Below are 57,671 nucleotides of genomic sequence, written 5' to 3' on the forward strand. Positions count from 1 at the left end.
TTATTAGTATCATTTTTTTAGTTTGCAGCCCGATAATAATTAAATTTTTTAGGAGTTAATATGAATTACCTGGACGAATTAAAGAACTCGAAAATCATATTTTTGAATTTTATGAAAGGCAAATATCCGATCGAAGAAAAATCGAATCTGTTCCTCAGAGACCTGCAATACGCAATAAAAGCTTACTTCGAAACTAAAGGAAAGAAATTATCTTTCACCGAATCCGAAAAATTAGCCTACGACTTTGCGGATTATCTTGTCGGCGAAAATATTTTGAAAAAAATTTCCAATAACGCCTGGTTTTTGAATTTTTTGCCTTCGGAAAATGTTAATAATACAGCAGCTTGAATTTAGAAAGGGTTTTTAAAATGACAACAGAAACTAATATAAAGTCGGAAATAGACATAACCGAAAAAGCCGTCAACGAAGTCAACAGAATTAAAAAAGAAAATAACATACCCGAAACTCACGGTTTGAGAGTTGGAGTAAAAGGAGGCGGCTGTTCCGGATTAACATATCAATTAGGATTCGACGCCGAACCGAAAGAAGGCGATACAGTGATCGAAAAAGACGGCTTGAAATTATTCGTAGACGGCAAAAGCCTCTTTTACTTGAGCGGCACTGTTCTCGATTTCAGCGACGGATTAAACGGCAGAGGTTTTGTTTTCAATAATCCGAATGCAAAGAAAACCTGCGGCTGCGGAGAATCGTTCGGAGTTTGATATGGAAAGACGTAATTTCTTAAAGAGTGCAGGACTTCTATTTCTCTCCCCTGTCATTATTAAATCGGAAAATTTTACGAATAAATTAAATTCATTCAATAATAGGAGTAATAATAAAATGAGTAAATTCGAATTACCGGCATTGCCGTACGCCTTCGACGCATTGGAACCTTATATAGACGCGCGTACAATGGAAATACATCACGACAAACATCATGCAGGATACGTAAATAATCTTAACAAAGCCGTAGAAGGCACGGAATACGAAGGCAAATCCCTTGAAGAATTATTCAAGACAGTTTCAAAACTTCCCGTTGCAATTCGCAATAACGGGGGCGGACATTACAATCATACGCTCTTCTGGCAAATTATGGGTCCCAACAAAGGCGGCGAGCCTTCGGGAGCTTTGGCAGATGCAATCAACGGAACTTTCGGCTCGTTCGAAAAATTCAAAGAAACATTCAACAACGCGGCAGCTACGCGTTTCGGATCCGGCTGGGCATGGTTAGTATTGAGCAACGGCAAACTCGTCGTTACTTCGACGCCCAATCAGGACAATCCTTTAATGGACGTATCGGAAGTACAGGGATTCCCGATCATGGGCTTGGATGTGTGGGAACACGCATATTATCTGAAATATCAGAACCGCAGACCCGAATACATTACAAACTGGTGGAATGTAGTTAACTGGGACGAAGTGGCAAAGAGATTCGATTCGGTAAAATAAATGCGGTTAGCCTTTTAATAAAAGGTCATCTCTTTAACAGGGATGACCTTTTTTTTATAAACTTCCGGTAAATTTTAGTCTGTTAATGGCGCGAGCCAGAGCGGCTTCGGCTCGAGGAATGTCGATATCTTTGGAATGGCTGCTCAATCTCTCCTTTGCCCTTTGATACGCGTTTTTAGCCCTTTCAACATCAATCTCTTCCTTCGATTCAAAACTGTCCGCCAGAATAAGCACGCGGTTATCGAGTACTTCCACAGTGCCGCCTCCGGTAGTAAATTCGGAAGTCGATTCCCCTTGTTTGATTTTAATGCGTCCTATTTCGAAGGAACTCAGAAGAGGAGCGTGATTAAACAGAATCTGGAAGCTGCCTAACGTTCCGGGAACCGTTACGGCGTTTACTTTCCCTTTATACGCCACTTTCGAAGGCGTAATTATTTCGAGCTCGAATTCTTTCATTTTTGCAATCTTTTAGCTTTTTCAACGGCTTCTTCAATCGTACCTACATAGAGGAATGCCTGCTCGGGAAGGTCGTCGTATTTTCCTTCCAGAATTTCTTTGAAGCTGCGGATTGTATCCTCGAGTTTAACGTATTTACCCGGCGTGCCTGTAAATTGCTCGGCAACGTGGAACGGCTGACTGAGGAATCTTTGAATTCTTCTGGCTCGTCTTACGATAGTTTTATCTTCTTCCGATAATTCATCCATACCGAGAATATTAATTATATCCTGCAAATCTTTATACGACTGCAAAATTTCTTTTACCTGTTGAGCTACGTTATAATGTTCCCATCCGACGATATCAGGCTGAAGAATTCTCGAAGTAGAATCGAGCGGATCGACTGCGGGATAAATACCGAGTTCGGCAATCTGACGGCTCAAAACCGTCGTAGCGTCGAGGTGCGAAAACGCCGTAGCGGGCGCGGGGTCGGTTAAGTCGTCTGCCGGCACATAGATTGCCTGAACTGACGTAATAGAGCCTTTTGATGTCGAAGTAATTCTTTCCTGCAATTCGCCCATTTCAGTCGCCAGGTTCGGCTGGTATCCCACCGCCGATGGCATACGTCCGAGCAGAGCCGAAACTTCGGAACCTGCCTGAGTAAAACGGAATATGTTATCGATAAAGAGAAGAACGTCCCTGCCTTCCTCGTCGCGGAAATATTCTGCGATTGTCAATCCTGTAAGTCCTACTCTAAGACGCGCTCCGGGAGGTTCGTTCATCTGACCGAAAATAAGAGCCGTTTTCGACAATACGCCTGATTCTTTCATTTCGAGCCAGAGGTCGTTTCCTTCGCGCGTTCTTTCGCCGACGCCTGCAAATACCGAATAACCGCCGTGCTGTTTGGCGATATTGTGAATCAATTCCTGTATAATAACTGTTTTACCAACGCCTGCGCCGCCGAACAAACCGGTTTTACCGCCTTTTGTATAAGGCTCCAAAAGGTCGATAACTTTTATACCGGTTTCGAACATTTCCTGTTTTGTGGAGAGATTTTCGAATTTCGGCGCGTGGCGGTGTATCGGATATTTTTTCTCGGATTTGATCTCGCCAAGTCCGTCGATTCCCTCGCCGATTACGTTAATCAAACGTCCAAGAGTTTCCGGTCCAACGGGAACGGCAATCGGATTGCCGGTATCGTAAGCTTTCATTCCTCTCACAAGACCGTCTGTCGTATCCATAGCGACCGTTCTTACGCGGCTTTCGCCCAAGTGCTGCTGAACCTCGACTATCAGTTCTTCTTCCTTGCCTTCCAGATTGGTTCTGGGGATTTTAATTGCATTGTAAATTTCGGGTAAATGTCCGTCCTCAAAGTCGATATCGACGACAGGACCGATAACCTGAACGATAATTCCTTCTTTCAAAGCCATTTTTTATCTACCTATTTTGAAAAATTTTGATGTTAAAATTAGCAAGAATCCGTCTAAATTCCAAAAATGAATCCAGGCTTAAATTAGAATAATATGTAAATAAATTATATTCGATATGGCAAACAATACTAACTGCGACTAAAAACGAATTGAATTATACCAACCATTTAATAATAAATATGCTTTCTCAAATAAAATTTTTATCCGGTTGTAACAACTGACATTAATACAGATGAATGTTTTTTCGATGTATGTTTAGATTGCTCTGGTTTCGATCATAATCCTAAATCGGTAATTCTTGATTGCATTGCCGCTGAGTGTTCTGCAAGCCTTCTTTGAGGATTCCAACATAAATGTAGTTTCTTTTCAAACTCGATATGGCATAGACGTAATACATAGGAAGGGTTTAATATTTGTACCGAAGGCCGGAGTCGAACCTGCCTACCGGCAGGCAGGCCTGCCTACCGAAAGTTGGACTTTGCTACCGAAAGGTAGACTTTGCTTACGAAAGGCGGACTTTGCTTACGAAAAGTGGACTTTACTTACGAAAGTTAGACTTTCCTACTAAAAGTTATCCTACCTATTGCAAGGTAGGCCGGCACGGGGTTTGAGCTATTTTCTTCAAATATTCCTTGCCGCTACCGCTTTTAAAATATTTTTCCCTTTCTCTTGCACGAGGTCTGTTTTCACATTTTTCAAGATATATCATTTCAAACGGTCGGTACGGCGCTGTTGTTCTATTTTTGCCTCTGTTGTGTTCTGCAAGCCTTCTTTGAGGATTATTTGTTATTCCAACATAAATGTAGTTTCTTTTCAAACTCGATATGGCATAGACGTAATACATAGGAAGGGTTTAATATTTGTACCGAAGGCCGGAGTCGAACCGGCACGGGGTTTGAGCCCCACTGGATTTTGAGTCCAGCGCGTCTACCAATTCCGCCACTTCGGCACTTTTATTTGAAATGGCTCTGCAAAATTAATCGTTATACTAATTAGTATCAAGTCATTTTTGCAAATTAATCAAATAATTGACTTAAATATTCATTCATCAACTTATTCCATCCGTCCCAGCCGTTCGGAACGTCGTTTCGTAAATCGAGACGATGCCCTATTTTTTTGAATTTGAATATCGAAGACATTTCGAGGTTTTCTCGCATCGATAAATCGCCTTCGATAACGCCGAAGATAAATTTAATCTTTTCAATCGGATCGAGATATTTCCTGTCCGTTAAATTCGGCAGATAGTCGAACGGATTATTGAAATAGCAATCTTCGTCGTAATACCCCATAATGAATTGCTTTATATCGTAAAAGCCGTTTACGGAAATCATAGCCGAAACCAGTTCCGGACGTTTGAGCGATAAGTTAAGAGCATGATAGCCGCCGAAATCGACGCCGCCCAGAATTACCCGTTCTTTCCCGGTATCGTATTTCGTAAATTCGACAACGTCTTTGATTATCGTACTTTCGTACAAAAGATGTTTCTTTACTCTTTCCGAAGGGTGAACCGAAAAATTATACCAGCTTTCTTCGTCAATCGTATCGGGACAATAAACCTTAATTTTTCTGCTATCGATTAAACTTTCGAGAGCGGCAATCATTCCGTTATCTTTACAATCGTAAAAGCGCCCTTTTTTATGAGGGAACAAAATCACCGGTTCTCCGAATTCTCCGAAGACCAGCATTTCCAAATCTCTTTTGAGAAATTGCGAATACCATTTATGATATGTTTCTTCCATCAGAAATCCTTAAATTACCATTCAAATATAATCGATAATGTCATTTAAATGAAGAGACAATTTCTAATTATCTTTTTATTAACCGCAATTTCTTCCCATGGTCAATTGCTGGAAAGCAAATGGGTTAACATTCTCGATACAGACACGCAAAAAATCTATGTGGATACGACTTCTTTAAAAAAAGTATCGGACAATATTACGGTAATCTATATGGAATACTATCCCGTTTCGCACAAAATTAACGGAGTCGACGTTATATATCTGAAGACTCAAACGCTATTTGATATACCGGCAGGAAGAGGAACGATTATCGGAAGACTTTATTACGACAAACAAATGAAGCTTATCACGGACAATAACTTAAGGAGCCTTTTGCCTTCCGACATAACATCGGTTCCGATCGACTCGAACAAGATAATGAAAAAAGTCTACGAATATTGTCTCGACCGTCTCGGAGTTGTGCCGGATAAAGTTAAAGAAAAAGCTTCGCGATTATTTACAGGCGAGACCCTGCTTACTCCCGTCGAACCGGTTGAAACAGAAATCCGGGAATCAGCGGAAGAAAGTCCCGAAGCGCGCGAAGAGCAAGAATCAAGTGAGAGTAAAGAAAGTAAGGTCTCCAAATTCATTTTCGAATCCGGCGGGAAATATACGGTGCAGGTGTCGGCATGGCGAAGCAAGCGGAAAGCCGAATCGGTTGCAAATAACCTCAAAAGACTCGGGCACAATGCGTTTGTAATCAAAGCCGACATACCGGGCAGGGGCGCATGGTATCGAGTGAGAATCGGCTACTTCGATTCTGTTCAAGCCGCAGAAGATTTTATAAGAAAAAATCCGAACCTTTTTTAGTCTTTATTTTTAAGAACCAGGAACCTTTTGATTTTTTGAGTCGTAGTCTTTTCGAATTCCTGTTCTCTGATATGAAAACGCACTATCCTCTTGAACGCGGGCAGATTCTTATTTGCTTTATCAACTTCTTCGGCAATAATTTTTTGAATCAAATCGTCGTTAATTTCGATTCCTTTTCTTTCGGAAAGTTCAATAAACGCTTCTGCGTCGACGACTATCTGAGCCGCAATAACCTCGTCCTGTTTCGGATCTTTTTCGCCGTAGACAATCGATTCGAGAATAAACGGGCTTCGATTGAGAACGTCCTCTATTTCTTCCGGATAAACATTCTTCCCGCTTTTTGAGATAATTACATTTTTCATTCTGCCGTTAATATGCAGAAATCCGTCTTCGTCAATAAATCCGATGTCGCCCGTTTTGAACCATCCGTCGGAAAATGCTTCGGAGGTGGCTTTTTCGTTTTTATAATAACCTATCATCACATTAGGTCCTTTTGCCCAAATTTCTCCGCAGCCGTTTTCATCGGGTGCGTTTATCTTCAATTCCACATGCGGCAGCGGAAGTCCTGCAGCGTCGTCTTTGAAATTATCGAGTCTGTTCAACGCAAGTATCGGCGAAGTTTCAGTCAGTCCGTAGCCCTGAACAAAATTGAAGCCGAATTCGCGCAACCCTTTTGCAACCATTGGATCTGGAGCGGCTCCCCCCGCGATAAAAATTCTAATTGCTCCCCCGAATTTTTCGTGAAGTTCCGAAAAAATCATCTTTTTGAATTTACTCAATCCTACGTACGAAAAGAGATTCGACAATTTCAAAAGCGGGGGCACAATTAACGATTTTACTTTGTCTTCTTTAATGCCCTTTATTATTCTCTTGAACATTTTATCGTATAAAAGCGGAACTCCCAATAAAATAGTTGCTTTTACTTTTTGCAGGTCGTCGACGACGGTTTTCAACGACCTTGCGTAGTGCGCCGAAGCTCCGGTATACATCGGACACAACATTCCGCACGTGCATTCGTATGTATGATGCATCGGCAATACGGATAAAAACCTGTCTTGTTCGGTAATTAAAATCATACTCACCATATCCATCAGATTCGAAGCCAGGTTTTTCTGTGAAAGCATAACTCCTTTTGCCCTGCCGAGAGAACCGGAAGTAAAAATAATTTCCGCCATTGCGTTCGGGTCGATCCGAGGAAGTTCGCTCTCATTAGCCGGCTCGGTTTTATTTATAAGTTCCGGCATCGATAAAAAGTCTTCGTCTTCTTTTGTTTCGTCCATACAGATGAAATATTTCAGTTTTTTCAGAACATTTTTTCCTTCGGCAATTACGCTCGAATAGTTGCCCGAAAAAATAACTGCTTCGGAATCGGATTCATGCAGGATATTAAATATTTCATTGTCGGTCAGATTTCTGTCGATTGGAACGACCACATAATTGAACGTCATACAGGTCAGATAACTGAGCGCCCATTGAACTCTGTTTTCTCCGATTACCGCCACGTGCGTTCTCTCTTTAATTCCGAGTTTCTTTAAAGCGGTGCCGAACTTTAAAATGTGCCTTTTTAAATCGGCGTATGTCAATCTCGAAATCGGGGTATTGTTGAGGTCTTCCAATGCAAGCTTATCGGAATAAACGTTTCCGGAACGGAGTATCATTTCCTGAATCGATTCGATTTTGGGCACGTCGTACAATTTCAGCTCTTTTTTCATTGCTACCCCCTGCTTGCAATTTCAGTAATTATCTTTTTTACCAGATCGTAAAATTTGGGAACGTCGTTTATTTTAAGTTTTTCGTCCGGCGAATGAGCTCCCGTAATGGTGGGTCCTACGGATATCATATCGAGTCCCGGATATTTTTCGCCTATAATGCCGCATTCGAGTCCGGCGTGAACCACTTTAATCTCAGGCTTTTCATTATGGCTTTTCTCGTAAACTTCGGAAGCAATTCTTAATAATTCCGAATCGAAATTGGGCTGCCATGCCGGATATCCGTCGACTACTTCGACGCTTGCTCCCGCAAGATCGAAAACAGATTTTACGGTTCTACCGATTCTCTTTTTAGCCGATTCTACCGAACTTCTTTGGCTTGTTCCGATTCGCAATTTATTATTTTCAATCACAACCGTAGCCAGATTGGTGGATGTTTCCACCAAACCGCCAATTTTTTCGCTCATTTCGACAACGCCGTGAGGCAGAGCTATAATGGCGTTGTTAACTCTGCTTGCAAATTCATTCGTAAATGCAGTAAGATTTTTTTCGTTCGATTTATCGAGTTTTATTACGAGATCCGAAGCGTTGGTTCCGATTTCATTTTTTACTTCGGCTAAATAACCGGAAATAGTTTTATTAACGTCATTTAGCCTTTCTTTTTTGATTAAAATATTTGCTTCGGCTTCTCTCGGAATTGCGTTCCTTTTCGATCCGCCGGCAATCGAGGAAATCTTGATTTCGAAATTTTGTAATTTATCGAGCAGAAAACCGAGAATTTTAATAGCGTTTCCCCTGCGTTCGGAAATTTCCATTCCGGAATGCCCGCCTTTCAATCCTCCCACATAAAGAGTATAAGTTTCGACATCCCCGTTAACCGGCTCCGTTTGAATGTCAAAAACGCCAACGGTATCCATTCCGCCCGCGCAACCGATATAAAAAATGCCGTCTTCTTCGGTATCAAGATTAATCATGTATTTCCCGCGGAGCATATTTTTATCGAGGTTGCTTGCTCCCGTCAAGCCGGTTTCTTCGTCAACGGTAAATAGAAGTTCAATCGGTCCGTGCTCAAAATTATCGTCCGCAATTGCAAGAGCCGCAGCCATACCGATACCGTTGTCAGCGCCCAGCGTAGTTCCCTTAGCTTTAATCCAGTCGCCGTCGATTTCAAGCTCGAGCGGATCCTTGAAAAAATCGTGTTCGGTACCTTTGTTCTTTTCGCAAACCATATCCACATGACTCTGCAATACAACTGCGGGCGCGTTTTCTTTGCCCTCTGTAGCAGGAATTTTTATAACAATATTTTTGACTTCGTCTTCGATGTATTCAAGATTTTTCGATCCGGCAAACTCTTTCAAATAATTAAGAATTTTTTCTTCGTGTTTCGAAGGTCTCGGAATCTGCGTAATTTGATAAAAATATTTCCATACATTTTTTGGTTCGAGGTTATATAGATTTGCAGCCATTTAATTTTCCTTAATTATGTCTGATTGAAATGATATCTCCGTCTTTCACAATGTAATCCTTGCCCTCCAGACGCCACGCGCCCGATTCTTTGCATTTATTGAACGAGCCGTATTTAATGAAATCGTCGTAATGCACAACTTCCGCCCGGATAAACCTGTTATAGAAATCGGTATGTATTACTCCCGCCGCCTGCTGAGCGGTATAATTTTTCTTAATTGTCCAGGCTCTGCATTCGTCTTCTCCGACTGTAAAGAACGATTGAAGACCGAGCATTTCGTAGGAAGTTCTGAGGATTTTTGCGAGCGCGGATTCTTTAATTCCGTAATCCGCCATAAAGACTTTTTGATCTTCCGGTTCCAATTTGGAAAGTTCGAGTTCTATCTGGGCAAAGAAAGGAATAACAGGATTGCTCTTTTCCTTTAAAGCGGATATAACTTTCTCCGTTTCTTCTTCTACGACAGGAATTGCATTCTCGTCGAAATTAAGCGCGATAGCAAGCGGCTTGAGAGTCAACAACTGATAACCCGAAAGAAGTTTTAATTCGTTTTCGTCAAGATCGAGAGTTCTTAAAGGCTTTTCGGCTTCGCAATGACTGTAGCATTTTTCGATAACGGGCAATTCTTTTTTCAGTTTTTCGTCTTTCGATTTCTGAACGTCTTTTTTCAATTTTTCCAGACGGTTTTCGAGAAATGCCAGGTCGGACAATAAAAACTCCGTTTCAAGAAATTCGATGTCTCTTACCGGGTCCACACTGCCCATCGGATGAGGCACGGATTCGTCCTTGAAAGCCCTTATAACGTAAAAAAGAGCGTCGTTATTTCTTACGTTATTCAAAAATGCGGTTGTAATTCGCACTTTATTGTCGTCCGACATTTTGAGTCCCGGAATGTCGAAAACTTCTATCGTGGCGTTGACTTTCTTTTTCGGTTGAAATATTTCCGTCAATTTATCGAGACGTTCGTCGGGAATTTTAACGACTTCGATTGAGGCTTCTTCTTTTTGAATTGACGGGTCGGATTCTTTTTTTGATAAGGTATTAAACAAGGTAGTTTTGCCGGAGAACTGTAAACCTACCAGACCAATCTGCATTATTTCATCTCATTTAATTGAAAAATAGACAGTAAATATATGATATTTTACGCAATTATTTGCGTATGAAGTTCAATTTCTTCGAGCACGGAAGTTACTCGCAGGCATTCGCTCAGTTCTCCTTCGAAAATCTTTGCTTTGCCTTTTACATGAGCTTCAAATGCATAGGCTTTCGCCTGTTCGAAGCTGCATTTGAGAGCTTTAATTAATTGACGGATAACTTCGTCGAAAGTATGGATGTCGTCGTTGTAAAGAATAACGCGATACGGTAAATCGACAGTGGTTTCTTCTTCAATTTCCGGTTGAATAATGTTTTGCGTCAATTCGTCTGCCATCTTATCCCCTTTCTTTCAACTTGCATTCAAACACGGAAATTAAATTAAGTATTCGCTCCAATTTAATCAAACCCGTAAAAGCGATTTTAATTCAATCGAACGTTCCGCTGCCGGACGGAAGCTTTACTGCTGAATATTTCGCCGTCGTTCGTAATTCTCAATCCCTCGCAATCGTCTTTTTTCAACGGTTTGCCGGCTTTGAGTTTTACTGTTGAATTTTCATTCCCGGAGACATAAATAAATTTTGTGCCGTTTGAACTTGTTAATTCGGGAATGCCGTGCACTGTTACCGGTTCGTCAAAATTAATTACAAGAAATTCTCCGTCGATTTTCTTTTCAATAATCGACGGACCTTCGGTCGATTCGGGGTCCCATCTGAAATCGAAAGTCCAGGCGGGAGTAATTTCTTCTTTATAATAACCCGCCCTGCTCAGATTATCGTTCATCCAATCGTAATTGCCGCCTTCTTTCCTGCATCCTTCGAAGTAATACCTTTTGCCCCAATGAAAAATTCTGTTGCGTGTAGTATCTTCGTAAGTAACGCGATAAATTGGCGCGTCGGACAGATTTTCCGAAAAGATACAATCGATAAAAATGAATTGAGCTTCGTAGTGGTGCCGTGCAAGTTGAAACCCTTCGACGCCGTCGATGAAGGAGTTTTTAATCACGAATTTTTGATTTTTGTCGTATGCGCCGGCGTGCCACAGAGCCGCCGTTTTTTTAACTTCGTAAAATTTAGAATCCCTAATAAAGCACCAGCCGCGCGGACAAACGAAATCGACGGCGCCCGTGAAACTGCACTTTGCGTGATAATACATCCCGTCTTTATAATTCCACAACGAAACCGTATCGGCGCCTTTGCTGATAAGATTGCAGTTGTAAATTATTGTTCTTGTGCCGAATCCGTATACAGCAAAGGCATGAGGTCCTATTTCGGGCTGGCTGTTTTCAATCGTCAAATTTTTTAACACAACGTCGTCCGCGTATATGTTAACGACTCCCGGTCCGATGTTATCCGGGTTTTTGTTCCATTCTTCCCTCGGGAGGTTATATACAATTTTAGTTTCGTCTTTGTCCTCGCCTATCAACGTAACATAATCTCTTTCGATTCTTATTCTTTCGTTGTACGTTCCTTTTTTAATAAAGATTGTAACCCGCCTGTAACTGAACATCGGCAGTTTTTTAATGGCTTCGGTTAAAGTTTTGCAATCGCCTGTGCCGTCTTGAGCTACTACTATATCGTATTTTTCGTGAGCGAAAACAACCGAAACCATCAGAATCAATAAAAGCGGTAAAAACTTTTTCATACTTAATTTCCCGATTGTTTAATGTATTCCAGAAGAATTCTAACGTTGCGTATAAAATTGGCGGTGGAAATATATTCTTCGCCGGTATTATTACGATACGGCGACGTATCGTACTTATCGCCGACGTAAGAAACCGCATAAACTTTAGTTGTATCTTTATCGGGCGGAGGGAATCCGATAAATTCGTTTGAGACGTAAACGCGTTCAGTGTACCAGCAAAAGTTTGTATCTTCGCTTGAAATAATCCGGTTAATCAATCCGGCTTTTTCCCTGTCGTTTAACTCCCTACTTTTTCTTCTCGATTTTTCGTGGTCGAGTTCCAGATAGTCCGAAACGAGGTTAAAGATTTCAATTGCTTTTTGATTTTTGATTTCGAAAGGGAATAAAAATTTTTCGTACCCGTATCGATTACAATCGGCGTGTTGATATAATTCTTGTATCCTTTTCAGATTAATAGTGGAAATGCACGGATAATGAATTACGGTCATATTACTGTCGTAATCGATATAATATTTACCGTTTGCCGAATTGCCACCCGTACGGTGAATAAAAAGAGCTTTATTTGTAACGGGTTCTACGAATTTAGGCGCTCGGCAATTTTCTTCGTCGTCGTTAAATTTAACCGACTCAATCCAATCCAGCGCATCGGGAATAATTTCCAAATATTTTTTATCGCAGGTCATTTCATAAAATTTAATCAGCATTTCAACGTGATGAGCGGTATACTGAGGATCGAGAGCCGCCGGTTCATAGGTTCGGGCGGGAGCGGGCTGCAAATTGAAATCGTATTGCTGAGCCCATCCGGCTTGAGGCTTTTGGTATTGGGATATAATGTAAAAATTCATCGCTCTTAGAATAGCGTCGTAAAGATGAGTATAGTCCAGCGAAACGTAGCATAAAATCAGAAATTTCAGATTATTCCAGATAACATAATCGTTATAAGTATAGTAAGCTGAATAGTGGGTCGAATCGGCTATCGGATAGCGTTGAGGCCAGGCTCCGTTCGGATACTGGCTTTCCAAAATAAAACTTATTGCCTTATCGAGACTTTTTTTTACAGAGGCGTCGCGGCTTATCAAATAATACCGTAAAAGATATTCCGCGGCTCCGGCTGTCGAATTATCGTCGAAGGTGGCGTTCCCGAAATAGTGATTGAATTCCTCGAGACGCCATGCGCATTTACCGATTGTGTCGTACCATTTAATTAACGATTCCTCGCCGTCGAAATCGGCAAGGTAATTCCAGCCTCCGCATTCGAGCTGAGCTTTCATCAACGCCGCTGCGGATTTACCGGCAAGACGTAAATAAAAACTGTCCTGCAATGTTTCATAAATATCGAGAAATAAATGTCCCATAGCTACAGTGCCGTTACCCTGTATCCAGATCATGGAAGGATAAGCTTCGAGTTCTCCCCATCTTCTTGAAAGGTCTTTTTTGTAATACCAGACATAGCCGCCTTCAACCGAGAGGTTCCCGTCCATAAATTCGCACGACTTACGAATAATTTTTTTAATGTCGGATATCTTTACGCGCGATTGAGAATATACAACGTCTTTAAGGGAAAACGTCGACAGAAGAAATGTCAAGGACAGTATTAGTATTTTCGATTTGTTATTCATATTATAAAAAAACGGGGCGATATAACGCCCCGTCCAAAATTACTGGTCTACATTTATTGCGTTTCCGGAAACGCCTTCGCATTTCGATTTTTTCAATAACAAGTCTGCGTTCTTTCCTTTAAGAAGGATGCTGCCCGTTTCGTTGCCTTCCAGTTTAATAATTTGTTCGAGAGAAAAATCGGTATCGAAATTTTCAATCGATACGTTTTTGCTCTGGAAAATTCTTATTACCGGTTCGCGGGCAATTATTTTAGTATTCTTAAGTTCCACTCCGTCGGCATCGAATATCGAGACGCCTCTGTCCGCCGTCATCACAACGTTATTCAATACGATATTCTTAATTTTCATTTCGGGCAAACCTTGAATAACGACAGCGTCTTTCGCTCCGATGCAATAAATATCATTCAGGAAAATATTTCTGAACTGAGGAGTCGTTTCATCGACTTTGAGGACTTTCCTGTTTTTCAACTTTTCCGACAACGGAATGTCTTCCGTAGGAGCTTGTCCGCCGTAATACATGTTGAAACTAAGAGCGTCGGTAGGAATATCTTTCATATAAATATGATCGATATAAATATTTTCGACAATGCCGCCTCTTCCTCTTGTGCTTTTGAATCTAAGACCGATATCCGTGCCGATAAAATTACAATTGGTAACTTTAATGTTTCTTACGCCGCCCGACATTTCGCTGCCGATAGTAAAACCTCCGTGACCGTGATAGACGATGCAATCGGCAATTATAACATTTTCAGTCGGTATGCCGCGTTGTCTTCCGAATTCGTTCTTACCGGATTTCATGCAAATGGCGTCGTCCCCGACGTCGAACTTACAATCGTATATGATAACATTCTTTGAAGATTCCACGTCGATGCCGTCGCCGTTTTGAGAGTACCACGGATTTCTGACTGTGACGTTTTTGAGTATAATATTTTCACTCATCAAAGGATGAATATTCCACGCGGGTGAATTTTGAAAAGTTACGCCCTCAAGCAAAATATTCTTGCATTTAACAAAGTTTACCATAACAGGGCGCAGATAATCGCGCGCCTTCCGATAATCTTCCTTCGTAAGTTTACCGTTGGCTTCCAATAAACTGTCCAGAATTCGCTGTCCGTTCATAGCCTGTTCCGAGGGCCACCATTGATTCTTTTTGTCCACAACTCCGCCCGATGCAACCAATTCTTTCCACTGGCTTTCAGTCAATTTAGATTTTTTTACATATCTCCATGCGTCGCCTCCCCCGTCAATAACGCCGTATCCGGTAATAGCAATATTTTCAAGATTCCACCCGCTAATGGGCGACTGGCATCTGTATTGCTCGGTTCCTTCATAAGTTGTCAGCACCAGAGGATAATCGTCGAAATTTTTTGTGAATTGAATAAAGGCTCCTTTTTGGAGATACAAATTAACGTTGCTTTTCATTTCGATAGGACCAGTCAGCCATATGCCGGCGGGAACTATAACTTTACCTCCGCCCTTTTCAGAGCAAGCGGCAATAGCATTGTTAATCGCCTCTGTATTTTTAGTCAATCCGTCTCCTACTGCGCCGAAATCGACGATATTGAATTCCGCTTCAGGGATTTCGGGAGGAGACACCAAAGGCATTTCAAAAGGCAAATCTTTATAATATTTTTTTATTTCGTCATCGATGCCGCTCTGCGCAAACAACGGAGTTCCAATGGTTAAAATTGCCAATAGATAAATACATTTCTTTATCATGACTCTCTCTTAATTTTCTGAAACATAGTTAAGTTGAAGAATCCATTTTACCCAGTTTTCAGCGGCTTTATAATTTTGAAAATCAACAGGCAACCTGCGATTGTCGATATACTCGTTATAAATCCAAGGATCTCCGACTGCAAAGACATAACCTTTGCCAACCTTCTTAAAGATCATAACCGCCTGTCCGTCTTTATCGAGCAAAGTTTCTACGGGCTCAGAATTTTTAATCGTAGAAATTTCTTTCATATAGATTTTATCGACGCCTGCAAAAATAGGATTAAACGGCAGATTGACGAACGCGCCCATGTCATATTTTTTGCCGTCCACTCTGTTCAAGCTGACTTCGTTAAAAGAGAAACCGAATTTATTAGCCAATTTGTTTAAGTGTTCAAAATCGCAGTTTCCTTTATCGTTAGCCAGAATCAAAAGGATGCCGCCGTTCTGAACCCAATTATAAATATTTTCCGCATCTTTCGATTCGATATAATTCGGTTTTTCGGTTTCCTTTTCGGTATCGGGATCGACGACAATATAGACATCGGCGTCAGCAAGATTTGACCCGGAAGGAGCTTCATTAAGCTCATCAATTGAAGAGCCGTATTTTTTTAATAAATTACCGAATTCATAATAACCGGAATCGGTAGTGTCTTCCCAGATATAATGGAAAGGCTCCAACTCACCGGTGACTTTATTCTTCCTGTATTCGTTATTGAAGAAGTTATCGAGAGTAACACGAGCGTTATTCTTTTTCAATGCTGCGGCTTTTTCGAGTTCCATAGCAGCCATAATCAATGGACCGTATCCTTTGAAATCATTAATTCTCGTCGGTTCGCTTATATAATATTCGTAGCTGCCGTCACGATACGGATTGCCTCCCAGTCCTGCGCCGCGGCATGTGCCGTAAAGGTTATAATAGCCGTCGTCTTCGAGCCTCACAAATTCTTTTAAAATTCCTTCGAACGATTTTTGAGCTTCATCTAAATATTTTTCGGGCAAATAACCGTTATTGACTCCTTTGGCAATTGCATAAACAAACATGCATGATGCCGAAGCCTCAAGATAATTTCCTTCTCTACCGTGCATATTTAAAACCTGATACCAAACATTTGTGGAATCGTCCCTCACTTTCAGAAGCGCTTCGGTTTGTTGGTTCAAAATATCGATAATTGTTGGCCTGTCAGGATGCGTTTGAGGCAGGAAGTCGAGCACGTCTACAAGCGCCATCATATACCAACCGACAGCTCTTCCCCAGAAATGGGGCGATTTACCGGTCTCGGAATCAGCCCATTTTTGCCGGCGGCTTTCGTCCCACGCATGATAGAGAAGCCCGGTTTCTTTGTCGAGTGTTTTTTCGTATACAAGTTTTATTTGATGCGTTATATCATTGAAATTCTCGGGCAGATTAAAGACCTTGGAATATTCCGCATAAAACGGCTGACCCATATAGAGCCCGTCGAGCCACATTTGATAAGGATAAATCTTCTTATGCCAGAATCCGCCGCTTCCCGTTCGCGGCATATTTATAAGTTGTTTGTAAAGCGTGTCAAGCGCTATTTTATATTTTTTCTCTCCTGTTGCCTGATAAACAAAAAGCACCGCGCCTGCAGGCTTTATTTTATCGATATTAAAATCCGAGTATTTATAAGTTCTTATACTACCGTCTTCGTTAATATATTGATCGAGATTATCTTTAATAAACTGATAATATTTTTTATCGCCCGTGTAATAGTACATTTTACGGAGCGATTCGAGCATTAAGCCCTGCTCGTAATTCCAATTGTCTTTCGTCATATACTGGTCGTATGTCACCGCGCCGGGATGCCTTGCCAGAAACGATTCGGCAAATTTAACCGACCATAAATCATGAGTGAATTTTTTTCCGCTCTGGCAGTTTGCCAATCCTGCCGCCAATAAAATACCGATGAAAATGTTAATTGTCTTTTTAAACATGCCTTCTCCTTTTTATAACGCAAAATTGACGGACAATCTGTTGACGTTATCGAATATCTTTATGTACGAGTAAGAATAATTAACTTCAATTTTATTGCCTGCAAATTCGGTTTGAAGTCCTACGCCTGCCGACCACGATGCAATATCGCGATTCGACTGATAGCCGGCTCTCAAAGAAATCAGATTCATAAAAGTATAATCGATGCCGACATTTACTCTTTCCGAGTAATTGTTATAATGCATAAAATCCGCCGCCAACGTCAACTGCTGATTATCCGCGGATTCGTCGATGAATTTCCAGAGATTAATAGCCGTACCCATTGCAAAGACGATAGGCATTTGTTCGTCAATTTCTTCCCTTTTAATTTGCGAAGAGAAATTCCTGATAGCCATTCCGAACCGGAAATCCTTGAATCCGGTATTATAAAGCACGCCGGCGTCGAAGACCAACTTGGTTGCTTTATTTTGACGACTTGTACCGTCAAAAAACAGATTCTCGCCCAGATTCTGACCGGCAATGCGAATATTTCCTCCGATAGAAAACTGCGGGCTAATTTTCTTTGCGTACGTAATACCGAATGAATAAGCGCCCACATTCGAAAGCGGACCCGTTTCAATATATCCGTCGGGATATTGACTTTGCTGCGACGGATCGATAAGAGTGGTGCCGATTATTTCGCCGTAGTCAACCGTCATAACATGAACGCCAAGAACGCCGTAACTATCCATATTATAAACTGCCGCGCCCGCGAGGTAATTTATATCGGCGATCCATTGAGTAAAATTAAAGCTTACGTCGAGAGTATTGTTTGTATTTGCAATGCCGGCAGGATTATAAAAGATTGCATCTGCGGAATTCCCGACGGCGTAAAAAGCTTCGCCCATTGCGCTGGCTTTTGGCGATACGCTGACCAGCATAAAATTCATTGTGCTCTGAGCAAGTTTGTTCAAACCGACCTGAGCAAATGAATTAATGCCGAATACCAGAATAATTGCTATAGTCAATATAATTTTATTTGATTTCATTATTCATGCTCTCCTTATCTTACTACGACAAATTTATGATATGCCAGTTCTCCGTTCGGTTTTTCGATAACCGCAATATAAACGCCGCTGCTGATCACCTGTTGACTTGAAGTTAACATATCCCAAGTTACCGAACCTGAACGGGCGGGGTCGTCGTGTACTATTGTTTGAACCAGATCGCCGTTTTCTGTAAATATTTTGATCGTACATGTTCCCGGCAAATTAAAGAAGATAATACCTCTCTGGTCGGTAAATCCGTAAGTTTTTAAGAGCGGATCGTTAATGTTATACGGATTCGGCACAATTCTTACTTTCGACAGATCGTCAGAAGAAGGACGGGGCGGATTTACCCAGTAGATATTCGGCACAAGAACTCGCGAACTGTAGAGCATTTTACCGCGCGTAGTCGGATCCGCATTCGGGTCGTTCTCGTCAATTTTAGCTTTCGACTGTACGTAATAATAATATTGGGCGCCGTAAAGAACCGTTTGATCTTTGAAGACGTGTTCAAGTCCTCTGTCGTTTGCGTCGGAATCATAAATTGTTTCGTAAAATACCGTGTCCTGATTCGACACCCTGCGCATAATACGGTATCCGGCAAAATTAGGCATCGCTTCGGCGTCCGGACACGACCATTTGATTTCTACTCCGTCGCCGTAACCCGTTACTGTCAATTCGGATGGCGGAGGAGGAGCCTGAGGTATTTGATAATTATGTTCGAAATTCCATTTTGCCCTGTAAGCTGTTAACATAACCGAATCGATGCCGCTGCTAATCCAACGGTCTTTAATTTTATCCATTTCGGTTGCGTCAATCGGGAAGGCAAATTCTTTAGGCAGCCAGCCTTTTTCAGGATCGGGCATATTCGGAGGATTTTCGAGAGTCTTGTTCAACCATTTCCTACCTACTTCAATCGCTTTTTGATAAGACAGTCCGGCTATTCCGGAAGCGTAAACGATTCTGATTTTTTGACCCGGCTCGAATTTTTCGTAGGGACCGAAAACGCTTACCATCATAGGATTAGCGCCCTGCTTAGTGCCGCCGGGATAATCCGAATAATCATAAACGTTCAGTTCGTCTGAATTACCGCCGTGATGAGTTTCAGGCCAAACATTTCCGGTCATCGGAAAATAGTCCGAAAATCCGCCTGCCAAAGCCCAGAAGTTTTTGCTGCCGTAGAGATCGTTTTCTACGTTGTACGGTATTCTTGTTGCAGTTGCGGCGTATGTAATTCTCGGTTGCAGAAAATCGTCCACGTCATCCGCGGGATTTGTAAACGGTTGTTTGGATGCATGTATAATTGAGTAGAAATAGATATCGCTGAAAAGCAGCCTGCCGTCCTGAGTAACTATAGGAGCTCCCATATCGTCGCCCGGTTTGTCGGGATCGTCCGCGCTGTATTGATAAAATACCCTTGCCGTATCTCCGATTCTTCCGCCGTAATAATGGTTCCATACACGCGTCAATACAGGTCTTTCATTGTAAGGCACTGCGGGCGTCATCCCTTTCGAGTAATAACTGTTTGCTCCGTTTCCTTCCATTTTAATATAAAGCGAATCGAAGGTAAAATCGGATTTATTTTCAAAAGTCACTTCGAATATTATATAATTGTCATTGTAATTCTGACTCCATGCCAGAATTTTTCTGTGCATTTCGATACCGTAAACATATTCGCTCGATACTTCAATAATCTGGTCGTAAGTGCCTCCCGTAAATTTCGACGGATCATAAACGCCGAAGTTTTCCAGGTCGACTGATTGAAAATTTACTTCCTGCGCGGGATACCGGTAACGGATATAATTTGTCATCGGTTTGGTTATTTTACCTATCGGGAATTCATCTGTAGTGGGACCGTAAATCGGCAAAGTGTCGATTAATCCGGTATACGGATTAGGCCATTCGGAAGTTGTGCCGATCTGAAATCCCGAACCAGTGTTGAGTTCTCTGTATTGACCTCTGAAGCCGATGACGTTGTAATCGTTCGGGAAGAAACCTGCTCTGTAATCGAAGTTGCCTTTATCCGCATTTGCAGTAACTCCGATCCAAACCCTTCCCATTTTCATCAGAGCTACTTCTCTTTCCGGCGGCAGTTGCGCGTATGCAGTTTGCAATGCCAGCAGAAGAAAAGCAAAAACCGTTAATAATTTTTTTCCGTTCATTTATAAAATCTCCGTTTTATTCTGATTAAAAATCAATCCTTACGCCGACCCATATGTCTCTGGGTTGTCCGAAGAGCCAGAAAGAATAATTCGGGTCGTTTATGTACGGTTTTTCGTCCGAACGCAAATCGCCAACTTTATCGTCGCCCGGAATGTAGTAACCGGGTTGATTTTCTCTCAACTGGTCGAATTCGGGCGAATCGTACATCGGCAGATGAAGCGACGCAAGATATTTGTTCAGGTCGTTGTCGTCCTGGAATGCATATTCGTAACGCATTAAACTGACTTTGAAATTAAACAGATTGCTGATGTCGACGTAGAAATTTAATTTAAGATGACCTACGTCGACGGCTTTATTGAGTTTCAAGTCAATCATATAATAATCGGGCCATTGCATATTATTGCTAATATGAAGTTTGCCGAGCGGATTATACGTGAAGTACGAACCGGCGTACCATTCGCCGAAGATTGTCATACTCCAACCGCCGAATATCTTTGCGCCGAGAATTTCCGGTCCCCAATCCATCGGAGAACGGAAAGTTACATTGGCGTTAACTTTAGGACGGGGCAGCGCACGCGATTCATTCCCCTGATATAGACCTTCCTGGTCGTTATTGATTGTTACGTCGGAGATTATTTGTTTACCGGTCAATCCCGATTTACTCAACATATAGTTAAAATTGACCCAGAAATTAAACCACGATTGATCATTTTTGGAGAGCGTGACTTCAAATCCCTGAACGTCTTCGTACTCATTATTTGCAAGTCCGTCGTAATTCAGCGTGCCGCTCGAAGTTTGATACTGAACTTCTCCGGCTTGACCCGTTATGTCTTTATAGTATCCGGAAAGCTGCAACAAGTAACCTTCCATGAAATTGTAAGCCAGACCCAACTCATAAGAAATAGTTCTGGGCGGCTCCAGATTCGGATTAGACATATCGTACAATCCGTTTTTATCATATCTGTAACGGTATAGATACATTGTGTAATAAGGCGGATTTGAACGAAAATGACCGTAGTTAAAATAGAATTTGGAGTTAGTCGTAACGGGGAAAGAGACGCCGATACGCGGGCTGACTGTAAAGAAATTCTTAATAGGCTGCAAAAATCCCGGATGATCTTTGTCGTATTGTTCCCAGATTTCCCAGATGTAAGATCTGCCTTGTTCGAGAATGCTGTAGAGAGACGTATCAACTTTCTGGGGTCTGAAAACTTCTTCCGCAAACGGATCGCCCGACGGCCATTTGCCTCCGCCTCCGTAGTAATAATCGAATCGGACGCCTAAATTGGCAACCAAGCCTTCATACGATATTTGATCCTGGATGTAAGCGGCGGTCTGGCTGGGCCAACGGTGATAATTAAATTCGTATGTATTATACGCGTTCTGGTTCCACTTTTCCCAGAAGTTATGTTTAATATCGATGTAATTATATTCCAAGCCCGCTTTCAAAAAGTTGTGCTCGTTAATCTGCGAAGCTATATCGAATTTCAACTGCAATTGGCGAACCTTGGTTCGATCGTATAAATCGCCTTCCTTACGCGCAAATCTTCGAGGGATGCCCGGAGGTCCGTCATAACTCGGAAATGTAAAATCGCCTACTTTATGTTGAGATGCAAACTGCCATTTGCCGTACGGAGATTCGTCAACATAAATAGGTCCGAAATTAGTAACTATCGATGTATCCCTGTTGTCTCCGGTCGGCGAATAATTTTTAATGTACAGATATCCCGCTGTAAATTCCCAATATGTGCTGTTGCTAACCACTTTATTGATCGTAACTCCGTTCATTAAAATGGTTTGATTTAATATCGGATAAAATGATTGGTCATACCAGTATTCAGGATTGTTGGCAACATATTTAATGTTGTCAATCGGCATAAAGCCGCCGGCATTACCTGCATTTGGAGCGTCGCCCCACGGCGGTCTTACGGGACTGAGACCGATTTGACGTTTCCACAATCCGTTGTAAGAAACGCTAAGACCTTCCGAAGGAGTTGATTTTATTGTAGCTAAAGTCGTATACGATTTCTGGCTTCTCAAAGTCAACGGCATTACATAATAACGCTCGCTTGAATTGTTCGATATATAAAACGTAGCGTCGCCCAAATATTTCCCGATCAACGGCAGCGGTCCTCCGAATCCGCCGTCAAAGTTCCAGTCTCTTCCTTCTTCTTTCATCCTGTGCGATGCAAAAAGACTTTTCTGTTCGTCGGGAATTTCGTAATAACCGATTTGTTGTTTCAGTTCGTCGGGTAAATTGCGCAAACCATCGTAATCAGGCTCAGCCATGTGCATCCATGTTGCAAACAAATAGAGCTGAAAAGGCGTAACTTGCTTTTCAGGATCTTTTCCTCTATTGTAATTTTCGGCTTGAGTAATCCAGCCAGTAAACTTGGGATTTTGTTCGCGCATATAAGGGTCGTCCGCCCATGCCGCATCTGTGCCGATAAAAGCAACTTCCGGATCGAGGTAAGCTCTCAGGGCGTCATTATGCGGGTCGTAAAATGAAGCGCCGAACCTTTTCAAATGCGGCTGATTTGCCGAAAACGAGAATGTTCCGTGATATCCGTCTTTGGAACCGCTTTTTGTAGTAATATTAATTAATCCGGAACGGAAATTACCGTATTCTGCATTATAACCGCCCGAAAGCAACGAAACCTGTTCGACGGCGCTCATCGGAATAGAAGTTTCCGCATTTCCAACGGCAGAGTTGACGTACGACAAACCGTTCACCATAGCTCCTGTCTGATCCGCGCTGCCGCCTCTGATCGTAAGAAATCCGTTTTCGGTAGATACGCCGGGCAACTTAGCGAGAAATGCGTTTATTTCCCGAACGCCTGAAGCGTCCTGCAACTGCCCGGAAGAAACGACCAATTGCGTGTTCGAAACTTCTTTATGAAGTTCGTCTCTCTTTGCCGTAATAATTATCTCCTGCCCTTCAATAACCGAAGGTTTTAGGGCAATTTCGAGATTCGTTACGCGATCGGCGGACACTACAACATTTTCGACAATTTGGGTGCCGTAGCCGATCATCGATATCTGGATATCGTATGTACCTACAGGCACGTTCACAATAAAGAACTTGCCGTCGATATCCGTTGCCGCTCCGAGATAAGTATCCCTGATAACTACGTTAGCTCCGAAGAGCGGCTCTCCGGTTTGCTCGTCGATCACTCTACCGATTATACGGCTCTTTGTTTGAGCTTCTGTTATTGTCGATAGAGCGACAAGAGCCAAGAAGATTACAATAAATAATTTGAGTTTGTCCGTCATAAATAACTCCCGCCTTTTATTGTAAAAAATTACGGTTCGAATCTGAACCAATCAAAATCAGTGTATCCGTTATTATTATTTTTATTCCAATTTAAAGAGAAAATCCCAACTTTTGCGCCTACCCATTTCCCCTCGCGGGCTTTGAATTTGTTTCCAACACTTTTGAAACTAATTCCGTCCGAACTGTAACTGAAATCGCAAAACCCGCCATCGCTTACGCTCACTCTTAAATATACGAGATTTGTCGAAAGGTTTTTCTCTTCAACAATTATTTCTTGGTTTCCCATATCCGCGTTTTTGTTAATTGCCTGATAGATAGTGTAGCCGTCGTTTTTCTTTCTGATGCCGATATAAGAATAGTCCAAACCGAAGACAATCAAGCCGGCAAATTCGCTCCCGGATTGCGGATTAAATTCGAGTTTTGCAATTGCATTAAATTCCGGAGCGGGGAATTTTTGCATAAACAATTGGGGCACGTTCCAAAGATTACGAATCGAATCGTTTACAACTTGCGAATAAATCCTGAGCCATCCTTTCCTTACTTTTCTACTTGTCCACGACGAATCGAAATTAGCCTGCCACTGCCACTGTAAACCGGGATAATCGGCGTCAAATTCGTCGTTTGTTTGAGGCGTTTTAATTTCGGAATTAACGGCGACTTTCGGTTTTTTATAATTCAAGACAGGTTCGCCGATTCCGTTGCCGTCGTAGTCAATACCCATTACAGGCCAATCGTCCTCCCAACGCATCGGCTGCAAATGAACAATTCTGCCGTAAGCGTCTTTATCCTGAAAATGAACAAACCACGATTCGCCTTCGGGCGTTTTTACCCATCCGCCCTGATGCGGTCCGTTTATGTATGTGGAGCCCTGTTCGAGTACGATTTTATCTTCATACGGTCCGTAAATATTTTTAGATCGCAGCGCAACCTGCCATCCGTTCCGAACTCCGCCGGCGGGTGCAAAGATGTAATAATATCCGTTGCGTTTATAAAATTTCGGTCCTTCCAAAGTAGGATGTTTTAACGAATCGCAATAAATCAAAACGCCTTCGTCGAGCAACGATTCGCCGTCGGGACTCATTTTATGCAAAGTTAATCTGTGTTTAATACCGGAACGGCTGCGCGCCCAGGCGTGAACAAGATATGCATTACCGTCGTCGTCCCACAAAGGCGAAGGATCAATCCATCCTTTGGCTTTTTTGATCAATATAAGAGGCTGCCAGGGACCTTCCGGATTTTTCGACTTAGTCATAAAAATACCGTAGTCCGGATCGCCGTAATAGATATAAAATTCGCCGTTATGGTATCTGATACACGGCGCCCAGATACCGTTGCCGTGTTGCGGTTTATCGAATTCTTTTATCGGATATCGGATTACGGCATGACCGATAATTTCCCAGTTAACCAGGTCTTTGGAATGCAGAATCGGTAAACCGGGGAAATGAGAAAAACTCGACGAGGTCATATAATAATCTTCTCCGACGCGAATAACGTCAGGGTCGGAATAGTCCGCGTGTATAACCGGATTTTTATATGTTCCGTCGCCGTTGTCTGGCGTCCATACCGATTGATTGTTCTGCGAAAGCAGAGTTGCAAAAGAAATTAATGCGATGCAAATTATTCTTTTTATCATAAACTTACTTTGAAATAATCATTTTCTTTGTTATCGATTTACCGTCATAATCGAGCCGGTAGAAATAAACCCCGCTGGAGATTCCGGATGCGTCGAAATTAAATGAATGATAACCTGCGTTAAGGAGCCCGGTATAAAGATTTGCAATTTCCCGTCCTAGCAAATCATAAACGGCTAATTTTACATAACCTCGTTTCGATAAACTGAAATCGATTTTGGTTGCCGGATTAAACGGATTGGGATAATTTTGATTCAACGTAAAATCCGTTATAATTTCGTTGCCGTTCTCCGGAATACCGGTGATAGTAGCAAGTTCGTTCAGATAAATTTCCAGAAAAGTATAACCGTCCTCGCGCACGTAATTCCGGTCTTCCGGATTATTCGGGTCCAACCCGTTTGCGGTTTCCCAGTCGTCGGGCATTCCGTCGTGGTCCGAATCGACAGGAACATTATACGTATTCAATTCGGGCCACCCGCCTACGTCTTCCTGAGAATCGATTATGCCTTTGCCTCCGCCTCCCCAACTATTACCGTATGCAGCAGTACCCGTGCGCGCTTCCTCGACAATACGCGAGTCAACCGGATCGCGTTTCGGTAAAGTAGCTCCGGCGTTTTGCAATACCAATTCAAACGCTTCTTCAGGCGATTGAACGGTAACATCCGCAATCGGAAAAGGAGCATCGACCCTCACCTGCGCTTTAACTTCGGACGTAATTCCCTGAACGCCTTTGCCCCAGTTGTCCGCAGTTGCGTCGGGATATCCGAATACAAAATTGTCGGCGACATAAAATTTGCCGAAACCTGTATTTGTACCGCCGTCAGTAGTAGGATTTACAATTCTGTAAGCGACTCCGGATTTTGTTGCGGGACCGGCTTTATAATAATTCAATCTCACATTTTGATTGCCTTCCTCGCCTCCGTATGCGCTGTTTTCGCCCCAGTTATAAATTACATTATTAACGAAATCGACAATTTCTTTTTCGGGTTGACGGTGATAGCGGCTTCCGTTAAAACGGGGATTTCTGCTCCTGTGATGCGCCAATAAATTATGATGGAAAGTAGCGCCCATTCCGCCCCAGATACCACCGTAACCATGCGCTCCTTTGGAATGTTTCGATTCGTTCAAAGACTCGCTAATAATGCACCACTGCATGGTAAAATTCTCGTTGTCATAAAAACTCGCGGCTTCGTCTATGCTCCACGACATCGAGCAATGGTCTATAATAATATCTCTGTTTTCCCTCCCGTTAAAAGCGTCGTCTTCTACTCCGTAAATATCGCCCAAACGGAAACGCATATATCGCACGATTACATTGTCGGCGTCGATCGTAACCGGGTAATCGGCAATACAAATACCGTCACCCGGAGCGGTTTGTCCCGCAATTGTAAGATTTCCGTTTTTAATTGAAAGCTTCGACTTGAGTCGTATTGTGCCGGAGACTCTGAATACAATCGTGCGGGGACCCGACTGATTAACAGCGTATCTCAAACTGCCGGGCGAATTGTTGTCTTCAAGCGTTGTAACTTCGTAGACGTCCCCCCCACGTCCTCCCGAAGTAAATCTTCCGTATCCTTCCGCTCCGGGAAATGCAACAATATCAGAAGGCACGCCTTTAGTGTCGAATTTCATTTCGATACCGTAATAAATAGCGTCGGCTGTTTTAGCGTATGCTTTGTAAAAATACTGAGTATTGGGTTGAAGACTGTCGACCATTACAGTAAAATTACCCGCGCCGCTGCCCGCTACAATTTTTATGTCGTCGATAGTGGGATTGCCGGTTGTGTTAAGGCAAAATCCTCTTTCCAATATATCGTCGTTATTTTCGTAAATTATATTGCCGCTTAAAACCGCGGTAAACGACGTTATGCCGCTAGCTTGATTGGTCACTACTGTCAATGGCAATAGATTTCCGGATTCCGATGCTATTCCCGATATCGAAAATTCTTGCAGAAAAATATATTTATAAGGATTAGTCGATCCGTCCGGCAGCCACGGATAAATTCTGACATATATTTTTTGCTGGTCGGTTATTGTCTCGGTTATGTCAAACGAGTACTTATCCTGGGTGTCCCTGCCAACGTCGATAAAATCACTACCGTTTAACTTAACCGGATCGGAGAAATCCGACGCCGTAGAATAATATACATTGGCTTTCATTTTGCCGGTACCGCCGGCATTCATGTAGAAAGAAATGTTTGTAACGGTTATTTTGTATCCTTGCACAGGATAAGCGGCAAATTCGATATATCTTTCGGGATTATCGGACGATTCATCCGGCCAGTTATCTCCCGTCCACCATCTTTGATATTTCCCGAGCGGTCCAGTCGAATTATCCGAAAGAACGCCTGTATAATCTTTTACTTCCATATTATGCCCAATGGCGGGCAGTCCTAAAATATTTCCTTCCGTAAACGTTACTTCCTGATTTTCAATTAAATCCCATTTTACAACGGCATTATTTTGTCCGGATGCCGTACCGGTCAGAAATGCAAAAAAGAACAAGTATGAGAGTATTTTTTTCACGTCGGCTCCTGTTATTTGAGTAGCAACATTTTTTTGGTTATTCTGTTATTTTCAAATGTAAGTTGATAATAATAAATTCCGTTGGATAAATTTTTATTCGGCAATTTATTCAAACTGAATCGATATGTATATACACCGGACTTTTTGTATTCGTCAACAAGAGTTTCGATTTCCCTTCCCAGATTGTCGTACAATCTCAATTTAACGCGTCCGTCTTCCGGCAGTGTATATTTTATTAATGTTTCCGGGTTAAACGGATTGGGATAATTTTGGCTCAATTCCAAACTATTTGGCAGTTCGTCTTTCTCCGCCACGGACGTTATGTACTGTCCGAATATTCCCTCGGCTTCAGTCTCGTCTACCGGATAGTTGAATATTTTTATTTCATCCAATATACCTGAAAACGGAGCGTTTTTATCGGAACTGTTTCCGACGAATAAATTTTCCCTTTCGGAGATATCTCCCGTTATGTCGTCAGTTTCGCTTACCAGCGAACCGTTTAAGAACAATCTTACTTTTCCGTTTTGAGCGTCCCTCACTCCAATTACGTTATTCCATCCTTCAGAAAGATAATTTGAAAGATTAGTTAACCTGGCTGTAGTTTTAATTGTATCGTCGTCGATTGCAAAACGAAGTTCGTTATTCTTTATTTCAATGCCGTACCATTTTCCCGATTTTTTATTTGCAAGGTCTTTTTCAAACGAGCCTTTATTAATCAAATACATCGAAGTTTCTTTCATATCCTTCAATTTGAACCAAAGGGAGACCGAAAAACTTTCCGTTGAAAAATCAATTGCGCCGTGATGAGGCATTTCCACATAATCGTCTATACCGTCAAAAAAAAGCCCGGTATTGTTTATTCCTTCCGTCCAGGAATTTTCATTCATCAAATAAGCAGTCCCGTTAATATGAAATTGCATAAAGTCGTTAACGGCAAAGTTCCTGCCCTCGTCGAATTTCCAGTAAGCGATAACTTGCGGCGACAAATTTTTTTTTGTTATGAAATACCAGGTATCGCCTACGGTTTTTCCGTTGGAATTGATTTCGTCTATACGCCAGTAATATTTTGTGTTATATTCGAGATTTCCCGGCTTATAAAAATTTTCCGTAACCGATTTAACAAACGGCGGCGGATTTTCAGCGCCGAAATAGACTTCGTGATATTCTGCGTTTAATCCCGTCTCCCATTCCAGAGCAGTCGTTAATGAAACAAAACTTTCTTTATTGAACGGCGCAGGATTTTCAGCCTTTAACGGAGGCGACGTTGCGCTTAATGTAACTATGGTTAAAGTATCCGAATAATCGGAAGTCAATGAATCGTTGAACGCGCTTACTCTGTAATAATATTCTGTTAATTCTTCCGCTGTCGAATCGATGTAGTAATTTACGTTTTTTTCCGTCTCGGTTAATGGTTCGAACAGGATTTCGGAATTATCCGATTTAACTCCGCGTTCAATTCTGTAACCGTTTTCGTTATCGGCATTGTCTTTCCATGTCAATTGTACATCGGAAAAATCGATTAATTCGCCCCGCAATTCGGAAGGCGTTGGAATAAAATCCGGAAATGTTGTTATCGAATTAAGATAATTTTCGAGATTCGTGTAACCGTTTTCGGCAAACGAGCTTCCGTCTGAAGCGTCTTGAGGATTAAGACCGTTTTCTGTTTCCCAAAAGTCCGGCATACCGTCATGGTCGGAATCGACTGGTACCGGTCCCTGTTTTAATTCCGGCCATCCTCCTACTTCATCTTGCGAATCGATAATTCCCGTTATCGGATGATCGTCGGAAAATCCTTGTTTTGTTCTGTAGGTTTTACCTTCGTAAGTTGCATAACCGTTACGGACTTCGTCGATAATTCTTTTGTCGACAGCGTCTCTTCTCGGCAGAACGGCTCCGGCGCCGTCCAACACAAGCAAATAAGCTTCCCCGGCAGACTGCTGAGTTATCGGCATATAATCAAACGGGCTGTTCGACTTTATCGAGTCTTTATATTGAGGATAGACATCCTGAACTCCGTATTGCCAGTTATCCTGTGTTGTCTCCGGACTTCCTTCGACAAAATTTTCGGCAATGTACCATTTTCCGTAGTCGAGCAAACCGTTTCGTGTGCTCGGCGCCACTATTCGATTTTTAACGCCTTCTTTTGTCGCAGGTCCCGGTTTAAAATAGTTGGCAACAAGATTAATTCTGCTAGCGGGGCTTTCCGAGTCTTTTTGCTCGTGCAGTTCGCCGCCGTAAATGCTGTTGAAGCCCCAGTTATAAATCACATTATTCCTGAAATCGGTATTGCCGCTTCCCGAGGCAAAGCGAGGATTGCGGCTCGAATGATGAGCGAAAAGATTGTGATGATACGTCGAATTTTTTCCTCCCCAAATGGCGCCGTAACCGTGCAGTTCTTTTTCATGCGTAGAAGAATATAAACTTTCGCTGATTATACACCATTGAATCGTCAAGTTTTCGCACCAGTAGAGCGACATGGTTTCGTCGATACTCCAGCTAAGGGAACAGTGATCGATAATAATGTTCTTATGATACCGGCTGCTCATAGCGTCGCCGTCCGCTCCCAAACCGGTTTTATCGCCCAGTCGAAATCTCAAATACCTTATTATAACATTGTCGGCGTCTATTTTTAACGGATAATCGGCGACACAAATACCGTCGCCGGGCGCAGTCTGTCCTGCAATTGTAATGTAAGGATTTTTTATTGAAAGGTCGGACTTAAGATGAATGGTGCCAGACACTCTGAATACAACCGTTCTGGGTCCAGAAGCTTCAACCGCGTACCTCAAACTTCCGGGTCCGCTGTCGTTGAGGTTAGTAACTTCAAATACGCGTCCGCCTCTTCCGCCAATAGTGTATTTACCCCAGCCTTCAGCTCCCGGGAACGCCGGTTGCTGCGCCGAGACGATTGTTAATTGAATAAAAAGCAGCAGAATTAAGTATTTAATAGAATGCTTCATCGATTATCCGGAGAAATCATAAAAAAGGCATCCCGGGAAAGTATTAGTTCAATATGCAGGATGCCTTTTTAATCACATATAAAATTCCGTTATTTAATCAGCATCATTTTACGTACAAGAGAAGTTTCTTTAGATGTAAGTTTATAGAGATATATACCGGTCGATAAATTTCCGGCATTGAACGTAACGTTATGATTACCCGCGTTCAATTGACCGTCGATCAGCACGGCTACTTCTCTACCCAAAACGTCGTATACGGCAAGTTTTGTGTAGCCTGCTTCCGGAATTGTAAACGAGATATTTGTAGTCGGATTGAACGGATTGGGATAATTTTGTTCCAGACTGAAGCTCGTCGGGAGTATTTCGTTTTCTTCTACGGAAACAGCATTACCTGCCCATCTTAAGTCGCCGATAGGACCGCCGTCGGTTCCGAATGTAAGCAACGGCGAGCCTGCAGGAAGCGTAAAGTCGCCGTTTTCAGGATCGAGATAGTCGGGGTTCATATAAATAGTATCGTTTTCCGAAGGAATTGTAACCCATCTCAAATCGCGGTTAGGTCCCAATTCCCAGAAGCACAATTTTTGCCATGTTGCAATCGGCGGCATATCGGAAGAAGCTCTTTTGAAATAGAGTACTTTTTCAGTTTTATCCTGAGCATTAGAAAAGATTGAATTAGAAACTACCCAATCGTTGTCGGAATGCTCTACCAGAATCATATTTTTACCTCCTCCGACGTCATTGAATGTACAATGGTCAATCAGACCTGTCGGTGGAAATGTATTTGGATAACTGGAGCCGCCTTCGAAACGTAAGCCGTAAGCGTTTACGTGATAAAATGTGCAGTTCTTAGCTTCAAAATATTTGCAATTTGCGTATTTGAACTGAACTACTGAACCTGTGGTACCGCTTCCCGGTTCGTCGCCGAGGTTATAGACAATCGTATTATGAATCATAATAGTATCCTGGACAACATTGTATAGCGTTTCGTCGAAAGCGCCGTCGACCATGTTGCCGAGGAAATCGTGAATAACGCAGTCTTTAATATAGAGTTTACCAACCTGAATTTCGTTCAAAGGCACGGGATAAGAGATAAGTTTTGTTTGAACTGCGGTACCGGGAGCCATCGGGCTGTCGCCTCTTATTTCGAGTCCTTCGAGCGTCAAAGCGCTCCCTTCGTCCATAACGAAGTATTCACTTGGCGAATTTTCACCCGGAGTAAAATTGCTGTACAAAATCGGTTTTACTTCCGCAGTCGGTTCTTCGGCTTTTATGGTAATTTGCTTGTTCTTCAAAACGGCAAAGTTAGCCGTCGACGTTGTATATTCAGCGCCGTTAATCAAAACAAGGATATCGCCTGAACTGGCATTTTCGATTGCCGTTGTAAGCGAGCCGTCGCCCGGATCAACCATAATGACATTCTGTGCAAAGATCATACCGGAAAATGCAAAAATTAACAAAAAAAGTAGCTTTTTAGGCATGTTAACCTCCCAGACTTATTGTTTGTGAAATTAAGCTATATGCTTAACTTAATCGCTAACTTAAGTTGCGAAAATTTTGTTTTAATGTCAATAGATTTATGAGTCTACTTCCCTTTTTTTAGCCACTCAATCGAATTAGAGACTAATTTTCGAAAATTTTCGTTTTTATATACATGAATGTCATGACCCAATAAAAGCGTAACCACACCGGAGTTTTTATATTGCCTTGTCCACCCCAAATATTTTGCCGACTCGCAATTATCCGCGCCCAGTAAATTATTGTTCCCCTCAGCATATTCTATATTTATGTAAATCTCGTCGTGGACTGGAAAATTTTCCATCCCTTTTGTAACCGGATGATTCTTATCGAGTATGATTACTTCGAAATCCTGATCGTGCTTATAAGTCGAAGGACCGAATTTTAATCCGCCGAATAAATACGGATTATAATGATACCTTGCGCCGGTAATTTTTTTAAATTCATCCCATTCCTGATGAGCCACAATTGCATGATGAAGAAACAGTACACCGATTCCCTTTTCAAAAATCGAAAGCAAAGCTTCTTTCTGTTCGGAATTAATCTCCTGATAAGTATCATAAAAAAGAATTACGTCATAATTCGACAACGAATCGTCGTCGAAATAATCAAATGCTTCGGGCTTGGCTACCGCTTGATAATTTATATTTTCATTTTCTTTAAATATCTCATAAAAAGACGAATCGACTGCTTTGCCGCCCGTTACTATTAATAAATTTGTTTTGCTCTGAGCAAGTATGCCTGTCATCGCAATTATTAAATAAATAATAAAAAATTTCATAACGCTTTAATTTTTTCCAATAATTGCACTTCAATCGGAATGCCCTCTTCTTCGCACTTTTTTCTGAACAAAGCCGATCTTTCTCCCGGATAATAAATAACTTCGTCGACAGAAACGGGTTCGGCGCTTTTATAATAATTTAAAATCTCATCGACGTACGATTCGAGTTTATCGTTGAAGAGAGGTTTAATAGCTATAAATACCTGCGACATTCCCGTATCGTATTCCGATTTCGCCAAATCTGCCGTCGAATTTCCTTCCGACAGAACAGAAGCGATTAAATCGAGCAGGAGCGACAATCCGGCTCCTTTCCAAAGTCCTATTGGCAGAGCCCGCTGTGTTTTGTTTATTTCAGAGGGATCTTGGGTCAAATTACCCTCCGAGTCGAAACCGCCGAAGTACGGTAGTTCGCGATTTTTATTTATATAATCGGCTATTTTTCCGTATGAAAATTGAGACAACGCCATATCGAGCACTACGGGACCCTCTTTGCGGGGAACTGCAAATACAATCGGATTATTCCCCGTAGCGGCTTGCTTTGCGTTCCAGGGCGGCAGATTTGGGATCGTGTTTGTCCAGCAAATGAATATATATCCTTTTTCAGCTGCCATCCATCCGAAATATCCCGCTCTCATCCAGTGATTTGTATTCCTTAAGGCAACGCAGCCGATGCCGTATTTATCGGCAAGTTTCATTGCTCTTTTAGTTACAGTATGGGCATTTAAAGGTCCCGGTCCGAAATTACCGTCCCACTGTTCAATCGCCGAGTACGATTTTTTTAATTCGGGTTTGGCTGCGGGCTTTATCAATCCCCTGTCGATGTAATCGATAAAAAGCGGGAATCGGTTGATGCCGTGCGAATAGACGCCGCTGGCTGTATTATCAGTAAAAATTTCTGCGCACAGCCCGGCGTCGTCGTCACTAAATCCGCGCGATTTCAGTTTATCCCTGAATATATCTTTCAGTTCTTCTTTCTTTACTTTAATCACTGTTCGAAATATTTCGAGTAAATGGAATTAATTTTATTAATATCTTCCTGACTCAATTCGACCGAGCCCGCTCCGGCATTTTCTATTACTTGACTTCTGTTTCTTGCTCCGCACAACAAATGCGTAATCCCTTTTCTGTTGAAAGTCCACGCGCAAACCAATTGCGCTGTAGACACTTTATGTTTTTCTGCAATCGGTTCGAATTCTTTCAGCATTGAATTGACTTTTGTAATATTTTCAGGAGTGAATAACGGATTGTTGCGTCTCAAGTCGCCTTCGTTATATTTTCTGTCGGGTGAAATTTTACCAGTCAACAAGCCCTGCGAAAGCGGCGAGTATGCCAGCACTGCAATCTTATTTTCGTAGCAGTAGTCAAGATTGCCCTGTTCTTCTATTTTTCTGTGGAGCATATTATATTTTTCCTGGTCGGAATCGATCGCTCCGTATCTTTTCATCTGTTCGACCGAAGCATTCGAGACGCCGATGGCTCTTATTTTTCCCTCGTCTTTCAACTTGGTCAACTCCGCCATTGTGTCTTCTATCGGCGTGGTCGAATCCTGCCAGTGAGTTTGATATAAATCGATGTAATCCGTCCCAAGCCTTCGCAGGCTTTGTTCTATTTCATAACGAATCGATTCGGGATGGAGGTATTTATAAATTTTCATTGCGCCGGGAGTCGATTCATCCGCGGCGCCTTTTTCAGTAGTATAGAAAAAGAATTCTCCTTTTTCCAGATCCCATCTCAATCCGCATTTTGTAGCGATTAAAACTTTATCCCGTTTGCCTTTAACGGCTTTGCCTACGATTTCTTCGGAATAGCCGAAGCCGTATGCGGGAGCGGTGTCAATCAGGTTGATTCCGTTGTCAATCGCCGCATGAATGGCGTCGATACTTTCTTTTTCGTCGCTGCCTCCCCACATCCAGCCGCCAATAGCCCACGCGCCGAATGCAATAACGGAGGCATTCAGTCCTGATTTTCCGATTTCTCTGTACAGCATGAACAATACTCCTATTTATTTGCAGCCCAATAAATTCCGCCTACAATATGTTTTATGAAATTCTGGTCGGTATAATGCTCCGGCAGATGCCCCAACGCGGTATACCAGACTCTGAATTTATTGATTTCCTTACACCACGATACAGGATGAAAATCCCCGTGTTTTCCTCCTTTGTAAGTGTTTTCGTCGACTGTCAAAAGGATGTCCGCATTTTCGGGCAATTTTTTCCAGTTGTACCATTCGTCTCTCCACACGAGAGAATCCGGCAGATGTTTTGTGGAAAGATGATCCCTGTCTTTAACTCTTATAACGGCATCCTGAATTTCGGGATGGTCGTCGAAACACGCGCCAATAAAATTGCAGTACCAGTCCCAATTTTCCAAAGTCGCCGCGGCGGAATGAATACCGACGAAGCCCTTGCCGGATTTTGAAAATTCGACCAGTGCTTTTTTTCCTTTTTCATCCAGAATATCGCCCGACGTATTAAGGAAGACCAGCAGATCGTAATTTTTCAGATTATCGGTATTAATTTTAGTGGAATCGTCCGAGCAGTCGATGCTGAACTTGTAAGTATCGGCAAGTTTACAGAACATATCGATTGCCGTTTCGGTCGATTCGTGCACGTAACCGGACGCTCTGTAGAAAACTAACATTTTAATTTTATCCGTTTCCATCGGCGTTTCGTCTATTTTGTAATTGACGTTCCACTTAATCCACCGGGATACTTTTTTGCCGTCCTCTTTAATCGGAAGAAATTTCAACTTACTCGAATAATTAATCGCAGCCGTATCGAGAATTTTGAAACCTGACGATTTAATCAGTTTAATGTCGCTTACGCTTCCCGTGGTGTCGACCAAAATCATTAAATCCACTTTGCCCTGAATATTATTATCCAAAGCTTCCTTCGGATAATTCAATTCGATTGTTTTAAGGAGAACGGGTTTTTCGAGCGCCCTTTCCTTTTCAACGTTACTAAAAAAAGAACAAGAATAAATAAGGAAAGGAATAACAAACAGTATTCCTTTCATGACGCTATTTCCTTTTATTTGTTGACTACCTATCGAGCCATCCAACCACCGTCTACTACCAGAACAGTACCGTTAACATAACTTGAAGCATCCGAGCAGAGGAAAACCATTGCGCCCATTAAATCCTCGGGAACGCCCCATCTGCCTGCAGGAATTCGATCCTGAATGGCTTTGTTTCTTACGGGGTCTTCCCTTAGCTGTCGAGTATTCTCTGTTGCAATATAACCCGGAGCAATTGCGTTTACAGTGACGCCTTTCGAAGCCCATTCGTTGGCAAACGCCATTGTCAATTGTTTAACGCCGCCTTTCGAAGCGGCATATCCCGGCACCAATATACCACCCTGGAAAGACAAAAGCGAGGCAATAAAGACAATTTTGCCGTAGCCCCGTTCGACCATGTCTCTTCCGATTTCGCGCGTCAATATAAATTGAGCCGAAAGATTGACTTCTATGACTTTATCCCAGTACTCGTCCGGATGTTCGGCTATCGGTTTGCGCAAGATTGTGCCGGCGTTATTTACGAGAATATCGATACGCGGAAAATCTTTTTTAACCTGTTCGATAAAACCGTAGAGCGATTTTCTGTCGGAAAAATCGCTTACATACGATTTGAAATTACGACCAGCAGCTTTAACAAGTTTTTCGGTTTCGGTAAAATCATCAACGTATGAAACGCCTATAATGTCGGCGCCGGCTTCAGCCAGAGCCTGAGCGTATTTTTGACCGATTCCCTGATTCGAGCCTGTAACCAACGCAATTTTACCGTCGAGTTTGAATTTATCGAGAATCATTACAACACCTCCGTTAATTTATTTTTTATCTTAATTCTTTCATTGGAATGTGGTCCATATCGTCAAAGGCTTGGTTTTCTCCTCCCATAGCCCAGATAAAAGAATAGCTTTTGGTTCCGCAGCCTGAGTGGAGAGACCAGCTCGTCGATAATACAGCCTGGCGGTCCCGGATAATCAAATGTCTCGTTTCTTTCGGATCTCCGATCAAATGAACCACAAAATCGTCTTCGCTTAAATTGAAATACATATACACTTCTGAACGTCTTTGATGAGTATGAGCCGGCATTGTATTCCACACGCATCCTTCTTCCAATTCAGTCAAGCCCATTGCAAGCTGGCATGTAGGCAAAATTTCCGGCAATATATATTGATGAATAGTTCTCTTGTTCGACGATTCCATAGAGCCCAGATTTCTGTGAATTGCGTCTTCGTATTTGATATGCTTAGACGGATATTCTTTATGCGCGGGATAACTGACAAAATAAAACTCGGCGGGCTTATTCGGGTCGTCGCTCAAAAATTTTACTTCTTTCGTTCCTCTGCCGATATAAAGCGCGTCTCTGAAATTCATCGTGTATTCTGCGCCGTCGAGGATAATCTTTCCTTTATTGCCGATATTCAAAACTCCTACTTCTCTTCTTTCGCAAAAGAACTCAGCCGCCATTTCTTTTTTTGATGCGGTCAATGTAAGTTCTTTTCCTGCCGGCACCGCCGAGCCTGTAATCGACCTGTCGATGTCCGAATAGACCATCGGAACTTCGTTTTTGACAAAAAGGCTTTCGATCAAAAACGACTGACGAAGTTCGTCGGTAGTCATTTTCTTAAAGCCGTTTTTATCGGGGGAGTAACGTACTTCCATCTCAACCTCGCTGTTTATATTCAAATTAAACGTTTACTTAGTATAACAAAAATTTTTATTCAACTAAAAGAACAACTTACGTAATAAAAGGGAAACTGTTTTACACATCAGATTCAAACCAAGCTGAAAAATGTTTTAATTCTACTGTTCAGTTGCTTTTAAATATAAAAACTTTTTTAGAATAAAAAACTTTCCGCTTATTAAATTCCGATCAATACCGGGCATAAAAAGAAAAAACAAGAGCGGAGAAATAATCTCCGCTCTTAATTTAAATCAAATTAACCGAGCCATTCTTTAATTTTTTCAGCTACCTGCGGACCGGTGAAGCCGAATTTTTCGGCAAGTGTTTTGTACGGACCAGAGGCGCCGAATCTTTCCATTCCGATTGTAAGAAGTTTTTGACGGAATAAGTCGCCCCATCCCATCATCGAAGCAGCTTCGACAACAACTACCGGCGCGTCTTCCGGGAAAATCGATTTTTTGTAATCGTCGCTCTGTTTAACAAAAAGTTCTTTCGAAGGAATCGAAACAACACGCACCGAATAAGTGCCGGATAGCAATTTAGCCGCTTCGGCTGCAACCGGAACTTCTGAGCCGCTTGCTGCAATTACAAGATCGGGTTTATCGCCTTTTTCTTTCGAAACTATATAAGCTCCTTTGAGAACTTCCTTCGGTTCGAAATCCGGTCTTCTTTCAAAAGCTTCGATTTTTTGACGCGTCAAAACCAGCGCGACAGGACCTTCTTTATGTTTAAGCGCAAACGACCACGCCATTGCGGTTTCCACTCCGTCGGCGGGTCTGAATACGGTTACATTCGGAATTGCCCTTAAAACAGGCAAATGCTCGACCGGCTGGTGTGTCGGGCCGTCTTCGCCCACAAAAATCGAATCGTGAGTGAATACATACGTAACGGGAATTTCCATTAATGCCGCAAGCCTTATCGTCGGACGCATATAATCGGAGAATACAAAGAAAGTTGCGCCGAAGGGTCTGAATCCTCCGTAAAGCGCCATACCGTTCAGAATAGCGCCCATACCGTGTTCGCGTATTCCGAAATGGAAATTTTTACCTTCGAATTTTCCGGGAGCTACCGCATCGAATTCTTTCATGTAAGTATTTGTGGAAGGAGCCAGATCAGCCGAGCCGCCGACAAAATTCGGCACAAGTTGAGCTATCTTTTGAATTACTTTTCCGGACAATGATCTTGTTGCGCCGGGCTCTTTCGGAGCCGCATTCAGTAATTCTTCGTCGATATTTTCAGGCAGCCAATTTGTAATATATTTATTAAATTCGTCGGCTTTTCCGGGATTGTTCTTTTTCCATTCCTCGAAATTTTTCTGCCATTCGTCGTATTCTTTCTTTAGTTCGGCTCTCCTTTCTTCGAATAATTTTTTTACATCTTCGGGCACGTAGAATTCTTTATCGACGGGCCAGCCCAAATTTTTCTTCGTTTCGATCAGTTCTTCTTCGCCGAGAGGCGAACCGTGTACGCCGGCAGTATCCACTTTATTCGGGCTTCCGAAACCGATATGCGATTTAGTAATAATAATTGTCGGCTTTTCGGTTTCCTGCTGAGCTTTTATTATAGCAGCGCGTATTTCATCGTGATTGTAAGCGTCTGTTTTCAGCACCTGCCATCCGTAGGATTCGAATCGTTTTTCGATATCTTCCGAGAAAGTAATCGAAGTATCGCCTTCGATAGTTATATTGTTGTCGTCGTAGAAATAAATTATGTTGCCGAGTTTGAGATGACCTGCAATCGAAGCCGCTTCGTGCGAAACGCCTTCCATTAAATCTCCGTCGCTTACAATTGCATAAATAAAGTGATTGCCGAAAAGTCGATTTTTATCGTCGTTGAAACGAGCCGCTGTCATTTTTGCGGCAATCGCCATTCCGATTCCGTTTCCGAATCCCTGTCCGAGCGGTCCGGTTGTCGTTTCAACGCCGGGAAGAAGACCGTATTCCGGATGACCCGCCGTCCGGCTTCCCCATTGTCTGAAAGATTTCAGTTCGTCGAGCGTAATATCGTAACCGCTCAGATATAACAGAGTATAAATAAGCATCGAACCGTGACCTGCAGACAATACAAACCGATCCCTGTTATGCCATTTCGGGTCGTCGGGATTGTGTTTCAGAAATTCGGTCCAAAGAACCATAGCCACGTCCGCCATTCCCATCGGCATTCCCGGATGACCCGAATTTGCTTTCTGGACACCTTCGGCTGCCAGTATTCGAATAGTATTCGCAGCTAATTTTTTGACATCACTGTTTTGCATATAACTCCCCCAAATTGATTATAAAGTAATCCGCAAATTTAATAAATTCAGACATTATATGTAGTCGAAGATGTCGTTCCGCCATGTCCCGTCCAGTTTGTATGGAAGAATTCTCCTCTCGGTTTATCGACGCGTTCATAAGTGTGAGCTCCGAAATAATCCCTCTGCGCCTGCAGTAAATTTGCAGGAAGTCTTTCCTGTCGGTAGCCGTCGAAGAAATTCAAAGCAGTCGATAGAGCCGGCACCCAAATTCCGTTGTTTATTGCAGTAGTAACAACTCTGCGCCACGATTCCTGCGATGATTCCACTTTTTCCTTAAAGAAAGGATCGAGAATCAGATTAGACAATTCGGGATTCTTATCATACGCCTCTTTAATTTTTCCGAGGAATTTAGAACGGATAATGCATCCTCCGCGCCACATCAAAGCAATTCCTCCGTAATTAAGATTCCAGCCGTAATCTTTTGCCGCTTCGCGCATCAGCATAAAGCCTTGCGCATACGAAATGATTTTCGAGGCGTAAAGGGCGTGCATTAAATCTTTGATAAATTGTTTTTTATCGCCTTCAAATTTCGGTTTGGGCCCGGAAATAATTTTCGAAGCCTCGACCCTTTCTTCTTTCAATGCCGAGAGCGACCTTGCATAAACGGCTTCGCCGATCAGCGTAAGAGGAACGCCTGCTTCCATCGATGCGATAACTGTCCATTTGCCTGTTCCTTTTTGTCCTGCCGTATCGAGTATTTTTTCAACCAGCGGCTGACCGTCTGTGTCTTTATAAGCCAGTATGTCGCGTGTAATTTCAATTAAATAGCTTTCGAGTTCGCCTTCGTTCCATTCTTTGAAAATCTGATGCATTTCGTCGTAAGTAAGTCCCAGAAGGTCTTTCATAATCTGGTACGTTTCGCAAATCAACTGCATGTCGCCGTATTCGATGCCGTTATGAACCATCTTAACGAAATGACCGGCGCCGTTTTCTCCGACCCAATCGCAGCAAGGCGAGCCGTATTCCACTTTTGCGGCTATCGATTGGAATATCGGTTTTACATATTCCCAGGCTTTCGGCGAACCTCCCGGCATAATTGAAGGTCCTTTCAGCGCGCCTTCTTCGCCGCCGGAAACTCCCGTCCCGATAAAAAGCAAGCCTTTTTCTTCAACGTATTTAGTTCTTCGTATAGTATCCTGAAAATTCGAGTTGCCGCCGTCGATAATGATGTCGCCTTCTTCCAAAAGAGGGATTAACGCATCGATAAAATCGTCGACCGGCTTTCCTGCTTTAACCATCAACATTACTTTGCGTGGCTTTTTAAGATTCGAAACCAATTCTTCGAGAGAATGAGTTCCTATTATATTTTTGCCTTTGGCTCTTCCGTTGATAAAATCGTCCACTTTGGAAGTGGTTCTGTTATAAACCGCTACGGTGTATCCGTGGCTTTCCATATTGAGGACGAGATTTTCGCCCATTACAGCAAGTCCGATCAAACCGATATCTGCTTTACTCATTTTTATTTATCTCCTTAATTTTGAAATCTTCCTTTATACGCCCAAAGACCGAGAGCGGGATTCGAAATGAAGAATATCTCTTCTCCGTCGGGCATTGTATTAAAACCGTCCGTTAATTTTTCAGGATTATATTTTTTTAACATTTCATTCAAATTGCCGTATTCGAAATTAACGCTTTCAATTTCTTCTTTTGATAAATTACCTGGACAATATCTTACGGTAAAACGGTTTTCAGAAGAACCGTGAATCAAATGCGCCGCAGCGCTCAGATTTTCCTGAAGTTCCCGGTTTTCTTCCACAAATTTAAGAATTTCGGGCGTAGTTCTGTAACCGTATTTTCTGATTAACCTGTCGATTTCTTTATCCTCGCCGAATTCTTTCAGCCCGGGAGCAAGCACAATCAACTCTCCGCCGTCTGCAATAGCCATTCTTGTTCTGTAGATGCTTTTATTGCCAAGCCATGTACTCTTAAATTCATGCGGGTCGAGATATACTACTATTTTTTCTAGAGGCGCATCGAGCATTTCGAAATTTACCTGCAAAGAAAGGTCGGCTGCCATTATAAAACATTCGTAGTCGTCGCCTATAAACAAACCTCGTATAACAAGTTCGTTATTTTCGTTTTTTCCGATTACGGTCAAAATGTAGACGATCGGCAAATCTTTCGCGAAATTATCCGAGGCGTAATTAAGCACTTTCCGGACTGGATTGTCTGCCCTGCCCATTATTTTTTCCATTCCGTAAGCTGCTCCCAGGAAGTGACTTTTGTTGATTCCTTCCTTGCCGCCCGTGCCAACAAATATGTTTTTATTATAATTTGCCATTCCGATCACTTCATGAGGAACTACCTGTCCGACAGAAAGGATCAAATCGAAATTTCCTTCGACCAGTAATTTATTCACCTGAGCGGGCCAGGGATATTTTACTTTCCCTTCGGAAACTTCGTAAACGTATTCCCCGGGTACCGTACCGAGAGTAACAAGGTCTTCCCGCCAGCGGTGAGCGCGGAACAAATTCAATGGTATATCGCCGAACATAGTTTTTATCTCGTTTTCGGTCATCGGAGCATGAGTTCCGAGAGCGGGAAGAATATCCGTTAGACGGTCGCCGTAATACTCATAAATATAATGAGTTAGCTCGCCTGCTTTAGAATGAAATCTCGTAAAATCCGGTGGAATGGCAAGGATTTTCTTTCTCGATCCGATTTTATCGAGCGCCTCATACAAATATTCTTTAGCGAGGTTCAAACTAATTTCCGTATCTTTTGAACCGACTGCGCAATAAATCATAAATACCTCATATAAAAAAAGCGGGTAAAGAATTTACCCGCGTAAGAAATCTAACGTTGAATTCGTGCGGAACCGCCTTTGGCAAAAGCCCGTACTTCGTCGATTGTCGCCATGGTGGTATCTCCCGGATAAGTAGTAAGCAGAGCGCCGTGAGCCCAGCCGAGTTTAACAGCTTGCTCCGGTTCTTCGCCGTTTAAGAGTCCGTATATAAATCCCGACGCAAAACCGTCGCCGCCGCCGACTCTGTCGTAAACGTCGAGCTGAGCTGTCGGAGCCTGATACGACTGTCCGTTGATCCATGCAACTGCGCTCCAGCTATGGCGATTTGTCGAATGAACTTCTCGCAATGTTGTAGCTACTACCTTAACGTTCGGAAATTTTTTGGTTACGTCTTCAATCATTGCAAGGAAAACCGAAGGGTCTAATTTCGATTTAGCGGTAACTTCCGGTCCCGGAATTCCCAAACCTTTTTGAAGGTCTTCTTCGTTGCCGACTAAAACGTCCACATGTTCGACAATTCGCGAAATAACCTCTGCGGCTTTTTCTTCTCCGCCCCAGATATTCCATAATTTAGCTCTGTAATTTAAATCGAAACTGGTAATTGCGCCTGATTTTTTTGCGGCTTTCATTCCTTCGATAATCAGTTCGCCGGTGGTTTCGGACAAAGCCGCAAAAATTCCGCCGCTGTGGAACCATCGGACTCCTTTTTCAAATATCGCGTCCCAATTTATGTCGCCGGGTTTCAGTAAAGCCGCAGCTTCATTGGAACGATTATAAAAAACTACAGGAGCGCGGGAGCCGAATCCCCTGTCGCTATAGACAGCAGCCATATTGGGACCGTTGACTCCGTTATGTTCGAATTCTTTATAAATTCCTTCAACTCCCATTGCGCGTACGCGTTCGCGAATCAATTCGCCGATGGGATACTTTACCAGAGCGGTAACAACAGCCGTTTTCAATCTGAAACAATCAGCCAGGTTGGCAACAACATTATATTCGCCGCCGCTAACGTGTATTTTGCATTCTGTAGCTTTTCTAAAAGGAATAATTCCTGGATCGAGGCGATGAACCAGCGCTCCCAGTGAAACTAAATCGTATTGTCCTTCTTTTTTGATGTTAAGTCCTGTGCTCATATTAAATCCCTGTATTTAATCGTTCGACAAAATTATGATTACGATTTATTAAACGCCGCTGTAAGCGTTAAATCCGCCGTCAACGGGAATTACAACGCCCGTAACGAATTTGGAAATATCGGAAACAAGATAGAGCAAAGCGCCGACCAGTTCCTCAGGCTCGCCGAAACGACCCATCGGAGTGCCGTTAATTATTTTCTTGCCACGTTCGGTTAATTGTTCGGTTTCTTTGTCGACCAACAAGAACCGGTTCTGATCTGTTAAAAAGAAACCCGGAGCAATTGCATTGACCCGTATGTTGACTTTGGCAAAATGGACAGCCAGCCACTCGGTCAAATTATTTACCGCTGCTTTTGCCGCGGAATAAGCCGGAATTTTTGTCAGCGGTTTATACGAATTCATCGACGATATATTTACTATTACTCCTCCTCTGCCGAGCATATCTTCCGCTAAAATCATAGTCGGCAATACGGTTCCCATAAAATTCAAATCGAATACGTTTCTGAACCCTTCCAGTTCCAGTCCGAAAAAGCTTTTGCCGATATCCTCTAAATCTTTGTCTGTCATAAATTCGAGTTGAGTCGTCGCTTTGGGATGATTGCCTCCGGCGCAATTTACAAGCACGTCAAGCTTGCCGAATTTTTCGTTAATAGTTTTTTTTGCATTCAGAAGCGAATCTTTGTCGAGCACATTTGCCTGAACGCTTATTGCGCTTCCGGGATTTGCGGAATTGATTTTCTCTACGAGCGCGTCGGCTTTTTGTTTATTGGAGTTATAAAAGACGGCGACTTTGGCTCCGGCTTCAGCTAATCCTTCGCAAAAAACCGAACCGATAACGCCTCCGCCTCCCGTTACAGCGCATACTTTTCCTTTAATGTCGTCCATTGAATATTTCATTACCGCTCCTATTTATTTAAAGCTTCGTTAATACTCTTGACCACAAGGCGGGCATTTTCAGTAAGAACGGAATAGTTCTCATTTTTAATAGCTTCTTTGTCGAGTAATGCCGAACCGATTCCGACTGCGCAGGCGCCTGCGTTCAACCATTCGCCGGCATTTGTAAGATTTACACCGCCGGTCGGCATCAGTTTCAAATGCGGCATAGGCGCAAGAATTCCTTTAAAAAATTTCATGCCGAGCACATCAGCCGGGAATACTTTAATTATATCCGCGCCGGCTTCGTATGCAGTTTGAATTTCCGTCGGCGTAAAACAGCCAGGCATTGCCGGCACATCCATTTGATGAGCTTTATCTATAATTTCTTTTTTGAAAACTGGACTCACAACATATTTTGCGCCGGCTTTGATCGCAGCTTCGGCAGTTTCGGCATTAAGCACGGAGCCCACGCCGACAATTATATTTTCGCCGAGCTCGTCGCTCATTTTTTGGATTAATTCAATTGCATTAGGAACCGTCATAGTAATCTCGGCGACGGTTATTCCGCCTTCGGCTATTGCCTCGATAACTTTTTTAAGTTTTTCCGGTTCCTTAATTCTAAGAACGGCTACAGCCTTTCTTTGAAGTATCGATTCTAATATTTTTTTTCTTTCCATTTTACGCGAAACACTCCAGATGTTTTAGAAAGTGCTTTTCGAGAAATTCATAATGCGTTTCTTCGTTTTCAACCAAACATTTCATAATCTTGTCTTTGAACAAGAATTGACCGGAAGCGTCTTTTTCCGTCAGTACTTTTCCGAAAGTAACGTGCAGCACCTGTCTTGCGTCGTTTTGATTGAACAATTCGAGAAGGTCCGCATCGGAATATTGGCTTGCGGATTTAACCTTGTTAATATCGGCCGAAACGTGATAACTTCTCTTTTCGGTTTCGTACAAACCGCGGCAGAAATCGAGAATTTCTCTGAATAACTCCGGCTCTTTAGCCGCCACAACCCGCAATGCTTCCAAATAACTTGTGCCTGCTGTTTTAACGTGAGTATAAGCGCCTTTTAAAGATCCGATTACCCGGTAAGCCGAGAATTTATCGCTTCCGGAGTGGAGACTGATTTTATAGCTTCCGAAATATTTTGTAATATCGAGATGTTTTTCGTACTCAGTTTTGAACACATTCAAATCGCCTTTGTAGTCGATTCCTTTTTCGAAATCGCCAATAAAACGCGGCGCAAGACTTACGTATTTAACGCCGAGACGGTTCAGCTCGTTGGCGAAAAAGAAATGTTCAAACGGCGAGGTTACCGATTCCGTTTCGTCGACAGAGACTTCAATTTCGAAAGAGCCTTTGTCGGCTTTGGATGCAAGATAATCGTACATCTTTTTTATATGAGCAATTGCATTTCCGTATTTGGCATAAGCGCGCAAGAAATCGGTTTCTTTTATTGTAAGCGAAAGTCGTTCCGAGATATTAAAAGTCATATCCACATAACGCTTTGCTGCATCGGCGCTGGTATCCTGCAGTCCGTTCCAGTCGACTTCATTTAATTTCTGTTTTAATTGGTCTTCCGAATAGTTGTCGGCTTCGTTATCGACGTGTTCGCTCGGATCGAATGTAAACATTGTAAAACCCGCACTGAGCATCAAATCAATATCTTCGAAAGTTTTTAGGTGATCGGCGTCCGATCCGAAACCTTCTTTATATCCTTCCTGCATAACAGCCCATACGGCGGCGTCCATAACATCATCAGGAGTTCTGTTGGTTCTGGTCAACTCTCTTATTGACTGTTGAGCGAGAATAGGACGAAAACTGCTCTGTTTAATCGCTCTGATATGACCTGCATTTGCAACTCCGAGTCTGTCGCCGCAGCCGAAAGAATTGCACAGCCCCAACACTACCGGCACTGTGTGCGGGAATATTTTTTGAACTGCTTTTCTGTTCTTTGTGGTTAAATTGCATTTTTTAATAGTCACGTCCTTACCGGGATCGATCAATTCCCCTTCGAATTCATCCAACATTCCGTTTCCTTTGCCTGCGGTAATTACAAAAAGAAATTTGTCAAAATTTTCTTTGCCTATAAAAAAGTAAACATCGTCTTTTTTCAATACCGATAAAGGATAAGCCTTTATTTTTAATGACTCTCCAATAGTGAGGTCTACCAAATCGTTTTTAACAATATTTTTATTTTCCACTTCCTCAAAAAGCTTCTGCATTTCCATGATAACTCCTTGTTATTGTCCGAAATCAAAATAATTTTTAGCGTTGTTATAAGAAATATCTTCGACCATTTTACCGACCAAGTTCAGATCGTTCGGAATGAGTCCAGCCTCGATTTCTCTTCCCAGAATATCGCAGAGAAGCCTTCTGAAATAGTCGTGTCTCGAATAAGAGAGGAAACTGCGTGAATCCGTTAGCATACCGACAAACCTGCTTAAAAGTCCCATATTCGAGAGCGCGTCGATCTGTCGTTCCATTCCGCTTTTTTGATCGAGGAACCACCATGCGCTGCCGTATTGCATTTTGCCCGGAACCGTTCCGTCCTGGAAATTGCCGATCATGGTTGCGAAGAGTTCATTGTCCGCAGGATTGAGATTGTACAGAATTGTCTTGGTTAATTTGTTTTCCGTATCAAGTTTATCCAGATATTTAGCCAAAGGACGAGCCATCTCGAAATCGCCTATCGAATCCCAACCTGTGTCGGGTCCTAATTGACGGAACATTCGTGTATTGTTGTTCCTCAAGGCTCCGAGATGCAATTGCTGCACCCAACCTTTTTCCCAATCCATTACTCCGAATTCGTACATCATTGCGGATTTGAATTTAAGTATTTCTTCTTTATCAAGATTTTCTTTGTTGAGCAGTTTCTTGAAAATCGATTTGATTTCCGATTCCGTATAATCTTCAGCATAAGCCGATTCCAAGCCGTGATCCGAAAGCCGGCAACCGTTTTCATGGAAATAGTCGTGGCGTTTTCGAATGGCATCTAAAAAGGATTCGAAACTGTTGACCGATACACCGGAAGCTTCTTCCAGTTTAGCCAGATATTTCAAAAACTCCTGCGTGTTTTCGACAGCCATTGCTTTATCGGGACGGAATGCGGGCAGCACTTTCGTTCCGAACGGATTTTCTTTAATCTTCTTGTGATACTCCAGAGAATCCACGGGATCGTCGGTTGTGCAAATAATTTCCACATTCCATTGACGTATAATTCCCTGTGTAGAGAACTCGTCCGTCGCCAGGAGTTCGCCCGTTCTGTTCCATATCTCTTCCGCCGTATCGGAATTGAGTAATTTATCGGAAATACCAAACGGCTTTTTGAGCTCCATATGAGTCCAATGATAAAGAGGATTTTTTATAGTATATGGAACAGTTTCCGCCCATTTCATGAATTTTTCTTTGTCGGTCGAATCGCCAGTTATATATTTTTCATCTACGCCGTTTGTACGCATTGCGCGCCATTTATAATGGTCGCCGTTGAGCCACACCTGCGTAATGTTCTCGAACTTTTTGTTCGACGCTATTTCGTCGGGAGGCAAATGGCAATGATAATCGATAATAGGCTGTTTAACGGCGTGTTCATGGTATAAAATTTCCGCGGTTTTATTGCTTAGCAGAAAATTATCTTTGATAAATATGTCTTTCATTTTTAATTCCGTTTTATTTTAAATTTCTACTCTTTCCATTTTTGGCGCAAGGAGATTAAAGATGAACCATGCAATCAAATAAGCCGAACCGCAAACGAGGAACATAACATAGTAACCCGTTTCGATTGTGCCGAGAGCTTTGAAATGGTCGAGCACCCATCCTGCTAAAGTAGCAATCAAAATACCGCCCACTGCTCCTGCCATGCCGCCGATACCGGTAACCGATGCAACGGCTTTTTTGGGGAACATGTCAGACGTAGTCGTAAAAATATTAGCAGACCATGCCTGATGCGCCGAAGCTGCGATACCGACAATAATAATCGCGATCCAGGGAGAATAAACTCCCAATGCCTGCGCCGATACAACGGGCAGAGCCAATAATGCAAACACAAGCATGGCGGTTTTACGGGCTTTATTGACAGTCCAGCCTTTTTCGATAAAGTAACCCGATAACCAGCCGCCGAAAATACTGCCGAATGTTGTCATTGTATAGACAAGAGCAATCGGAAGCGCGAGGTCTGTTTTTGTCATACCGTACTGTTTATTGAGGAACGAAGGGAGCCAGAACAGATAGAACCACCAAACAGGGTCTGTTAAAAACTTACCGATAACAAACGCCCATGTTTGTTTATAAGTCAACAAACTGAGCCATCCTACTTTTTCCTCTTCTTTTTCCTTGGAGACCTGTTCGTCTTTGTCGCTGTGGATATATTCGTATTCTTCTTTCGACAATTTTTTATGTTTGGAAGGAATTTCGTATATCATGAACCAGAAAATCAGCCAGAGCAAACCGATTGCGCCGGTGATAATAAACGCCCACTGCCAGCCCCAGAGAACCGCTATCAACGGAACAGTCAGAGGAGCGAGAATAGCTCCGACATTAGAGCCGGAATTGAACAAACCGGTGGCAAGCGCTCTTTCCTTTTTGGGGAACCATTCGGCTACCGTTTTGATAGCAGCCGGGAAGTTACCGGCTTCGCTCAGTCCGAGGAATCCTCTTGCTACCATAAAGCCTAGTGTGCCTTTAGCAAAAGCGTGAGCGATTGCAGCCAAACTCCAAACAGTGAGCGAAAGCGCGTATCCGATTTTTGTGCCCAATTTATCGATAAGCCAACCCATAAAAAGCATGCCGAGTCCATACATAACCTGGAATGCAACAACTATATTGGCGTAGTCAGTTTCCGTCCAATTGAATGCGGGCTCCAGATAATCGTCTTTAAGAAGACTTATTACCTGTCTGTCGAGATAGTTAATTGTAGTAGCAAAAAAGACGAGCGCCAGTATTGTCCAACGATATTTGCCTACCTTTGCTACAGGACTATTTTGATTAAGTTCTGCTTGCATTACGGCTCCAATTTATTTTTAAATAAACAACGGTTACTTAATCGGTTACTAATTTAGATATTTTTATATTAATTTGCTACAAAAAAAGATAAATCACAATTTTATTCGGAAAAAAATAATGCATAATATTATTAATTATCTAATAAATTTCCTCAATCTAAAGGCAAATTCGCTCCCCTCGCCCGGCTTGCTGATCAGTTCCATCCTCGAATTATGAGCTTCAATTATATGTTTTACGATTGCCAGTCCAAGCCCGGTGCCTCCCAATTCTCGAGAACGGTTTTTGTCGACTCTGTAAAACCGCTCGAATATACGGCGCTGGTCTTCGGGACTTATTCCGATACCCGTATCCCGCACATAAATCCGCGCTTCTTTTTCGTAGTCCTGCAAACCGACTTCCACTTTTCCCTCTTCTGTATACTTAATTGCATTTACTATCAAGTTCGACAATACAAGGCGGATTTTGTCCTTATCGCCGTAAACTTCCGGAATAGGTCTTTTTAATTTTAGTTCCAGATTCAAATTTTTGTTTTCCGCAAACGGCTTAAATTCATTATATAAATTTATAAGAACCGGTTCCAAGTCGAAATAACGGAGATTCATTTTCATCTGTCCGGATTCTATCATAGAAATGTCAATCAAGTCATTCAACAGGTTATTTAGATTATTCAAATGCCGGTTTGCTTTCTGAAGGAAAGTAATATTTACATTCGGATCGTTTACTGCGCCGTCGAGAAGAGTTTCGATAAAACCTTGGATTGCAAAAATGGGAGTTCTCAATTCGTGCGAAACGTTGCCCAAAAACTCCGTTCTTACCTTTTCCATTTTTTTCAAATTTTCGATTACTTCCTTGTTGCTGCGGTACATTTCGCGAATTTCTTCTTCGAGTATTTTCAAACCGCTGCCCAGTTGAATGTCGTAATGATCCATCAGTTGATTGTTCCGGATTTTACGTATAGTTTCCGTAATTGAATTGATTTCTTTTTTTCTTCTCCAGCCGAGATAATTCAATAACCCGAAGTAAGTAATAATTACGAGTCCAAAAACGGCAGTAAGAATAATCGTAGAATGACCGTCAAGAAAATAGAAGAGAATAAAAAAAACGGAATTGTAAATTAAGAGGGGAAGAGCGTAATTCTTTCCGAAGCGCAGATTCTCTTTAATATTTTTCAATGTCTCTGAAACGATAGCCCACCCCCTTGATAGTTTCGATCAGATAAGAGTATTCGCCCAGCTTTTCTCTTATTTTTCTTACATGAACGTCAATTGTTCTTTCAACAACATAAACGTCGCCGCCCCAAATATCTCGCAGTATTCGTTCTCTTTCAAATACTTTTCCGGGCTTTGAAGCAAGATAAGCCAGAATCTCGAATTCCTTTTTCGGGAATACCACTTCCTTTTTATCGACCGTCACAGTGTATTTTGTTTTGTTTATCAAAAGCGGACCGGCGTTTATTTCTTTCGCTTCTTCTTCGCTTTGTTTTAATTGCTCTACTTTGCGAAGATTCGATTTAACGCGCGCTATCAATTTTTTGGGCGATATCGGTTTTTGTATAAAATCGTCCGCTCCGATATTTAAGCCGTATACTTCGTCGATTTCGGACGACTTTGCAGTCAGAAATATGACCGGAGTGTTCTTAAACTCTTCTCTTTTTCTAATTTGTTTGCACGTTTCGTACCCGTCCATCTTCGGCATCATTACGTCGAGAATTATCAGGTCGGGATTCGTTTCTAATTTCTCAATTGCTTCCTGACCGTTATAAGCCGTGGCAACTTCGAAACCTTCATTTTCGAGATTGTACTTCAGAAATTCAATTATGTCCTTTTCGTCGTCGACAAGTAATATTTTTTCGTTCATCTTAAAATTTTATTTCCCTTTTTAGATCAGCCGATTTATAGATTGTATCGAGTAATTTCATTCTTACAACAGCTTCTTCCGAAGTTGAAACTGGAGGCACTTCGCCTCTCAACGAAGCAATAAAATGCTTAATTTCGTTTTCATACGATTTACGGTATAAATTCGAAACGCTCGATTTGGAAAGGCTGTAGTCGAAATAAGTCGATTCGATTTTCTTAAATACCTTCAAAGGGTTTAATTGAGCGGCTCCTTTTGTACCGTGTATGATAAAATTAAAACTGTCGGTATCCGAATAGAGCTCCCAGCTCACTTCAAAGCTAATCGCTTTATTCGGATCGAGTCTCACAATCCCGACAGCCGAGTATTCCACATCCTGATATTTTGTGTTGAATTTATGAACGGCGGAACTTTCAATCTTATCCTGTCCGAACATCCAGACAGCCAGATCGAGCAGCAATATACCGAGGTCGATAACAACTCCACCGCCGGATTTCTTTTTGTCCATAAACCATTTTTGAGCGCTGCTCTTCTTTCTGAGCCAACCGCATTTTATATAAAATATATCGCCAAGTTCGCCGCTGTTAATAATGCTTTTCATCAACATCGAATCGGGTCTGAAACGCAGGTTCATCCCCACCATGGCAAGTTTTTTGTTTTTCTTGGCTGCTCTGTCGATTTCCTGAGCTTCTTTGAAATTGACCGCAATCGGTTTTTCAATCAGCAAATCCAATCCTGAGTTTAAGCAATCGACCGCAATTTGTTTATGAGTATCTGTCGGTGTGGTAATTATAACGGCGTCGAGCTCTTCCTGAGCTATCATTTCGCGATAATCCGTATACCGCTTTGCCGGCGGGATTTTTTCGCCTATCGTTTTAAGTCGGTTTTTATTGACTTCGCATACGGCTTTTAACTCGACATTGCTCAATTTAGTAATTACGGGCAGATGAACAAGCTGAGCGATCGAACCCAATCCTATTATTGCTACTTTTGTTTTATCCATCAGGCGACTACACCGTTTTTGTAATTTTTATTTTTCAGAAACGCCGTTACCTTTTGAGCTATTCCTTCCGGATCGATAGCGAGCATTTGATGAAGTTCTTTTTGTGTGCCGTGTTCAACGAATTCATCCGGCAGTCCTATTCTTAAAACGTCCGCTTTAATGTGATGATCGTTATAAAATTCGATAACGCCGGAGCCGAAACCACCGATTAAACTGTTTTCTTCCAGAGTAACGACCTTATCGAATTTCGTCGCAATTTCGAGAAGCATTTGTTCGTCGAGAGGTTTGATAAAACGCATGTTAATTATTTCGGCTTCGATTCCCTGCTGCGCAAGTATATTTGCCGCTTGAGATGCGTAGTCTACCATCGAGCCGACAGCAAGAAGAGCAACATCGGAGCCGGTTTTAATTCTTTCGGACTTACCTATTTCGATTTCTTCGAAACCTTCTTTCAGTTCAACGCCGAGCGCGTTTCCTCTGGGATACCTGAGCGCTATCGGACCTTTTTTGTAATTAACGGCAGTATAGAGCATATTCCTCAATTCAGCTTCGTCTTTCGGCGCCATTATCACTATATTCGGTACCATTCTCAAATAAGATAAATCGAACGTTCCGTGATGAGTCGGGCCGTCGGCTCCAACCAATCCCGCTCTGTCGAGAGCAAAAACAACGTGCAGATTTTGCAATGCAACGTCGTGAATAATCTGGTCGAAAGCGCGTTGCAAAAACGTCGAATAAATCGCCACAACCGGAATGATACCCTGGGTTGCCAATCCTGCGGCAAACGTAACGGCATGTTCTTCGGCAATTCCTACGTCAAAATATCTTTCCGGCAATTCCGCTTGAAGTTTATCGAGACCGGTACCGTCGGGCATAGCCGCGGTTATACCGACAACTTTATCGTTGCTTTTTGCTATGTCGACCAACGCTTTTCCGAATACGGCGGTATACGACGGCAGCGACGTTCCTTTTTTCAAAGAAATTCCGGTTAATTTGTCGAACGGCGTTGCCGCATGAAGCCGCTGCGAGTGATTTTCGGCGGGTTTGTAACCTTTACCTTTCTCAGTAATAACGTGAACCAGTATCGGTCCGTTTAAGTCTTTTACGTGTTCGAAAAGTCTTATTAATTGAGTAATATTATGGCCGTTAATGGGTCCGAAATATCTGAATCCGAGCGCTTCGAACAACATGCCCGGAGTAAGAACGGCTTTAATGCCCTGCTCGATACGCGCGGCAACTTTTCTGAGCCTGTCCCCGAAATAGTCGAGTTTGCCCGTTAAATCCCAGATAGCGCCTTTGAACCTGTTATATTCGGGATGTGAAATCATTTCGTTAAAATACTTCGAGATTTGCCAGACATTCGGGGCAATCGACATTTGATTGTCATTTAAGACGACAATCAGATTTTTTTTAAGAAGTCCGGAATTATTCATGGCTTCGTAAGCCATACCGCCCGTCATAGCTCCGTCGCCTATAACCACCACGACTTTTCGGTTTTCTTTCAGAATATCGTTGGCGACCGCCATACCGAGAGCTGCCGATATAGAAGTCGAAGCATGACCGGCTCCGAATGCATCGTACGGACTTTCGCTTCGTTTTAAAAATCCACTGATACCTTTGAACTGGCGGATGGTTTTCAATGCGTCTCTTCTGCCCGTAACGATTTTATGCGGATATGCCTGATGTCCCGTATCCCAAACAATTTGATCATAAGGCGTATTGAAAACTTTATGAAGCGCAACGGTCAACTCGACCGTGCCGAGTCCGCCCCCGAAATGACCTCCTATCTGCGAAATTACGTCAACCATATATTGACGGATTTCCGTACAAAGCAGTTTCAGGTCCTGTCCTTCCAGCTTTTTTATATCGTCGGGAGAATTAATATCGAATAACAGTTTGTAATCGTTCTTATTTGGCATTGTATTCCTTTATGAGTCCTTATTAATTTCATCTTCGAATTTCTTTTTTATTTCCGTTATTTTCAGTTCGGCAGTTTTCAGAACGTGATAGCAAGCTTTTGCCAATTCCATGCCCTCTTCGTAGAGCCGGATCGATTCGTCAAGTTGAAGATTTCCTTCTTCGAGTTTACCGGAAATTTCTTCCAGACGCGTTAGCATTTCTTCGAAATTTTTTTCTTTCTTCTTACTCATTTATTATTGTCTCTCCGTCGTAAAAAATTAGATTGAATTTTTCTTTTTTGTCTAAATTTTTCAGTCGAGTTATTACGCGGTCGTTTTGTTTGACAAGCGTAAATCCCCTTTCGAGTATACGATTCGTATCGAATTTTTCCAATTTTACTTTTAACAATTCCAGACGATTTCGCGAGTATTGAATAATGTTATCGAAATTGTTCTGAAATCTGTAGTATAAATTATCGAGGTATTGTTCCTTAGTTCTGATATTATCGATCGGAAGTTTAAATCCGTACGACGACAAAAACGATTCCACGGTTTCTTTGTAATCAAAAATAAGAGAGAATATTTTATCCGTAAAATTATATGAAAATTCGTCAATAAAGGCAAAGATTTCGTTAATATCCGGCGTAGCCAATTCCATTGCCGCAGAAGGAGTAGGAGCTCGAAGGTCTGCGACAAAATCTGAAATCGTAAAATCGATTTCGTGCCCCACTGCGCTTATAACAGGAATACGGGAATCGAAAATAGCCCTGGCTACAATCTCTTCGTTGAAAGCCCATAAATCCTCGAGCGAACCTCCTCCCCGCCCGACAATAATCACGTCGATATCGTCCCTTTGATTCAGCAGTTTAATGCTTTCGACAATCTCCTCGGCAGATCCGGGTCCTTGAACTCTGCATGGAGCAATAACCAGTTCCACAACCGGATAACGCCTTTTGGCAACGCTTTGCATGTCCTTAAACGCCGCTCCGTCGATTGCCGTTACAATACCGATTTTTTCCGGAAATTGGGGAATCGGCTTTTTGTATTCCGCGTCAAAAAGTCCTTCGGCGGCAAGCTTTTGTTTCAATTTTTCGAAAGCTGCCTGAAGTTCGCCAACGCCTGCAGGTTTCATCGAACGAACATCGATTTGATAATTTCCGCGCGGAGGATAAACCGTCAATCTTCCTTTTACAATAACTTTCATTCCGTCTTCCGGCGAAAAGAAAACGTAACTGTTGACTCCCCGCCACATTGTGCAACTTATCTGCGCGTTGGCGTCTTTAAGCGTAAAGTACCAGTGACCCGATACGTGCGCTTTGAAATTGGAAATTTCGCCGACTACCGAAATTTCGGCAAAATTTTCTTCGAGAAGATTTTTTATCTGACCGGTTATTTCACTTACGGTTAATATATTGTTATCGAAATTAAATTCGCCGTCCTGCATTTTTATCTTAAAAATTAATTGAAAAAAAGTTAGAATAAATTCCTACCGAATATTCATTAAACCGATAATTCCCGCCGGAAATTCCATTCGAGTAACGATATCTTGCGTAAAATGTAAATACGTTTTCGATTTTGAACAGACCGAGCGACAATTCAGGACTGTAACCGTAGGATCCTTTGAAATCGTTAAAATAAGAGATGCCCAGGGATATATACTCGATTGCCGGCAGCTGGATTATCTGTTTATATCCTACGCGAATAAAATCCCGACTCAAATCAGGATTGCCCTTGTTAAATACGTATGTATACTCGACTCCGACATAACCGAGCGGATAATTGTAGCCGCCCGAGTAAAACGAAAACAGCGGAATTTCTTTTGACAGTCCGAAATAATCTTTTTCGTTATATCTGATATAAACCGGCGAAGGCAATCCGAATATTACGCCTCCGAAACAACAAACCTGCAGCAGATTGAGATTACGGTCTTTCATTACAATATTATGCGGGAATTCCGCTTCGTACGGCGGGCTCTGAATTTTATTCCCGTTTCTGTCTGTTATTTCAATTCTGTAGCGGAGATACTTGCCGTTAGTTTTTAATTCGGTTACGTCTTTTTCGAATTTGTGATCGACCTCTGGCTTCTTCGAAATAATAAACTCACCCGTATTTTCAATTATAACCTTCGAGATGACGCTGTCGGTTGTAAAAAAAGTCAGGTTAAAAACGTAAGGAGCTTCCGGGCTGATGTAAGAATCGATGATGTAAATCTCAATATCTTCTTGTCCCTGAGCCAATAAAAGACCCGCGGGAGAAAACGAAAATAAAACTATAAGTAAACCGGTCAGAAACTTGTTCATGTCCTTAAAAAAATTGTCCGTTAAAAATACGCTTTTTTGGAATAACTTTTTGGTAATCCGCACGGATACTACTACGAAAAAATAGCTATATTTAGGATTGGAAATAAAAAATACGGATATAAAAATGAAAATACTTGTCTCAAACGACGACGGAATCGACTCGGCGGGGATTGCCGCTCTGGCTGAAGAGCTTAAGAAAATCGGAGATGTAACGGTAGTCGCGCCGAGGACAGAACAAAGCGCTGTCGGACACGCAATTACCATGAAAATTCCTCTGCGAGTAACAGAATATTATAAGAACGGCGATTTTTTCGGTTATGCGGTTGAAGGAACTCCTGCCGACTGCATCAAGATGGGCATTCGAAATATAATGAAGACAAAGCCCGATATCGTAATATCAGGAATCAATCACGGATCGAATACGGCGATTAATATAATTTATTCCGGAACGGTTTCTGCCGCACGAGAAGCGGCAATCATGGATGTGCCCGCTATTGCAATTTCGGTAACAAGTCACGAAGCGACCGATTTTTCGTATGCCGCCAAAGCGGCTTCATTGCTGGCGCAAACTGTAGTAAAAAACGGTTTGCCCGCAGGAACACTATTGAATGTAAACGTGCCGGATTTACCCGAGAACGAAATAAAGGGGATGAAACTTACCCGTCAGGGAAAATCCAAATGGGACGATATCTACGAAGAAAGAATCGATCCCTACGGCAAAAAATATTTCTGGCTTACCGGAAAATTAATCGAAGCCGACACAGATTTGGAAACAGATCAATTTGCAATCCGGAATAACTATGTTTCCGTTACGCCTATACATTTTGACCTGACCGATTACGACACTTTCGAAGACATGAAAAAGTGGAATATCGAGAACCTATCGATCGACAATTGACATGA

General features: G+C 42.3%; 47 protein-coding genes, 1 tRNA gene and 1 pseudogene (1 of these 49 running past the window's edge). 6 read left to right on the forward strand and 43 right to left on the reverse strand.

Going from position 1 to position 57,671, the window contains the following annotated elements; translation table 11 throughout:
- The first annotated feature begins 60 nt into the window (after positions 1 to 60).
- The 3 genes from ACSSWA_RS12630 to ACSSWA_RS12640 all read left to right on the forward strand — a co-directional run bounded on the left by ACSSWA_RS12630 (position 61) and on the right by ACSSWA_RS12640 (position 1,449).
- Positions 61 to 348: a hypothetical protein gene (locus ACSSWA_RS12630; RefSeq protein ID WP_437356914.1), complete on the forward strand. Its 288-nt coding sequence runs from the start codon at positions 61 to 63 to the stop codon at positions 346 to 348.
- A 20-nt stretch (positions 349 to 368) separates the two neighbouring features.
- The gene (gene erpA / locus ACSSWA_RS12635) at positions 369 to 722 is read left to right on the forward strand and encodes an iron-sulfur cluster insertion protein ErpA (protein WP_437356915.1); all 354 of its coding nucleotides are present in this window, start codon (positions 369 to 371) and stop codon (positions 720 to 722) included.
- A gap of 118 nt (positions 723 to 840) precedes the next feature.
- Positions 841 to 1,449: a superoxide dismutase gene (locus ACSSWA_RS12640; RefSeq protein ID WP_437356916.1), complete on the forward strand. Its 609-nt coding sequence runs from the start codon at positions 841 to 843 to the stop codon at positions 1,447 to 1,449.
- A 54-nt stretch (positions 1,450 to 1,503) separates the two neighbouring features.
- Here the strand turns inward: ACSSWA_RS12640 and ACSSWA_RS12645 are convergent, their stop codons facing one another.
- From ACSSWA_RS12645 to ACSSWA_RS12665, 5 genes are all read right to left on the reverse strand, one after another.
- Positions 1,504 to 1,905: a F0F1 ATP synthase subunit epsilon gene (locus tag ACSSWA_RS12645; RefSeq protein WP_437356917.1), complete on the reverse strand. Its 402-nt coding sequence runs from the start codon at positions 1,903 to 1,905 to the stop codon at positions 1,504 to 1,506.
- Positions 1,902 to 3,314 carry a F0F1 ATP synthase subunit beta gene (atpD, locus tag ACSSWA_RS12650; protein ID WP_437356918.1) on the reverse strand — a complete coding sequence of 471 codons (1,413 nt, stop codon included), beginning with the start codon at positions 3,312 to 3,314 and terminating at the stop codon, positions 1,902 to 1,904. Before atpD ends, ACSSWA_RS12645 begins: the two co-directional genes overlap by 4 nt.
- Positions 3,315 to 3,894: 580 nt before the next feature.
- Positions 3,895 to 4,158, reverse strand: a complete 264-nt coding sequence (locus ACSSWA_RS12655; RefSeq protein WP_437356919.1) for a GIY-YIG nuclease family protein — start codon at positions 4,156 to 4,158, stop codon at positions 3,895 to 3,897.
- A 19-nt stretch (positions 4,159 to 4,177) separates the two neighbouring features.
- Positions 4,178 to 4,263 (reverse strand) — tRNA-Leu (locus ACSSWA_RS12660).
- Between the two features lie 67 nt (positions 4,264 to 4,330).
- A complete protein-coding gene (locus ACSSWA_RS12665; protein WP_437356920.1) occupies positions 4,331 to 5,053 on the reverse strand; it encodes an esterase family protein in 723 nt (240 codons plus the stop codon).
- Between the two features lie 48 nt (positions 5,054 to 5,101).
- On the opposite strand from ACSSWA_RS12665, the gene ACSSWA_RS12670 reads away from it, so the two are divergent.
- Positions 5,102 to 5,902, forward strand: a complete 801-nt coding sequence (locus ACSSWA_RS12670) for an SPOR domain-containing protein (RefSeq protein WP_437356921.1) — start codon at positions 5,102 to 5,104, stop codon at positions 5,900 to 5,902.
- Here the strand turns inward: ACSSWA_RS12670 and ACSSWA_RS12675 are convergent.
- From ACSSWA_RS12675 to ACSSWA_RS12860, 38 genes and pseudogenes are all read right to left on the reverse strand, one after another.
- Positions 5,899 to 7,614, reverse strand: a complete 1,716-nt coding sequence (locus ACSSWA_RS12675; RefSeq protein ID WP_437356922.1) for an AMP-dependent synthetase/ligase — start codon at positions 7,612 to 7,614, stop codon at positions 5,899 to 5,901. The two genes, ACSSWA_RS12670 and ACSSWA_RS12675, sit on opposite strands and share 4 nt — an antisense overlap.
- 2 nt (positions 7,615 to 7,616) lie before the next feature.
- Complete coding sequence (locus ACSSWA_RS12680) at positions 7,617 to 9,077, reverse strand: aminoacyl-histidine dipeptidase (RefSeq protein WP_437356923.1); 1,461 nt, start codon at positions 9,075 to 9,077, stop codon at positions 7,617 to 7,619.
- Between the two features lie 10 nt (positions 9,078 to 9,087).
- Positions 9,088 to 10,167 carry a redox-regulated ATPase YchF gene (gene ychF, locus ACSSWA_RS12685; protein ID WP_437356924.1) on the reverse strand — a complete coding sequence of 360 codons (1,080 nt, stop codon included), beginning with the start codon at positions 10,165 to 10,167 and terminating at the stop codon, positions 9,088 to 9,090.
- A gap of 47 nt (positions 10,168 to 10,214) precedes the next feature.
- Entirely contained in the window at positions 10,215 to 10,502 is a 288-nt protein-coding gene (locus tag ACSSWA_RS12690; protein WP_437356925.1) for an ATP-dependent Clp protease adaptor ClpS, read from the reverse strand.
- An 86-nt stretch (positions 10,503 to 10,588) separates the two neighbouring features.
- Complete coding sequence (locus ACSSWA_RS12695; RefSeq protein WP_437356926.1) at positions 10,589 to 11,809, reverse strand: pectinesterase family protein; 1,221 nt, start codon at positions 11,807 to 11,809, stop codon at positions 10,589 to 10,591.
- A gap of 2 nt (positions 11,810 to 11,811) precedes the next feature.
- Complete coding sequence (locus ACSSWA_RS12700; RefSeq protein WP_437356927.1) at positions 11,812 to 13,290, reverse strand: pectate lyase; 1,479 nt, start codon at positions 13,288 to 13,290, stop codon at positions 11,812 to 11,814.
- Between the two features lie 177 nt (positions 13,291 to 13,467).
- Positions 13,468 to 15,147 carry a glycoside hydrolase family 28 protein gene (locus tag ACSSWA_RS12705; RefSeq protein ID WP_437356928.1) on the reverse strand — a complete coding sequence of 560 codons (1,680 nt, stop codon included), beginning with the start codon at positions 15,145 to 15,147 and terminating at the stop codon, positions 13,468 to 13,470.
- A gap of 9 nt (positions 15,148 to 15,156) precedes the next feature.
- Positions 15,157 to 17,100, reverse strand: a complete 1,944-nt coding sequence (locus ACSSWA_RS12710) for a glycoside hydrolase family 88 protein (RefSeq protein WP_437356929.1) — start codon at positions 17,098 to 17,100, stop codon at positions 15,157 to 15,159.
- Positions 17,101 to 17,112: 12 nt separating this feature from the next.
- A complete protein-coding gene (locus ACSSWA_RS12715) occupies positions 17,113 to 18,126 on the reverse strand; it encodes a PorV/PorQ family protein (RefSeq protein WP_437356930.1) in 1,014 nt (337 codons plus the stop codon).
- Between the two features lie 14 nt (positions 18,127 to 18,140).
- Complete coding sequence (locus tag ACSSWA_RS12720) at positions 18,141 to 20,285, reverse strand: hypothetical protein (RefSeq protein WP_437356931.1); 2,145 nt, start codon at positions 20,283 to 20,285, stop codon at positions 18,141 to 18,143.
- Between the two features lie 25 nt (positions 20,286 to 20,310).
- Positions 20,311 to 23,559, reverse strand: a complete 3,249-nt coding sequence (locus tag ACSSWA_RS12725; RefSeq protein WP_437356932.1) for a TonB-dependent receptor domain-containing protein — start codon at positions 23,557 to 23,559, stop codon at positions 20,311 to 20,313.
- A gap of 29 nt (positions 23,560 to 23,588) precedes the next feature.
- Complete coding sequence (locus ACSSWA_RS12730) at positions 23,589 to 25,193, reverse strand: glycoside hydrolase family 43 protein (protein WP_437356933.1); 1,605 nt, start codon at positions 25,191 to 25,193, stop codon at positions 23,589 to 23,591.
- Positions 25,194 to 25,197: 4 nt separating this feature from the next.
- The gene (locus tag ACSSWA_RS12735; protein ID WP_437356934.1) at positions 25,198 to 27,717 is read right to left on the reverse strand and encodes a T9SS type A sorting domain-containing protein; all 2,520 of its coding nucleotides are present in this window, start codon (positions 27,715 to 27,717) and stop codon (positions 25,198 to 25,200) included.
- A gap of 11 nt (positions 27,718 to 27,728) precedes the next feature.
- Positions 27,729 to 28,637 carry a LamG-like jellyroll fold domain-containing protein gene (locus ACSSWA_RS12740; protein WP_437356999.1) on the reverse strand — a complete coding sequence of 303 codons (909 nt, stop codon included), beginning with the start codon at positions 28,635 to 28,637 and terminating at the stop codon, positions 27,729 to 27,731.
- 648 nt (positions 28,638 to 29,285) lie between these two features.
- Positions 29,286 to 30,677: pseudogene (locus ACSSWA_RS12745) on the reverse strand (pectate lyase family protein); the annotation flags it as partial.
- Between the two features lie 89 nt (positions 30,678 to 30,766).
- Complete coding sequence (locus ACSSWA_RS12750; protein WP_437356935.1) at positions 30,767 to 32,155, reverse strand: DUF5123 domain-containing protein; 1,389 nt, start codon at positions 32,153 to 32,155, stop codon at positions 30,767 to 30,769.
- Between the two features lie 104 nt (positions 32,156 to 32,259).
- Entirely contained in the window at positions 32,260 to 32,973 is a 714-nt protein-coding gene (locus ACSSWA_RS12755) for a ThuA domain-containing protein (protein ID WP_437356936.1), read from the reverse strand.
- Positions 32,970 to 33,962, reverse strand: coding sequence for a 3-dehydro-L-gulonate 2-dehydrogenase (gene yiaK / locus ACSSWA_RS12760; RefSeq protein WP_437356937.1), 993 nt, complete (start codon positions 33,960 to 33,962; stop codon positions 32,970 to 32,972). The genes ACSSWA_RS12755 and yiaK overlap by 4 nt, the downstream gene beginning before the upstream one ends.
- Complete coding sequence (locus ACSSWA_RS12765; RefSeq protein ID WP_437356938.1) at positions 33,959 to 34,960, reverse strand: aldo/keto reductase; 1,002 nt, start codon at positions 34,958 to 34,960, stop codon at positions 33,959 to 33,961. Before ACSSWA_RS12765 ends, yiaK begins: the two co-directional genes overlap by 4 nt.
- Before the next feature lie 11 nt (positions 34,961 to 34,971).
- Positions 34,972 to 35,988, reverse strand: coding sequence for a TonB family protein (locus tag ACSSWA_RS12770; RefSeq protein WP_437356939.1), 1,017 nt, complete (start codon positions 35,986 to 35,988; stop codon positions 34,972 to 34,974).
- A gap of 29 nt (positions 35,989 to 36,017) precedes the next feature.
- Entirely contained in the window at positions 36,018 to 36,779 is a 762-nt protein-coding gene (locus ACSSWA_RS12775; protein WP_437356940.1) for an SDR family oxidoreductase, read from the reverse strand.
- Positions 36,780 to 36,804: 25 nt separating this feature from the next.
- Positions 36,805 to 37,638, reverse strand: a complete 834-nt coding sequence (gene kduI / locus ACSSWA_RS12780) for a 5-dehydro-4-deoxy-D-glucuronate isomerase (RefSeq protein ID WP_437356941.1) — start codon at positions 37,636 to 37,638, stop codon at positions 36,805 to 36,807.
- A gap of 278 nt (positions 37,639 to 37,916) precedes the next feature.
- Entirely contained in the window at positions 37,917 to 39,914 is a 1,998-nt protein-coding gene (gene tkt / locus ACSSWA_RS12785; protein ID WP_437356942.1) for a transketolase, read from the reverse strand.
- 47 nt (positions 39,915 to 39,961) lie between these two features.
- Positions 39,962 to 41,413: a decarboxylating NADP(+)-dependent phosphogluconate dehydrogenase gene (gene gnd, locus ACSSWA_RS12790; protein WP_437356943.1), complete on the reverse strand. Its 1,452-nt coding sequence runs from the start codon at positions 41,411 to 41,413 to the stop codon at positions 39,962 to 39,964.
- A gap of 14 nt (positions 41,414 to 41,427) precedes the next feature.
- Positions 41,428 to 42,702 carry a lactate racemase domain-containing protein gene (locus ACSSWA_RS12795; RefSeq protein ID WP_437356944.1) on the reverse strand — a complete coding sequence of 425 codons (1,275 nt, stop codon included), beginning with the start codon at positions 42,700 to 42,702 and terminating at the stop codon, positions 41,428 to 41,430.
- Positions 42,703 to 42,752: 50 nt separating this feature from the next.
- The gene (locus tag ACSSWA_RS12800; RefSeq protein ID WP_437356945.1) at positions 42,753 to 43,835 is read right to left on the reverse strand and encodes a PfkB family carbohydrate kinase; all 1,083 of its coding nucleotides are present in this window, start codon (positions 43,833 to 43,835) and stop codon (positions 42,753 to 42,755) included.
- A 48-nt stretch (positions 43,836 to 43,883) separates the two neighbouring features.
- Positions 43,884 to 44,732 carry an SDR family oxidoreductase gene (locus ACSSWA_RS12805; RefSeq protein ID WP_437356946.1) on the reverse strand — a complete coding sequence of 283 codons (849 nt, stop codon included), beginning with the start codon at positions 44,730 to 44,732 and terminating at the stop codon, positions 43,884 to 43,886.
- Between the two features lie 8 nt (positions 44,733 to 44,740).
- Positions 44,741 to 45,388: a bifunctional 4-hydroxy-2-oxoglutarate aldolase/2-dehydro-3-deoxy-phosphogluconate aldolase gene (locus tag ACSSWA_RS12810; protein ID WP_437356947.1), complete on the reverse strand. Its 648-nt coding sequence runs from the start codon at positions 45,386 to 45,388 to the stop codon at positions 44,741 to 44,743.
- Position 45,389: 1 nt separating this feature from the next.
- Positions 45,390 to 46,943, reverse strand: coding sequence for a tagaturonate epimerase family protein (locus ACSSWA_RS12815; protein WP_437356948.1), 1,554 nt, complete (start codon positions 46,941 to 46,943; stop codon positions 45,390 to 45,392).
- 12 nt (positions 46,944 to 46,955) lie between these two features.
- A complete protein-coding gene (gene uxaC / locus ACSSWA_RS12820; protein ID WP_437356949.1) occupies positions 46,956 to 48,368 on the reverse strand; it encodes a glucuronate isomerase in 1,413 nt (470 codons plus the stop codon).
- A gap of 18 nt (positions 48,369 to 48,386) precedes the next feature.
- Positions 48,387 to 49,712: an MFS transporter gene (locus ACSSWA_RS12825; protein WP_437356950.1), complete on the reverse strand. Its 1,326-nt coding sequence runs from the start codon at positions 49,710 to 49,712 to the stop codon at positions 48,387 to 48,389.
- 135 nt (positions 49,713 to 49,847) lie between these two features.
- Positions 49,848 to 50,885 (reverse strand): sensor histidine kinase, encoded by a 1,038-nt coding sequence (locus tag ACSSWA_RS12830; protein ID WP_437356951.1) that lies wholly within the window; start codon positions 50,883 to 50,885, stop codon positions 49,848 to 49,850.
- Positions 50,872 to 51,570, reverse strand: a complete 699-nt coding sequence (locus tag ACSSWA_RS12835; RefSeq protein WP_437356952.1) for a response regulator transcription factor — start codon at positions 51,568 to 51,570, stop codon at positions 50,872 to 50,874. Before ACSSWA_RS12835 ends, ACSSWA_RS12830 begins: the two co-directional genes overlap by 14 nt.
- A gap of 1 nt (position 51,571) precedes the next feature.
- Complete coding sequence (locus ACSSWA_RS12840; protein WP_437356953.1) at positions 51,572 to 52,570, reverse strand: Gfo/Idh/MocA family protein; 999 nt, start codon at positions 52,568 to 52,570, stop codon at positions 51,572 to 51,574.
- On the reverse strand, positions 52,570 to 54,489 hold the full coding sequence (dxs, locus tag ACSSWA_RS12845) for a 1-deoxy-D-xylulose-5-phosphate synthase (protein ID WP_437356954.1): 1,920 nt from the start codon (positions 54,487 to 54,489) through the stop codon (positions 52,570 to 52,572). The genes ACSSWA_RS12840 and dxs overlap by 1 nt, the downstream gene beginning before the upstream one ends.
- Before the next feature lie 9 nt (positions 54,490 to 54,498).
- Entirely contained in the window at positions 54,499 to 54,720 is a 222-nt protein-coding gene (gene xseB / locus ACSSWA_RS12850) for an exodeoxyribonuclease VII small subunit (RefSeq protein WP_437356955.1), read from the reverse strand.
- Positions 54,713 to 55,912 (reverse strand): exodeoxyribonuclease VII large subunit, encoded by a 1,200-nt coding sequence (gene xseA / locus ACSSWA_RS12855; protein ID WP_437356956.1) that lies wholly within the window; start codon positions 55,910 to 55,912, stop codon positions 54,713 to 54,715. Before xseA ends, xseB begins: the two co-directional genes overlap by 8 nt.
- Before the next feature lie 7 nt (positions 55,913 to 55,919).
- On the reverse strand, positions 55,920 to 56,768 hold the full coding sequence (locus ACSSWA_RS12860) for a hypothetical protein (protein ID WP_437356957.1): 849 nt from the start codon (positions 56,766 to 56,768) through the stop codon (positions 55,920 to 55,922).
- 124 nt (positions 56,769 to 56,892) lie between these two features.
- On the opposite strand from ACSSWA_RS12860, the gene surE reads away from it, so the two are divergent.
- Positions 56,893 to 57,666, forward strand: a complete 774-nt coding sequence (gene surE / locus ACSSWA_RS12865) for a 5'/3'-nucleotidase SurE (protein ID WP_437356958.1) — start codon at positions 56,893 to 56,895, stop codon at positions 57,664 to 57,666.
- A 1-nt stretch (position 57,667) separates the two neighbouring features.
- Positions 57,668 to 57,671 carry the beginning of a hypothetical protein gene (locus ACSSWA_RS12870; protein WP_437356959.1) on the forward strand. Its footprint extends 2,084 nt past the window's final position, so 4 of the gene's 2,088 nt are visible here — the first part of the coding sequence; it begins with the start codon at positions 57,668 to 57,670; the stop codon falls past the right edge of the window.

The organism is Melioribacter sp. Ez-97 (assembly GCF_051488665.1).
Lineage (GTDB): Bacteria > Bacteroidota > Ignavibacteria > Ignavibacteriales > Melioribacteraceae > Melioribacter.

What these genes read in the sequence shown, in the direction of transcription:
- ACSSWA_RS12630 (WP_437356914.1), top strand. Translation starts at nt 61, where the DNA reads ATGAATTACCTGGACGAATTAAAGAACTCGAAAATCATATTTTTGAAT.
- erpA (WP_437356915.1), top strand. Translation starts at nt 369, where the DNA reads ATGACAACAGAAACTAATATAAAGTCGGAAATAGACATAACCGAAAAA.
- ACSSWA_RS12640 (WP_437356916.1), top strand. Translation starts at nt 841, where the DNA reads ATGAGTAAATTCGAATTACCGGCATTGCCGTACGCCTTCGACGCATTG.
- ACSSWA_RS12645 (WP_437356917.1), bottom strand. Translation starts at nt 1,905, where the DNA reads ATGAAAGAATTCGAGCTCGAAATAATTACGCCTTCGAAAGTGGCGTAT.
- atpD (WP_437356918.1), bottom strand. Translation starts at nt 3,314, where the DNA reads ATGGCTTTGAAAGAAGGAATTATCGTTCAGGTTATCGGTCCTGTCGTC.
- ACSSWA_RS12655 (WP_437356919.1), bottom strand. Translation starts at nt 4,158, where the DNA reads ATGTATTACGTCTATGCCATATCGAGTTTGAAAAGAAACTACATTTAT.
- ACSSWA_RS12665 (WP_437356920.1), bottom strand. Translation starts at nt 5,053, where the DNA reads ATGGAAGAAACATATCATAAATGGTATTCGCAATTTCTCAAAAGAGAT.
- ACSSWA_RS12670 (WP_437356921.1), top strand. Translation starts at nt 5,102, where the DNA reads ATGAAGAGACAATTTCTAATTATCTTTTTATTAACCGCAATTTCTTCC.
- ACSSWA_RS12675 (WP_437356922.1), bottom strand. Translation starts at nt 7,614, where the DNA reads ATGAAAAAAGAGCTGAAATTGTACGACGTGCCCAAAATCGAATCGATT.
- ACSSWA_RS12680 (WP_437356923.1), bottom strand. Translation starts at nt 9,077, where the DNA reads ATGGCTGCAAATCTATATAACCTCGAACCAAAAAATGTATGGAAATAT.
- ychF (WP_437356924.1), bottom strand. Translation starts at nt 10,167, where the DNA reads ATGCAGATTGGTCTGGTAGGTTTACAGTTCTCCGGCAAAACTACCTTG.
- ACSSWA_RS12690 (WP_437356925.1), bottom strand. Translation starts at nt 10,502, where the DNA reads ATGGCAGACGAATTGACGCAAAACATTATTCAACCGGAAATTGAAGAA.
- ACSSWA_RS12695 (WP_437356926.1), bottom strand. Translation starts at nt 11,809, where the DNA reads ATGAAAAAGTTTTTACCGCTTTTATTGATTCTGATGGTTTCGGTTGTT.
- ACSSWA_RS12700 (WP_437356927.1), bottom strand. Translation starts at nt 13,290, where the DNA reads ATGGACGGGAACCTCTCGGTTGAAGGCGGCTATGTCTGGTATTACAAA.
- ACSSWA_RS12705 (WP_437356928.1), bottom strand. Translation starts at nt 15,147, where the DNA reads ATGATAAAGAAATGTATTTATCTATTGGCAATTTTAACCATTGGAACT.
- ACSSWA_RS12710 (WP_437356929.1), bottom strand. Translation starts at nt 17,100, where the DNA reads ATGTTTAAAAAGACAATTAACATTTTCATCGGTATTTTATTGGCGGCA.
- ACSSWA_RS12715 (WP_437356930.1), bottom strand. Translation starts at nt 18,126, where the DNA reads ATGAAATCAAATAAAATTATATTGACTATAGCAATTATTCTGGTATTC.
- ACSSWA_RS12720 (WP_437356931.1), bottom strand. Translation starts at nt 20,285, where the DNA reads ATGAACGGAAAAAAATTATTAACGGTTTTTGCTTTTCTTCTGCTGGCA.
- ACSSWA_RS12725 (WP_437356932.1), bottom strand. Translation starts at nt 23,559, where the DNA reads ATGACGGACAAACTCAAATTATTTATTGTAATCTTCTTGGCTCTTGTC.
- ACSSWA_RS12730 (WP_437356933.1), bottom strand. Translation starts at nt 25,193, where the DNA reads ATGATAAAAAGAATAATTTGCATCGCATTAATTTCTTTTGCAACTCTG.
- ACSSWA_RS12740 (WP_437356999.1), bottom strand. Translation starts at nt 28,637, where the DNA reads ATGCAATTTCATATTAACGGGACTGCTTATTTGATGAATGAAAATTCC.
- ACSSWA_RS12750 (WP_437356935.1), bottom strand. Translation starts at nt 32,155, where the DNA reads ATGCCTAAAAAGCTACTTTTTTTGTTAATTTTTGCATTTTCCGGTATG.
- ACSSWA_RS12755 (WP_437356936.1), bottom strand. Translation starts at nt 32,973, where the DNA reads ATGAAATTTTTTATTATTTATTTAATAATTGCGATGACAGGCATACTT.
- ACSSWA_RS12765 (WP_437356938.1), bottom strand. Translation starts at nt 34,960, where the DNA reads ATGCTGTACAGAGAAATCGGAAAATCAGGACTGAATGCCTCCGTTATT.
- ACSSWA_RS12770 (WP_437356939.1), bottom strand. Translation starts at nt 35,988, where the DNA reads ATGAAAGGAATACTGTTTGTTATTCCTTTCCTTATTTATTCTTGTTCT.
- ACSSWA_RS12775 (WP_437356940.1), bottom strand. Translation starts at nt 36,779, where the DNA reads ATGATTCTCGATAAATTCAAACTCGACGGTAAAATTGCGTTGGTTACA.
- kduI (WP_437356941.1), bottom strand. Translation starts at nt 37,638, where the DNA reads ATGGAAGTACGTTACTCCCCCGATAAAAACGGCTTTAAGAAAATGACT.
- tkt (WP_437356942.1), bottom strand. Translation starts at nt 39,914, where the DNA reads ATGCAAAACAGTGATGTCAAAAAATTAGCTGCGAATACTATTCGAATA.
- gnd (WP_437356943.1), bottom strand. Translation starts at nt 41,413, where the DNA reads ATGAGTAAAGCAGATATCGGTTTGATCGGACTTGCTGTAATGGGCGAA.
- ACSSWA_RS12795 (WP_437356944.1), bottom strand. Translation starts at nt 42,702, where the DNA reads ATGATTTATTGCGCAGTCGGTTCAAAAGATACGGAAATTAGTTTGAAC.
- ACSSWA_RS12800 (WP_437356945.1), bottom strand. Translation starts at nt 43,835, where the DNA reads ATGAGCACAGGACTTAACATCAAAAAAGAAGGACAATACGATTTAGTT.
- ACSSWA_RS12805 (WP_437356946.1), bottom strand. Translation starts at nt 44,732, where the DNA reads ATGAAATATTCAATGGACGACATTAAAGGAAAAGTATGCGCTGTAACG.
- ACSSWA_RS12810 (WP_437356947.1), bottom strand. Translation starts at nt 45,388, where the DNA reads ATGGAAAGAAAAAAAATATTAGAATCGATACTTCAAAGAAAGGCTGTA.
- ACSSWA_RS12815 (WP_437356948.1), bottom strand. Translation starts at nt 46,943, where the DNA reads ATGGAAATGCAGAAGCTTTTTGAGGAAGTGGAAAATAAAAATATTGTT.
- uxaC (WP_437356949.1), bottom strand. Translation starts at nt 48,368, where the DNA reads ATGAAAGACATATTTATCAAAGATAATTTTCTGCTAAGCAATAAAACC.
- ACSSWA_RS12825 (WP_437356950.1), bottom strand. Translation starts at nt 49,712, where the DNA reads ATGCAAGCAGAACTTAATCAAAATAGTCCTGTAGCAAAGGTAGGCAAA.
- ACSSWA_RS12835 (WP_437356952.1), bottom strand. Translation starts at nt 51,570, where the DNA reads ATGAACGAAAAAATATTACTTGTCGACGACGAAAAGGACATAATTGAA.
- ACSSWA_RS12840 (WP_437356953.1), bottom strand. Translation starts at nt 52,570, where the DNA reads ATGGATAAAACAAAAGTAGCAATAATAGGATTGGGTTCGATCGCTCAG.
- dxs (WP_437356954.1), bottom strand. Translation starts at nt 54,489, where the DNA reads ATGCCAAATAAGAACGATTACAAACTGTTATTCGATATTAATTCTCCC.
- xseB (WP_437356955.1), bottom strand. Translation starts at nt 54,720, where the DNA reads ATGAGTAAGAAGAAAGAAAAAAATTTCGAAGAAATGCTAACGCGTCTG.
- xseA (WP_437356956.1), bottom strand. Translation starts at nt 55,912, where the DNA reads ATGCAGGACGGCGAATTTAATTTCGATAACAATATATTAACCGTAAGT.
- ACSSWA_RS12860 (WP_437356957.1), bottom strand. Translation starts at nt 56,768, where the DNA reads ATGAACAAGTTTCTGACCGGTTTACTTATAGTTTTATTTTCGTTTTCT.
- surE (WP_437356958.1), top strand. Translation starts at nt 56,893, where the DNA reads ATGAAAATACTTGTCTCAAACGACGACGGAATCGACTCGGCGGGGATT.